65 protein-coding genes and 1 pseudogene are annotated in these 51,367 nt (G+C 64.4%); 28 read left to right on the top strand and 38 right to left on the bottom strand.

Annotated elements, in window-relative coordinates; genetic code table 11:
* Positions 1 to 2: 2 nt before the first annotated feature.
* From AC3IF1_RS29340 to AC3IF1_RS29330, 3 genes are all read left to right on the top strand, one after another.
* Positions 3 to 686, top strand: coding sequence for a Crp/Fnr family transcriptional regulator (locus tag AC3IF1_RS29340; protein WP_489220639.1), 684 nt, complete (start codon positions 3 to 5; stop codon positions 684 to 686).
* Between the two features lie 3 nt (positions 687 to 689).
* Positions 690 to 956, top strand: a complete 267-nt coding sequence (locus AC3IF1_RS29335; protein ID WP_489220638.1) for a hypothetical protein — start codon at positions 690 to 692, stop codon at positions 954 to 956.
* A 123-nt stretch (positions 957 to 1,079) separates the two neighbouring features.
* Complete coding sequence (locus AC3IF1_RS29330; RefSeq protein WP_489220637.1) at positions 1,080 to 1,466, top strand: response regulator; 387 nt, start codon at positions 1,080 to 1,082, stop codon at positions 1,464 to 1,466.
* A 337-nt stretch (positions 1,467 to 1,803) separates the two neighbouring features.
* On the opposite strand, the gene AC3IF1_RS29325 is transcribed toward AC3IF1_RS29330, so the two are convergent.
* The 4 genes from AC3IF1_RS29325 to AC3IF1_RS29310 all read right to left on the bottom strand — a co-directional run bounded on the left by AC3IF1_RS29325 (position 1,804) and on the right by AC3IF1_RS29310 (position 5,076).
* Entirely contained in the window at positions 1,804 to 2,208 is a 405-nt protein-coding gene (locus tag AC3IF1_RS29325) for a hypothetical protein (RefSeq protein WP_489220636.1), read from the bottom strand.
* Positions 2,209 to 2,292: 84 nt separating this feature from the next.
* Complete coding sequence (locus tag AC3IF1_RS29320; RefSeq protein WP_489220635.1) at positions 2,293 to 4,347, bottom strand: hypothetical protein; 2,055 nt, start codon at positions 4,345 to 4,347, stop codon at positions 2,293 to 2,295.
* 59 nt (positions 4,348 to 4,406) lie between these two features.
* Positions 4,407 to 4,697: a hypothetical protein gene (locus tag AC3IF1_RS29315; protein ID WP_489220634.1), complete on the bottom strand. Its 291-nt coding sequence runs from the start codon at positions 4,695 to 4,697 to the stop codon at positions 4,407 to 4,409.
* A gap of 88 nt (positions 4,698 to 4,785) precedes the next feature.
* Positions 4,786 to 5,076 carry a hypothetical protein gene (locus AC3IF1_RS29310; RefSeq protein ID WP_489220633.1) on the bottom strand — a complete coding sequence of 97 codons (291 nt, stop codon included), beginning with the start codon at positions 5,074 to 5,076 and terminating at the stop codon, positions 4,786 to 4,788.
* 430 nt (positions 5,077 to 5,506) lie between these two features.
* Here AC3IF1_RS29310 and AC3IF1_RS29305 point away from each other — a divergent pair, with 430 nt between their 5' ends.
* The 4 genes from AC3IF1_RS29305 (at position 5,507) to AC3IF1_RS29290 (ending at position 7,785) form a co-directional block, all read left to right on the top strand.
* Positions 5,507 to 5,659, top strand: a complete 153-nt coding sequence (locus AC3IF1_RS29305; protein WP_489220632.1) for a hypothetical protein — start codon at positions 5,507 to 5,509, stop codon at positions 5,657 to 5,659.
* 198 nt (positions 5,660 to 5,857) lie between these two features.
* Positions 5,858 to 6,313 (top strand): excisionase family DNA-binding protein, encoded by a 456-nt coding sequence (locus tag AC3IF1_RS29300; protein WP_489220631.1) that lies wholly within the window; start codon positions 5,858 to 5,860, stop codon positions 6,311 to 6,313.
* 3 nt (positions 6,314 to 6,316) lie between these two features.
* Complete coding sequence (locus AC3IF1_RS29295; protein WP_489220630.1) at positions 6,317 to 6,904, top strand: PIN domain-containing protein; 588 nt, start codon at positions 6,317 to 6,319, stop codon at positions 6,902 to 6,904.
* 587 nt (positions 6,905 to 7,491) lie between these two features.
* Positions 7,492 to 7,785, top strand: coding sequence for a hypothetical protein (locus AC3IF1_RS29290; RefSeq protein WP_489220629.1), 294 nt, complete (start codon positions 7,492 to 7,494; stop codon positions 7,783 to 7,785).
* Positions 7,786 to 8,311: 526 nt separating this feature from the next.
* Here AC3IF1_RS29290 and AC3IF1_RS29285 read toward each other — a convergent pair.
* The 7 genes from AC3IF1_RS29285 to AC3IF1_RS29255 form a co-directional block, all read right to left on the bottom strand.
* A complete protein-coding gene (locus AC3IF1_RS29285) occupies positions 8,312 to 9,025 on the bottom strand; it encodes a MipA/OmpV family protein (RefSeq protein ID WP_489220628.1) in 714 nt (237 codons plus the stop codon).
* 387 nt (positions 9,026 to 9,412) lie between these two features.
* Positions 9,413 to 9,616, bottom strand: coding sequence for a hypothetical protein (locus tag AC3IF1_RS29280; protein WP_489220627.1), 204 nt, complete (start codon positions 9,614 to 9,616; stop codon positions 9,413 to 9,415).
* A 66-nt stretch (positions 9,617 to 9,682) separates the two neighbouring features.
* A complete protein-coding gene (locus tag AC3IF1_RS29275) occupies positions 9,683 to 9,952 on the bottom strand; it encodes a hypothetical protein (RefSeq protein ID WP_489220626.1) in 270 nt (89 codons plus the stop codon).
* Between the two features lie 78 nt (positions 9,953 to 10,030).
* A complete protein-coding gene (dnaQ, locus tag AC3IF1_RS29270; protein ID WP_489220625.1) occupies positions 10,031 to 10,738 on the bottom strand; it encodes a DNA polymerase III subunit epsilon in 708 nt (235 codons plus the stop codon).
* Positions 10,739 to 10,944: 206 nt separating this feature from the next.
* Positions 10,945 to 13,941, bottom strand: coding sequence for a response regulator (locus AC3IF1_RS29265; protein WP_489220624.1), 2,997 nt, complete (start codon positions 13,939 to 13,941; stop codon positions 10,945 to 10,947).
* 246 nt (positions 13,942 to 14,187) lie between these two features.
* Positions 14,188 to 14,484 carry a ribbon-helix-helix domain-containing protein gene (locus AC3IF1_RS29260; protein ID WP_489220623.1) on the bottom strand — a complete coding sequence of 99 codons (297 nt, stop codon included), beginning with the start codon at positions 14,482 to 14,484 and terminating at the stop codon, positions 14,188 to 14,190.
* Between the two features lie 5 nt (positions 14,485 to 14,489).
* On the bottom strand, positions 14,490 to 15,125 hold the full coding sequence (locus tag AC3IF1_RS29255; protein ID WP_279598112.1) for an AAA family ATPase: 636 nt from the start codon (positions 15,123 to 15,125) through the stop codon (positions 14,490 to 14,492).
* 584 nt (positions 15,126 to 15,709) lie between these two features.
* Here AC3IF1_RS29255 and AC3IF1_RS29250 point away from each other — a divergent pair.
* The 5 genes from AC3IF1_RS29250 (at position 15,710) to AC3IF1_RS29230 (ending at position 20,899) form a co-directional block, all read left to right on the top strand.
* Positions 15,710 to 16,768: a hypothetical protein gene (locus AC3IF1_RS29250; protein WP_489220514.1), complete on the top strand. Its 1,059-nt coding sequence runs from the start codon at positions 15,710 to 15,712 to the stop codon at positions 16,766 to 16,768.
* Positions 16,761 to 17,753 carry a site-specific integrase gene (locus AC3IF1_RS29245; RefSeq protein WP_489220622.1) on the top strand — a complete coding sequence of 331 codons (993 nt, stop codon included), beginning with the start codon at positions 16,761 to 16,763 and terminating at the stop codon, positions 17,751 to 17,753. Before AC3IF1_RS29250 ends, AC3IF1_RS29245 begins: the two co-directional genes overlap by 8 nt.
* A gap of 194 nt (positions 17,754 to 17,947) precedes the next feature.
* Positions 17,948 to 18,556, top strand: a complete 609-nt coding sequence (locus AC3IF1_RS29240) for a TadE/TadG family type IV pilus assembly protein (RefSeq protein WP_489220621.1) — start codon at positions 17,948 to 17,950, stop codon at positions 18,554 to 18,556.
* Between the two features lie 26 nt (positions 18,557 to 18,582).
* Positions 18,583 to 19,197: a TadE/TadG family type IV pilus assembly protein gene (locus AC3IF1_RS29235; protein ID WP_489220620.1), complete on the top strand. Its 615-nt coding sequence runs from the start codon at positions 18,583 to 18,585 to the stop codon at positions 19,195 to 19,197.
* Entirely contained in the window at positions 19,181 to 20,899 is a 1,719-nt protein-coding gene (locus AC3IF1_RS29230; protein ID WP_489220619.1) for a TadE/TadG family type IV pilus assembly protein, read from the top strand. The genes AC3IF1_RS29235 and AC3IF1_RS29230 overlap by 17 nt, the downstream gene beginning before the upstream one ends.
* A gap of 7 nt (positions 20,900 to 20,906) precedes the next feature.
* Here the strand turns inward: AC3IF1_RS29230 and AC3IF1_RS29225 are convergent, their stop codons facing one another.
* The gene (locus AC3IF1_RS29225; RefSeq protein ID WP_489220618.1) at positions 20,907 to 21,425 is read right to left on the bottom strand and encodes a Ros/MucR family transcriptional regulator; all 519 of its coding nucleotides are present in this window, start codon (positions 21,423 to 21,425) and stop codon (positions 20,907 to 20,909) included.
* 1,249 nt (positions 21,426 to 22,674) lie between these two features.
* Between AC3IF1_RS29225 and AC3IF1_RS29220 the strand changes: the two genes are divergently transcribed.
* Entirely contained in the window at positions 22,675 to 23,724 is a 1,050-nt protein-coding gene (locus AC3IF1_RS29220; RefSeq protein ID WP_243972581.1) for a phytanoyl-CoA dioxygenase family protein, read from the top strand.
* Positions 23,725 to 23,785: 61 nt separating this feature from the next.
* Here AC3IF1_RS29220 and AC3IF1_RS29215 read toward each other — a convergent pair whose 3' ends face one another.
* The 16 genes from AC3IF1_RS29215 to AC3IF1_RS29140 all read right to left on the bottom strand — a co-directional run bounded on the left by AC3IF1_RS29215 (position 23,786) and on the right by AC3IF1_RS29140 (position 33,521).
* Positions 23,786 to 24,877: a glycosyltransferase gene (locus tag AC3IF1_RS29215; protein ID WP_489220550.1), complete on the bottom strand. Its 1,092-nt coding sequence runs from the start codon at positions 24,875 to 24,877 to the stop codon at positions 23,786 to 23,788.
* Between the two features lie 219 nt (positions 24,878 to 25,096).
* Entirely contained in the window at positions 25,097 to 25,390 is a 294-nt protein-coding gene (locus AC3IF1_RS29210) for a hypothetical protein (protein WP_489220617.1), read from the bottom strand.
* A complete protein-coding gene (locus AC3IF1_RS29205; RefSeq protein ID WP_489220616.1) occupies positions 25,387 to 25,695 on the bottom strand; it encodes a hypothetical protein in 309 nt (102 codons plus the stop codon). Before AC3IF1_RS29205 ends, AC3IF1_RS29210 begins: the two co-directional genes overlap by 4 nt.
* Before the next feature lie 17 nt (positions 25,696 to 25,712).
* Complete coding sequence (locus tag AC3IF1_RS29200) at positions 25,713 to 26,168, bottom strand: DUF5681 domain-containing protein (RefSeq protein ID WP_489220641.1); 456 nt, start codon at positions 26,166 to 26,168, stop codon at positions 25,713 to 25,715.
* 57 nt (positions 26,169 to 26,225) lie between these two features.
* Positions 26,226 to 26,483 carry a hypothetical protein gene (locus AC3IF1_RS29195; protein ID WP_489220615.1) on the bottom strand — a complete coding sequence of 86 codons (258 nt, stop codon included), beginning with the start codon at positions 26,481 to 26,483 and terminating at the stop codon, positions 26,226 to 26,228.
* Positions 26,484 to 26,564: 81 nt separating this feature from the next.
* Complete coding sequence (locus tag AC3IF1_RS29190; protein ID WP_489220614.1) at positions 26,565 to 26,828, bottom strand: hypothetical protein; 264 nt, start codon at positions 26,826 to 26,828, stop codon at positions 26,565 to 26,567.
* Positions 26,829 to 26,969: 141 nt separating this feature from the next.
* Complete coding sequence (locus AC3IF1_RS29185) at positions 26,970 to 27,416, bottom strand: hypothetical protein (RefSeq protein ID WP_489220613.1); 447 nt, start codon at positions 27,414 to 27,416, stop codon at positions 26,970 to 26,972.
* Positions 27,413 to 27,694: a hypothetical protein gene (locus AC3IF1_RS29180; protein WP_489220612.1), complete on the bottom strand. Its 282-nt coding sequence runs from the start codon at positions 27,692 to 27,694 to the stop codon at positions 27,413 to 27,415. The genes AC3IF1_RS29185 and AC3IF1_RS29180 overlap by 4 nt, the downstream gene beginning before the upstream one ends.
* The gene (locus tag AC3IF1_RS29175; RefSeq protein WP_489220611.1) at positions 27,691 to 28,104 is read right to left on the bottom strand and encodes a hypothetical protein; all 414 of its coding nucleotides are present in this window, start codon (positions 28,102 to 28,104) and stop codon (positions 27,691 to 27,693) included. Before AC3IF1_RS29175 ends, AC3IF1_RS29180 begins: the two co-directional genes overlap by 4 nt.
* The gene (locus AC3IF1_RS29170) at positions 28,101 to 28,349 is read right to left on the bottom strand and encodes a hypothetical protein (RefSeq protein WP_243971354.1); all 249 of its coding nucleotides are present in this window, start codon (positions 28,347 to 28,349) and stop codon (positions 28,101 to 28,103) included. The genes AC3IF1_RS29175 and AC3IF1_RS29170 overlap by 4 nt, the downstream gene beginning before the upstream one ends.
* 264 nt (positions 28,350 to 28,613) lie before the next feature.
* Positions 28,614 to 29,360 (bottom strand): hypothetical protein, encoded by a 747-nt coding sequence (locus tag AC3IF1_RS29165; RefSeq protein ID WP_489220610.1) that lies wholly within the window; start codon positions 29,358 to 29,360, stop codon positions 28,614 to 28,616.
* Positions 29,360 to 30,961 (bottom strand): YfjI family protein, encoded by a 1,602-nt coding sequence (locus AC3IF1_RS29160; RefSeq protein ID WP_489220609.1) that lies wholly within the window; start codon positions 30,959 to 30,961, stop codon positions 29,360 to 29,362. The genes AC3IF1_RS29165 and AC3IF1_RS29160 overlap by 1 nt, the downstream gene beginning before the upstream one ends.
* Positions 30,952 to 31,896, bottom strand: a complete 945-nt coding sequence (locus AC3IF1_RS29155; protein WP_489220608.1) for a DUF7146 domain-containing protein — start codon at positions 31,894 to 31,896, stop codon at positions 30,952 to 30,954. The genes AC3IF1_RS29160 and AC3IF1_RS29155 overlap by 10 nt, the downstream gene beginning before the upstream one ends.
* A complete protein-coding gene (locus AC3IF1_RS29150) occupies positions 31,893 to 32,333 on the bottom strand; it encodes a hypothetical protein (protein WP_489220607.1) in 441 nt (146 codons plus the stop codon). Before AC3IF1_RS29150 ends, AC3IF1_RS29155 begins: the two co-directional genes overlap by 4 nt.
* Complete coding sequence (locus tag AC3IF1_RS29145) at positions 32,330 to 33,028, bottom strand: hypothetical protein (RefSeq protein WP_489220606.1); 699 nt, start codon at positions 33,026 to 33,028, stop codon at positions 32,330 to 32,332. Before AC3IF1_RS29145 ends, AC3IF1_RS29150 begins: the two co-directional genes overlap by 4 nt.
* Before the next feature lie 289 nt (positions 33,029 to 33,317).
* On the bottom strand, positions 33,318 to 33,521 hold the full coding sequence (locus AC3IF1_RS29140; RefSeq protein WP_489220605.1) for a helix-turn-helix domain-containing protein: 204 nt from the start codon (positions 33,519 to 33,521) through the stop codon (positions 33,318 to 33,320).
* A gap of 146 nt (positions 33,522 to 33,667) precedes the next feature.
* On the opposite strand from AC3IF1_RS29140, the gene AC3IF1_RS29135 reads away from it, so the two are divergent.
* The 6 genes from AC3IF1_RS29135 (at position 33,668) to AC3IF1_RS29110 (ending at position 39,201) form a co-directional block, all read left to right on the top strand.
* Positions 33,668 to 34,144: a hypothetical protein gene (locus AC3IF1_RS29135; protein WP_489220604.1), complete on the top strand. Its 477-nt coding sequence runs from the start codon at positions 33,668 to 33,670 to the stop codon at positions 34,142 to 34,144.
* A 475-nt stretch (positions 34,145 to 34,619) separates the two neighbouring features.
* Entirely contained in the window at positions 34,620 to 35,048 is a 429-nt protein-coding gene (locus AC3IF1_RS29130) for a phage tail assembly chaperone (RefSeq protein ID WP_489220603.1), read from the top strand.
* A gap of 74 nt (positions 35,049 to 35,122) precedes the next feature.
* Positions 35,123 to 35,254 carry a hypothetical protein gene (locus tag AC3IF1_RS29125; protein ID WP_489220602.1) on the top strand — a complete coding sequence of 44 codons (132 nt, stop codon included), beginning with the start codon at positions 35,123 to 35,125 and terminating at the stop codon, positions 35,252 to 35,254.
* Between the two features lie 15 nt (positions 35,255 to 35,269).
* The gene (locus AC3IF1_RS29120) at positions 35,270 to 35,959 is read left to right on the top strand and encodes a hypothetical protein (protein ID WP_489220601.1); all 690 of its coding nucleotides are present in this window, start codon (positions 35,270 to 35,272) and stop codon (positions 35,957 to 35,959) included.
* A 3-nt stretch (positions 35,960 to 35,962) separates the two neighbouring features.
* Complete coding sequence (locus AC3IF1_RS29115) at positions 35,963 to 36,817, top strand: baseplate hub protein (protein ID WP_489220600.1); 855 nt, start codon at positions 35,963 to 35,965, stop codon at positions 36,815 to 36,817.
* Between the two features lie 29 nt (positions 36,818 to 36,846).
* Positions 36,847 to 39,201 (top strand): phage tail tip lysozyme, encoded by a 2,355-nt coding sequence (locus AC3IF1_RS29110; protein WP_489220599.1) that lies wholly within the window; start codon positions 36,847 to 36,849, stop codon positions 39,199 to 39,201.
* Positions 39,202 to 39,222: 21 nt separating this feature from the next.
* On the opposite strand, the gene AC3IF1_RS29105 is transcribed toward AC3IF1_RS29110, so the two are convergent.
* Together AC3IF1_RS29105 and AC3IF1_RS29100 are read right to left on the bottom strand one after the other, a co-directional pair.
* A complete protein-coding gene (locus AC3IF1_RS29105; RefSeq protein WP_489220598.1) occupies positions 39,223 to 39,687 on the bottom strand; it encodes a hypothetical protein in 465 nt (154 codons plus the stop codon).
* 32 nt (positions 39,688 to 39,719) lie between these two features.
* On the bottom strand, positions 39,720 to 40,082 hold the full coding sequence (locus AC3IF1_RS29100; RefSeq protein WP_489220597.1) for a hypothetical protein: 363 nt from the start codon (positions 40,080 to 40,082) through the stop codon (positions 39,720 to 39,722).
* A gap of 213 nt (positions 40,083 to 40,295) precedes the next feature.
* On the opposite strand from AC3IF1_RS29100, the gene AC3IF1_RS29095 reads away from it, so the two are divergent.
* A complete protein-coding gene (locus AC3IF1_RS29095; protein ID WP_489220596.1) occupies positions 40,296 to 40,643 on the top strand; it encodes a hypothetical protein in 348 nt (115 codons plus the stop codon).
* Here the strand turns inward: AC3IF1_RS29095 and AC3IF1_RS29090 are convergent.
* Both AC3IF1_RS29090 and AC3IF1_RS29085 read right to left on the bottom strand, forming a co-directional pair.
* The gene (locus AC3IF1_RS29090; RefSeq protein WP_489220595.1) at positions 40,640 to 40,852 is read right to left on the bottom strand and encodes a helix-turn-helix domain-containing protein; all 213 of its coding nucleotides are present in this window, start codon (positions 40,850 to 40,852) and stop codon (positions 40,640 to 40,642) included. The genes AC3IF1_RS29095 and AC3IF1_RS29090 overlap by 4 nt on opposite strands.
* Complete coding sequence (locus tag AC3IF1_RS29085; RefSeq protein WP_489220594.1) at positions 40,849 to 41,085, bottom strand: hypothetical protein; 237 nt, start codon at positions 41,083 to 41,085, stop codon at positions 40,849 to 40,851. The genes AC3IF1_RS29090 and AC3IF1_RS29085 overlap by 4 nt, the downstream gene beginning before the upstream one ends.
* Positions 41,086 to 41,307: 222 nt before the next feature.
* Between AC3IF1_RS29085 and AC3IF1_RS29080 the strand changes: the two genes are divergently transcribed.
* The gene (locus tag AC3IF1_RS29080) at positions 41,308 to 41,436 is read left to right on the top strand and encodes a hypothetical protein (protein ID WP_489220593.1); all 129 of its coding nucleotides are present in this window, start codon (positions 41,308 to 41,310) and stop codon (positions 41,434 to 41,436) included.
* A 298-nt stretch (positions 41,437 to 41,734) separates the two neighbouring features.
* Here AC3IF1_RS29080 and AC3IF1_RS29075 read toward each other — a convergent pair whose 3' ends face one another.
* Both AC3IF1_RS29075 and AC3IF1_RS29070 read right to left on the bottom strand, forming a co-directional pair.
* Entirely contained in the window at positions 41,735 to 42,160 is a 426-nt protein-coding gene (locus tag AC3IF1_RS29075) for a Ros/MucR family transcriptional regulator (RefSeq protein WP_489220592.1), read from the bottom strand.
* A gap of 372 nt (positions 42,161 to 42,532) precedes the next feature.
* On the bottom strand, positions 42,533 to 42,721 hold the full coding sequence (locus tag AC3IF1_RS29070; RefSeq protein WP_489220591.1) for a hypothetical protein: 189 nt from the start codon (positions 42,719 to 42,721) through the stop codon (positions 42,533 to 42,535).
* A gap of 170 nt (positions 42,722 to 42,891) precedes the next feature.
* Between AC3IF1_RS29070 and AC3IF1_RS29065 the strand changes: the two genes are divergently transcribed.
* Together AC3IF1_RS29065 and AC3IF1_RS29060 are read left to right on the top strand one after the other, a co-directional pair.
* A complete protein-coding gene (locus AC3IF1_RS29065; protein ID WP_489220590.1) occupies positions 42,892 to 43,380 on the top strand; it encodes a hypothetical protein in 489 nt (162 codons plus the stop codon).
* A 344-nt stretch (positions 43,381 to 43,724) separates the two neighbouring features.
* Positions 43,725 to 44,066, top strand: a pseudogene (locus AC3IF1_RS29060) (hypothetical protein); the annotation flags it as partial.
* A gap of 555 nt (positions 44,067 to 44,621) precedes the next feature.
* On the opposite strand, the gene AC3IF1_RS29055 reads toward AC3IF1_RS29060, so the two are convergent.
* Both AC3IF1_RS29055 and AC3IF1_RS29050 read right to left on the bottom strand, forming a co-directional pair.
* On the bottom strand, positions 44,622 to 45,161 hold the full coding sequence (locus tag AC3IF1_RS29055; RefSeq protein ID WP_243968315.1) for a hypothetical protein: 540 nt from the start codon (positions 45,159 to 45,161) through the stop codon (positions 44,622 to 44,624).
* 1,328 nt (positions 45,162 to 46,489) lie between these two features.
* Entirely contained in the window at positions 46,490 to 47,281 is a 792-nt protein-coding gene (locus AC3IF1_RS29050) for a helix-turn-helix domain-containing protein (RefSeq protein ID WP_489220589.1), read from the bottom strand.
* A gap of 408 nt (positions 47,282 to 47,689) precedes the next feature.
* Between AC3IF1_RS29050 and AC3IF1_RS29045 the strand changes: the two genes are divergently transcribed.
* From AC3IF1_RS29045 to AC3IF1_RS29030, 4 genes are all read left to right on the top strand, one after another.
* The gene (locus tag AC3IF1_RS29045) at positions 47,690 to 48,175 is read left to right on the top strand and encodes a hypothetical protein (RefSeq protein ID WP_489220588.1); all 486 of its coding nucleotides are present in this window, start codon (positions 47,690 to 47,692) and stop codon (positions 48,173 to 48,175) included.
* Between the two features lie 96 nt (positions 48,176 to 48,271).
* The gene (locus AC3IF1_RS29040) at positions 48,272 to 48,538 is read left to right on the top strand and encodes a hypothetical protein (protein ID WP_489220587.1); all 267 of its coding nucleotides are present in this window, start codon (positions 48,272 to 48,274) and stop codon (positions 48,536 to 48,538) included.
* 79 nt (positions 48,539 to 48,617) lie between these two features.
* Entirely contained in the window at positions 48,618 to 48,830 is a 213-nt protein-coding gene (locus AC3IF1_RS29035; protein ID WP_489220586.1) for a hypothetical protein, read from the top strand.
* A 179-nt stretch (positions 48,831 to 49,009) separates the two neighbouring features.
* A complete protein-coding gene (locus AC3IF1_RS29030; RefSeq protein WP_489220585.1) occupies positions 49,010 to 49,249 on the top strand; it encodes a DUF6894 family protein in 240 nt (79 codons plus the stop codon).
* A gap of 149 nt (positions 49,250 to 49,398) precedes the next feature.
* Here AC3IF1_RS29030 and AC3IF1_RS29025 read toward each other — a convergent pair whose 3' ends face one another.
* A complete protein-coding gene (locus AC3IF1_RS29025; protein WP_489220642.1) occupies positions 49,399 to 49,587 on the bottom strand; it encodes a hypothetical protein in 189 nt (62 codons plus the stop codon).
* Here AC3IF1_RS29025 and AC3IF1_RS29020 point away from each other — a divergent pair.
* The gene (locus AC3IF1_RS29020) at positions 49,507 to 49,677 is read left to right on the top strand and encodes a hypothetical protein (RefSeq protein WP_489220640.1); all 171 of its coding nucleotides are present in this window, start codon (positions 49,507 to 49,509) and stop codon (positions 49,675 to 49,677) included. The two genes, AC3IF1_RS29025 and AC3IF1_RS29020, sit on opposite strands and share 81 nt — an antisense overlap.
* Here the strand turns inward: AC3IF1_RS29020 and AC3IF1_RS29015 are convergent.
* Positions 49,651 to 50,703, bottom strand: coding sequence for a PAS domain-containing protein (locus AC3IF1_RS29015; RefSeq protein WP_489220584.1), 1,053 nt, complete (start codon positions 50,701 to 50,703; stop codon positions 49,651 to 49,653). The genes AC3IF1_RS29020 and AC3IF1_RS29015 overlap by 27 nt on opposite strands.
* Positions 50,704 to 51,367: the final 664 nt, after the last annotated feature.

Here is a 51,367-nt window from a genome sequence, read left to right as displayed (position 1 = left end):
CAATCAAGGTCCGGCAGGTCGGCGCGCGTCAGGATCTGATCCAGGAAGGCGACAAGCCCGACAACGTCCTGCTGATCCTCGACGGCTTCGCCTGCCGCTACAAGGTGCTCCCGGACGGCCAGCGCCAGATCATGGCCCTGTTGTTGCCCGGCGATTTCTGCGACCTGAACGTGTTCATCCTCGACGAGATGGATCACACCATCGGCACCATCTCGCAGTGCCAGGTCGTGGACATCCCCCGTCGGGCCATCGATGAGATCACGGCGCATCACACGAGCATCGCGCGCGCCTTCTGGTGGTGCTCCCTGGTCGACGGTGCCGTCCTGCGCGAGTGGTTGGTCAACATGGGCGCGCGGGCTCCGAACCAGCGCATCGCGCACCTTCTGTGCGAGCTACTCATGCGCCTGGAAGCGGTCGGGCGTGTCACCGACAACAGCTACGCGTTCCCACTGACGCAAACCCAGATCGCCGAGACGATGGGCCTGTCCGACGTGCACGTGAACCGGACGCTGCGCGAGCTGCGCGCGCTCGGCCTGATCCACCTCAAGCGCCGCGTCCTGACCATCCTCGACGTCGAGCGAATGAAGGCTTTCTGCCGCTTCACACCGAACTACCTGCACTTGCGTAGCACGCGCTGGGGTGATCGTCGCGACCTGAGTTGGCCCGGTATGGCCCAGGAGGGCTAGCCGATGTCCGAGCGGGGCAACGTCGAGACGCTGATCGTGCTTCAGCCGATCGCTGTCGATACCGGCAGCCCTGACCGCGACGGCATGCTGGCGATCGCCAACGGCCTGCTCGTGGCGGTGCTGGTGCGCCTCGCCGAGCCCGAGCACGAGCATATTGGAAGCTGGTTTCTGGAGGTCGGCTTCGGCCGCCTGCAGGGGAACAGGGCTCCGACCTTCCTGAACCTGGAGGAGGCGACGCGCTGGCTGCGACGACGCCTCGCGCCGACCTAACATCGTCGGCGCTGCCCCGTGGTTGGGCGACACGGGTCTCGGCGCAGTGCCGGAACATGGTGCCCCAAACTTTTTTCAAGCATCGGGTACCTTCACCAGATGAGCCAACCGCCTGTATCGCACGTGCCCTACGCCCTCGTCGTGGACGATGATGCGCTGATCCGTATGACCGCGATGGACATCCTAGAGGAGGCGGGGTTCCACACCTTCGAGGCCGGAGACGGCGACGCGGCCATGGCCCTGTTGGCTGAGAAGCACGCCCTGATCGTGCTGTTGTTCACCGATGTACAGATGCCTGGGTCCCGCAACGGCTTTGCCGTTGCCAGGGAAACGGCCGGCCAGTGGCCGCACATCGCGATCGTCGTCGCATCCGGGCAGGCTCGCCCTTGCTCCGGCGACTTACCGGAGGGGGCACGCTTCCTCGGCAAGCCATTCTCGGCCGAGATGGTCCGGGAGCATATCAAGGAGATCCTGCCGGACGGGCAAAAGCCCGAGCCGCTGCGCGATTAGTGGCTTAGTGAGCCATTCGCGTCGCATCCCCTCAGGGGAACAAAGAGCTAGCATTCAGGCTGGCACTTTTTATTGTCGTATCGCCACAACCGCATCTCGGCAAAGCCGACTGGATGAACCTACGAGCCAGGATGGCGTACCGAGGTAACGTCCTTTCTTGCAGTCCAAGTTCCAGCGAAGCGGTTCCATTACGCAAGCCCTAATGGAACACCGTTTCTTTTGTCAGCGCTCGGTAACAGTGCGTGTTGGCCTTAACGGCAAGACTGGGTTGGATGTGGCACGTCCGCTTTGGGACGAAAGGTCGAGGTCCGATTGCCACCCATAGCAGACCTCCGCATCATGCGCGCTCCAGTATGTCGAGGATGAGCGTGCCGGCCGCCGCGATGACGTTGCCTCGGCCGCGCCACGGCAGCACGATCGCCTCGGGCAACGGCTCGGCCGCCACCTCTGGCAGCACGGTCTCGGGCGCCTCGGTCTCGCGGTCGTCGTCCGCGCCGCGCATGTAGACCACCTGCGAGCCGGCGGGGTTCTCGGGAGCGGCCAGAGACGGCTCGGCGTCCCCGCCGTCCTCGTGATCGGCATCGCCGTCCATGCGGTCGAGCACAGCGATGATGCGGTCCGCCGCGTCGAGGGCGATCTGTGCCGCCTCCTCCAGGCTGGCGCGGAGTGCGGGCTCGGTGAGCGGCTCCAAATCTGGATCGGCCGGTTTCGGACGCGGGGTGAAGGTGAGCACGTCGCCCATGGTGATGGTCTCGGGTCGCGATGAAGGGGGGGCCGGCGGGATCCGGCCGGGGCGGTACGCACGGCAACAGGAAGGGGCAGGCGGTCAGCCGCCCCACGCCTTGGCGATCTCGGCCCGCAGCTCGGGGGCGTTGTGAAGGCCGCCCTCACAAAGCAGCTCGTACCGGATCAGCGCCTCAAGCCGGCGATTGCGTTCGGTGTCGGTGAGAGGCGTCTGCTCCTGCATTTCCTTGGCGATGCGGTCGCGGATCCACGCCGCTCGGTTCTGTTCGCGGTCGATCAAACGCCCGGCAGCGTTCGGGACGCGGAAGGAGCTTTTTGAGCTCTCCTCAAGCCATGGCTCCCCATCCAAATTGAGCCAGTCGTCAGCCGCCTTGACGAAGTTCTCGAAGAGGTTGGCAAGCTGCAGCATCGACAGCCCGGACAGGTCGACCGCGGCAGCCTGCGCCTTGGCCCACGCACAGTCAGCCTCGAACTCCGACTGTGGCGTGGGCGTAGACGCTTCGTCCTCTCCGATTGGCTGGCCCTTCCAATCGACGCCGGCCAGCGCACAGCACGCCTCGATCAGCGCGCGAGTGGCCTGCTCCGTCAGATCCTCGTCTTCCCCAAGGTGACTGTCGCGCTCGTACTGGCCCGACAAGAACACCATGACGAGGGTTGCGCGCGCCTTCACGGCGAGGCCGAGCGGCGTCCGCGCCGGCGTGCGCCAGATGGCTTTGCTGATGCGCTCCAGTTCGCCGCAGATGTTCTCGAACAGGTCGCCGGCTTCGCCGACCCCTGGCGCGCTCCAAGCGGCTTCGCTGGCTCGCGTGACCGATCCTCCGTGCGCCTTGGCCCTCTCGCCAGCCTGATCGACATGCTTCTGAGCAGCCCAATAAGCGGGTGCGGCGGCACGCCAGCGGGCATGCACGGCGTCGAGGTCCATACCGAGCACCAGGATCTCGGCATCGCCGTTCGGGGAAGCGGACTCGAACACAGCAAGGCGCAGCTCGCGGCGGACGCGGTTACGCTTCGCTTCCGTGGCGTCTGGCCCGACCTTCCGGGCGTACTCGGCCAGCGCGATCCGGTGCAGGCGCTCCAGCTCCAGGCGTAAGCCCTCCCGGACGATGACGAAGCACTGCGGGTCATCCGCTGGGTAGGCCATGAACCCCGGCGGTGGGCTGTGCCAGTCGGTCGGATCGGCCGGCGGCGTCAGAGCCGTGCTGCTGGACAGATTGGCGATCTCGCGCAGGACCACGCGCGTCAGCCGCCTATCGACGGTCAGCTTGGCTTCGTCTTCCGCCGCGTCCCCGATGGTATGCGCCATGATGTCGTGAAGCACGAGGCGCGCCTTCGCCTGCACGTCCGCCATGCTTCGGGAGGGCTCGTTGATCGCCCGCAGAAACACAGCGTTGTAGTCGTCCAGCGCAACGTCGAGCTGCTCGTCTTCCCAGTTCTCGGCCTCGCTCCTCGACGGAATGCCGTTCCAGTCGATTGCGGCCTGATCGCACGCCTGGGCGAGTGGCGCGGACTGGGCGGGGGCCGCTTCGGGGACGGCTGATGTACCCGTTTCGGCGCCGCTCACCGTGGTTTCGGCGCCGCGACCTTGGGGGAGGTCGAACCGCTCGGCGGCGAGGCGCCTAAGGTCGTCGGCGGCATCGTCAATCCAACCATCGTGCAGCGGGTCCAGCGCGGCCTTGAACAGGATCGCGGGGAGGGTCCGCATCGGAACACGGTCGTACCCGTCGACCAGGGCATCCAAGGCGGTCTCGATCGGTTCGCAGGCATCTCGGGCCGCAGCGTAGCCTCGGGCGTCGCGTTCCGCTTCGACCCTCTCCTGCCATGCGATGTGCTGTTCGGCGGTGCAGTCGTGGCCCGGGAACGGCCCGGCGATCTCCTCCGCTGCGTCGGCGATGGCTCGCCATGCGGCGTCCGCCACAATGTACTGGCGTAGGACCGGGAGAGCCTGAGGCATCAGGTCGAGGAAAGCTGCCTCCTCGGGGCTGACAGCCGGCCCGGATGCGAGCGGCAGCAGGGGCGCGGCGGCGGCGGTCCGGCGGGTCTGGCCGGCGAGGCTGCCGTGCAGCTCGGCCGAACGCTCGTGAAGGGCGGTGGCGGGGCTGCGGCGGATGAGGTTCTTAAGGGAGGCACGGAAGGACATCGCGGGATCCTCGAGGAGAGGGGCGCGGGCAGCCGGCCCGCTCGGGGTGCGGGCTGGGTTCAGAGCAGGGTGGCGAGGCCGGTGAGCACCATGCCGCCGCCCACGATGGCGAAGGCGGCCAGCAGCTCGGCACCGACATCGAGGAAGCGGAGGCTGCGGCTGTGCGCGGTGTCCGGGCGGACCGGATAGACCGCCTCCCACGGCTCGATCTCGCCCGGGATCGGCTCGTCGGGCAGGTTGCGGTAGCGGCGATCCACCGGGAGTCGACGGCGCTCGGCGGGCGCGGGCGCCGCGGTAGCGCGCCGGACCGGGACGGGGTGGCTGAAATCGGGGATGCGGACGTGCGTCATCGTTCGGGCTCCGTGATGGGCTCGTGGCGGTGGGTCGGTGGTGGTGAAGGAGATGCGAGCCGGGGCTCAGCCCGGCGCGGTCAGGGGATCAGTGAGCGGCGGCGCGACGGGCGGCCTTGGCGACCTGCCAGGCGGCCTTGAGGGCGGAGGACATCGCCTCGCGGCGGGAGACACCGCAGCGCTCCATGATGCCGGGGGCGGCCTTGCAGGCGGCCGCCATGATCGCGGCGCGGTCGTACTGGCCGGCGGTGGCGAGGGGACGGGTGCGGGCGCCGAACTGGATAAGGGCGCGGGCGCTGAGCAGGCCGGCGGGGATTACCGGCTTGCTGTCATGCAGGCTGCGGGAGAGGCGGGTCCAGGAGACGGTGCGGTGGGGCATCGGGTGAGCCTTGCTCGTATTCGATGCCTGGAGTATCATACGAGCCTCAGAGCATTGTCAATGCCCCAGGTATCGTTTTTAGCTCTGAGGTATCAAATTGAGGCCGGTTGATGCTCAGTAGCGAGATGGTACGTGCGGGGCGCGCACTGCTGCGATGGGAGCAAAAAGACTTGGCCGAGGCGTCCGGCGTCTCGTTGCCAACGATCAAGCGGTTAGAGGCAACGCCTGGCGCTCTGTCAGCTCACGGGCCGACAATCTCGGCCATGCGGCGAGCCTTCGAGTCCGCTGGCTTGGAGTTCATCCCCGAGAACGGCGGCGGGGCCGGGATCCGGTTCCGGGAGCGGAAGGGGTAGGAATTAGAGCGGTCAGGTCGTACCACCGAGCACCTGAAGGCGAAGGGCTACCTGAAGTGAGACTACAGCGGGTCGCGATGGGGCTTGGTACCTTCGTCGTGGCCTTCGTGTCGATAAGCGTGCTCAAGGCCAACGGCTTTGACGACGCGCCGGTCATGGTCCTGGCCGCTGGTCTCATCGCAGCCGTCACGCTCGGTTATGTGCAGTACCGTGCAGCTCGCAAGTGGTAAGGCATGGCATCATCCGCGGCGGCGTGGCCTTCACTGCACCGTCCCCATCCCCAGCCTCGTGGAAGAGGCACTGAACGCGGGACAGTCAGATCCGCCGTCCACACGATAACGCGGACGAAACAGGCGGTGTGCCGTTTCGCATGTTGCGATCGTTTCGTTTATTGCGAATATGCGCTGTGTGAGTGAGGAGAAGCTGACATGACGATGCCTGCTTCCGCGAAGGGATTAGGGGGGCGTCTGCCATCCGAACTGGAGCGTGAAACAGCCAACCAGCTACGCCGCCTGCTGGCCCTTCAGGCGTCTGGCGAAGCGAACCTGCGCGTATTGGATGACGATGGGAAAGTCATCGACGTCACGTTGGCGCCCGCGGTCTCCAAGCTTCTGATGGAGGTGCTTCACCCGATCGGGCGCGGCGATGCCGTGACACTGGTTCCCGTGTCCCAGATGCTGACGACTCAGCAAGCAGCCGACATCCTGAACGTCTCGCGCCCGTTCCTGGTGTCTCTCTTGGGAAAAGGGGAGATCCCCTTCGATCCGGTTGGGCGGCATCGGCGCATCCGTGCCGAGGATCTGTTCGCCTACAAGGCCGCTCGGGACAAGCGCCGCAACGAAGCCCTGTCGGAATTGGCCGCGCTGGACGGGGAGCTGCTGTAGCCCGTGTTCGCGAACCGGTTCACCGCAACAATCGACGCCTGCGTTCTCGCGGGCGTCCTTCGAAGAAACCTCATCCTGACCCTCGCGCAGTGGGAGTTCTTCCGCGTGCGTTGGTCGGATGAGATCCTCGGCGAAACCGAGCGTGCGATCGCAGGGATGTTCGCGAGAAAGGGTGACCCAAGCGCGGCCGAAAAGGGCTCCAAGGCGCGCGCCGGCATGGAAAAGGCGTTTGAGGACGCCATGGTAACGGGTTACGAGCGGTATCTGCCGATGTGCGACGGCATCGATCTTGGCGATGCACATGTGATCGCTGCTGCGCTCAAGACGCAGGCGCAGGTCATCGTGACCGACAATCTAAAGCACTTTCCGGCGACGGTTCTGGAGCCTCTCAACCTAGAAGCCAAAAGCGCCGATGCGTTCATCGCCGACACGATCGCCCTGGACATCGGCCGCGCAGTCGCTGCGATCCATCAGATGCGCCAACGCTTAGTGAGCCCCACGCTGACGGCCTCCGATCTTCTCGTAATGATGGACGCCAACGGTCTGACCGCCGTCGTCAACATCCTGCAGCCGCACGAAGCTTCACTCTAGTAGATCATCACGCCTGCCCGCTGTTGGCCACCATCGCGTAGGCCCGGTAGGCGTCAGGATCTCGACACCACCATTCCGCCGGCTATCCTTCCGAGATGCGCCGTGCCGTCGCTGCCTCTGCGTTGCTCGTTGCCATTGGCTCAGCAGCTCTCTCGGCTGAGGGCGGTACCATGCCGACCAGGGACTGCACCACGGCCTTTGTTGCCAAGTGGGCTGTCGACAGAGAGGCGGCTCTGAGCAAACCCCCGAAGCATCCCTGCTGGTTGCACACACCCACTGGTCCGGTTGTCTGCTACCGGGAGGGGTGCGTGCGGGCTCACGTGTACTTCAATAGCCAGTGAGTCAGTCCCTCACGCCTGCCCGTAGTTCACCGCCATCGCATAGGCGCGGCGCGGCGGAACGGATCTGCAGTCTGCGGGCTTACTCAGCCTATGCAGGGAGGACGATATGCTGACAGGTAGCCTGCTGTGGCTCTTAGGGGTGCCGATCCCCGTCCTGATCCTGATCTGGTTCTTTTTCCTCCGTGGGCGGTAGCGCCTCCCAGGCAACTACCTCGACACCGCCATCCCGGCGGCTATCCTCCCCCCATGCGCACAGCCCTCGCCGCCCTCGCTCTGATCGTTGCTGCCGGCGGAGCAAAGGCAACCGAGCCGACGGCGAAGCAGCTCATCAAGGCCTACACCGCAGCTGATGAGGCGTGCCGTGGCTCGCCCGGCGACGCCAGTGCGGCCGAGTGTGATCGGCGCACCCGGCTGAACTCTCGTCTCAACCAGATCGGTCGGTGCTACGGCAAGGAGAACCAGGACCGGTCCGAGTTTGCCTGGCACGCGTGCACGTCTCATTCGAACCGTAGCAACGACCTGGTGCCGGCTTCTCGCTGATGCGGCTGCGCCATCTGCCGCCCACGGTTCTGCACCACGATGCGGGAGGAGACGTCAATGGCAGAAGGGTCCAGTGGGGCGGAACCGCGGCTGGAACGCTCCTCACTCGTAAAAGGACGCTGCAACCGCCGGTGAGATCGACGACCTCCCCCGCCAGCCCGTGATCAGATCGGGCGGCGGGGCCGAGCTATAGGGCTAGAAACCCGAAACTTGTTCGCCGTCAAACTCGTAGGCGACGGATGGCTCGTGAGGCATTCCGTTGGATAATAAGCTTGGTCGCACGGTCAGCGCGCGTCGAGGTCGTGCCCTCCACGGTTCACGCAGGCTGCTTCCGTTGGGTCATCACCTCGGCGGACGGCAAGCGCTCGGAACGTTCGCCCTATGCCTACACATCTGCAGCCGGGGCGCGGGCAGCGGGTGAGATCCGACATCGTGAGATTGGCGGGAAGATCTAAATTTGATCGCCCACTCTCCCGGGTAACGGGAAGGGCTTAGTGCTCGCGTCATCTGCTCATTCGCAAGCAGATTAGAACAGTGCTGGCGTGGTGAACGAGTAATCGATCTTGACGCCGACCTGATACTGGTTCGGGCTTCCAAACGGGCGGCGCACCAGCGGGCTATCGCTAGAGGCGCCTAAGATCCGGGTGTAGCCAGCGAAGGCCGTGTAGGCCCAAGTCTCGTTCTGAGTGTAGGTTACTGCGCCGAGCAAGCCCGCCGAGTAGAAGCTTCGCGGGTCATAGGGCGTGACCCGGCCATTCAGGGCAGCTTCGGCCGGCGACACGCCGAAATATTTCCGGGCGAAGCTGGCATCACCGATATTGAAGCGTGGGCCGATGGAGAAAAGAAGCTTCTCCGTCGGGATCAGATAGTCTGCCGCCACCGAGCCGACCGTGCCATGGTGTCCGTAAACGCCCTGCCGAGCCTCGACGCGGGTGCGGATGAAGGAGACTGGGTAGAACTCAGCAAACACGCCCGGCTCGACCGCGAACCGTGCGTCGCGGAGCCCAAACAGGTGGCGTCGGTCGTCGCCATAGTAGCGGCCGGGCACGATGCGAGCAGTCGGCCCGATGCGAAACACCGGGTCATCATAGAGGGACAGACTGAAGCCGTCGTCAGGGGCCGAGAAGCGGCGCGGTTCTCCGAGACGACGAATGTCGATGGAGGGATAGCCGACAGGCGTGTATTCGCTGGCACCGGGATAACGGGGCACAACCTGTAGCGAGCCGCTGACCGTCACCACCCAAGTGCTTGGATCAACTTGAGTAAAAGTCGGTACTGGGCGTGGCAGGACAGCGCTCAGATCTGCGGCACGGGGCGCTGTCGTGCCGCATACGGTAAAGACCACACCTGCGCCGAGAAAAGCGCGAAACCGCAGGGTACGATGGGGTGATGATGACATGACCACACTTTATGGCGTCTTTTCATCCCACCCGCATACGCACGATAGCGCAACGACCGTCCGAACGCCTCGCAATAGGACTGGCCGTGACCATTCAGCAACGTTTCGCTTTGAACGGATCGCCGACAATGGGGCGGCTTAGGCCGGGCAAACCCGATGCTCAGATCGGCATCTAAACCCGCACAATCTGTTGACGTGGATTTTTATCCGCGCCGAACGAGCCACTTATCAAATCGGTGGCTCGATCCAGATAAACAGCGCCGTCGCAATTACTAGCAGCGCTCCGAATATATAGGCCGCATAGAAGTCCAGATGGCTCTGAGACGATTTTCCGAACCCAGACATAATCAGCTTTACTGCCGTGGCGATACTGGCTCCTCCGGAAAATAGGATGAGGTCGAACAGGATCCAGCCAGCAAGCGTCTGAGGCATGGATCGCTCTACTGCAGTAGGCTGAGGGCGTCCATCGGACTAAGGCGCAAACCGCTTACGAGACTGTTACCACCATCGTTCCGTCATGCAGGCCAGCACATAGACTGTCCGTATGCACCGCTCCGCCTCGGGCCGGGAGCTCGCGTTGCCCATGCAGGCGTCCATCCCGGAGAAGAGCAGCAAGCGATCGACGTCCTTCGCAGTCGCGCAGGTCAAGATCGGCCGAAATCCTTCGAACTGGCTCACCTGCCAGAAGATGGCGACGACTGACAGCAGGCAGAACGAGCAGACCATCAGCCTGCTGTCGTAAAACCAGTGCCTGCCGCCGGCGGTCATGGTCGTAGGCTCGCTCACCCCTTCACCGGATGCGCCAGCAGGGTCGCCGTGCAGAACTGAGCGTTGGCCCATCACCCATCAGCTATCCGTCTCGCTGATGTAGTCCGCCCAGACCGGCGTCTTGAGCGTGCCGATGAATGCCGCGTGGCGCTCCCGCTCGGCATCGGTGAGCCGGGACTTGAACACGCGCGGCGCCACCGGGCGGGCGGCATCTGCAGCGGATTGGGCTGGGGCGACAAGGACGGGCGCCAGGTCGAGGCCAGTCTGCTTGCCACCCAGCAGCTCGACATAGACCTCCGCCAGGATCTGGGCATCGAGGAGCGCGCCGTGCTTGGTGCGGCGGCTGCGATCGATCCCGTAGCGGCTGCAGAGCGCGTCGAGGTTGTTGGCCGCGCCAGCGTGCTTGCGTCGAGCGATCAGCAGCGTGTCGACCACATCGTCCAGCTTGATCGCCGCCGGCCGCGGTTCGGGCAGGCGGGCATATTCGGCGTTGAGGAAGCCGACGTCGAAGGGCGCGTTGTGGATCACGAGGCGCCCGTCGGCCAGGAAGGCCAGCAGCTCGCCCACGATCTCAGCGAAGAGCGGCTTGTCGGACAGGAACGCGTCCGACAGCCCGTGCACTGCGAAGGCGTCCGGGTGAACCGCCTTCTGCGGGTTGCAGTAGCGATGGAAGGTTCGGCCGGTCGGGGTGTGGTTGATCAGCTCGACGCAGCCGACCTCGATGATGCGCTCGACCTTGGCGTCCGTGCTGGTGGTCTCGGTGTCGAGGACAATCTCGCGCGTCATGCCGCCTGGCTCTTCCGGTTCTCTGCTGCCCCTCGAAAGCCGTTCGCACACGATCGTCAAGGATCTGGATCGGCACACCGGCCGGGCGGCCATACCATCACGGCTCGCCCGGCCTCGCCTATTGGGCCGCATGTTCTGCGCTGTCTGAGCCCAACGCGATGGCGACTCCCCTCTATTCGCGGGATCACGTGCTTTCGGTCCGGAATTTAAGACCCTTCAATCGGAGCGGCTCCGTAGAGCGCCCGCAGTGTCGCCGAGAGATCCGAGAAGGACAGCCCGGCCTTCTGCACCACCCGGTCGGCCTGCCCGGCCAATAGGCGGAAGTCGTCCGCGGTGACGTCCTTGGCCGTCAGCACCACCACGGGGATGTCGTACCACTCCGGACGGGTGCGCAGCAGCCGCAAGAAGCCGAACCCGTCCAACTCCGGCATCATCAAGTCGAGCAGGATCAGCCGAGGTTTATGCTCGGCGACCGCCGTCAGGCCGGCCCGACCATCCACCGCCGTCGCCACCCGCCAACCGCCCCGGGTCAGCTGCGACGTCATCAACTCGCGCAAGTCTGCGTCGTCGTCCACGATCAGCACCGGACCGTCGTGAGGTTTTGGCCGGAACCGCTCCATCACCTCCTTCAGCTGCGCCCAATCAACCGGCTTTTGCAGGTAGTCCGTGGCACCGAGCGAGAAGGCGAGGTTCTGCTCATCCAGCACCGTCACCATGATCACCGGCAGATCACCCAGCTCCGGGTCGGCGCGCAGCGCGCGCAGCACCGCCCATCCGTCCATGCGCGGCATGGTCACGTCGAGCAGGATCGCCCGTGGGCGTCGAGTACGGGCCTGCTCCAGCCCCACCTTCCCATCGGCCGCCGTCGCGACGTGAAAGCCCTCCTTGGTCAGGAAGCGCGCGAGCAGGTCACGGGTCGCCTGGTCGTCGTCGATGACCAGAACCTCGCTGCCCTGCACGGCTTGATCATCGGATCGCGGCACGCCGGACGATGATCCGGGCGGTGCGTGTATCTCCTCGCCTCCGGCCGCGCTCGCTAGAACGGTCAGGGTGAAGGTCGTACCCTGGCCCTCACGGCTCGCGACCGCGATGTCACCGCCGAGCATATGCGCAAACGCCCGGGTGATCGCCAATCCCAGCCCCGTGCCGCCGAAGCGCCGCGTCGTCGAGGCGTCGGCCTGACTGAAGCGCTGGAACAGGCGCGCGACCTGCTCCTCACTCATGCCGATGCCGGTGTCAGAGACGGCAAAGATCAGTCGGTCGCCCTCGTCATCCGTCTGCCGGCGTGTCGACAGGGTGATGCGCCCGCCTTCCGTGAACTTGGCCGCGTTGCTCAGTAGGTTGATCAGGCACTGGCGCAGCTTGGTCGCGTCGGTGTAGGCGCCGCCGAGCCCGTCCGCGAGATCGAGAACAAGGGCGTTGCCCTTCTTTTCGACCAGCGCCTCGACGGTGGCGGCGACATCGCGCACGGTGGCGGCGACGTCGAGGGTCTCGGGGTACACCTCCATGCGCTCGGCCTCGATCTTCGAGAGGTCGAGGACATCGTTGATCAGGCCGAGCAAGTGGCGCGCGTTCGCCTCAATCTTCTTCATGTCCGGGAGCAGGTCCGCTTGTCCGGCGTCCTCCATCTCCTCCTGCAGCATCTCGGAGTAGCCGATCACCGCCGAGAGCGGCGTGCGCAACTCGTGGCTCATGTTGGCCAGAAATTCGGACTTGGCGCGGTTTGCCTCCTCGGCAGCCTCCTTGGCTGCTGCGAGCACGTGCTCGGAGCGCTTGCGCGCGTCGATGTCGGAGACGACGACCACACCGCCGACGAGCGCGCCATCCGGATCACGCATCGGCGCACCTGCGAAGCCGATCCAGGCATGCGAGCCGTCGCCGCGCTGGTAATCGACTTCCAGCTCCGCCTGAGGCTCGCCTCCACGTACCACCTGGATTAGTGGCCACTCCCTCGGTTCGACCGGCCGGCCATCCTCGTGGAAGCCGACCCAGCGGGCTGGTCCCGCACCAGGTTGCGTGGGTAATACCCCGTGCCCGAGAATCACTTCGGCCCGGGCGTTGTGGCCGGTGATCCGGCCGGACGGCGCCTCGGCGATGAGCACGCCCACCGGCAGGGTATCGAGCACGGTCCGCAGTAGCGCCTCGCCCACGCGTACCTGGGCCTCGGACAAGGCCGTCGTGGTCACATCAGCGACCACGATCCCAACGCCGATCGCCGCCGGCCCCTCGTCTTGGCGCAGGGGATAGAAGCTCATGCGGAAGTGGCGCGTCCCGCCCGGCGCGCTCTCGCTCGGCACGGTCACAGGCACGTCGGCGCTGACCAGGCCATGATCGCGTGCCGCTTCCAGCAGCGGGGTGAGCTGCTCCTCCAACCTCGGCAGCAGCGTCCAGATCGGTGCACCGAGATCCGCCCCGAAGCCGCGTTCGCTCATCGTCGCCAGCGCACGGTTCATGTGGCGGATCTTCAGATCACCGTCGAGGAAGCCCAGCCCGACCGGGGCATTGGCGAGCACGCCTTCGAACAGTCCGCTGCTGCGTTGGCTCTCGCGGCGGCGAACCAGGGCAAGGCGCGCCAAGAGCGCCACGGCGAGAGTAGCGCAGAGCAGGCTGAACGCAGTCAGGATAGCGTAGCGCTGCCTGTCGCGGCGGCCACTCTCAGCAAGCGCTTCATCGGCGCGATGGTTCGCCGTCGCGGTCGCAACGCGGATCGCGTCCATCAAGCGCTTGCCCTCGCCGGTCGCGACCAGGGCGGTAGCGGCGTCAGAGCCTTGGTCGCGACGAGCCGTCACGACGTGATCGGAGAACGCTTTCTCCTCGTCGATCAGCTTGCGAACGGGGGCGAGTGCCGGAACGGCAGAGTCGGCGGGCGTGCGGTCTAGGACGGCGAGGTGACCAACCTCCCCCTCGATCCGGTTCAGCGCGTCAGTGTAGGGTTCAAGGTATTCGGGCATGCCGGTCAGGGCATAGCCGCGCATACCAGTCTCCAGATCCTTCATCGTCGAGAGCAGGCGATCGCTACGGCTGATCAGCTCCCTCTGTCGCGTTTGCTCACTGCGGGCAGCGTCGCCGGCCACGAAGTTCCAGCCGGCTGTCGCGATCGCCAAGGCGAGAAGCGCATAGGCTAGTGTCGAACTCGGCAGACCGGCGAAGGGTCGCGAGCCGCGCCAGCCGGGACGTCGAATGAGCGCATGGGGATCGTGCATGTGAATTACCTATGCCCTTGCTGGTAGGGCACAGGATGGCGGTCGCTGCCAAGGCAGGTAGCTTACGAACCTCAGGCCAGCAGCCACGAATAACGCAACCGGCCGGGACCAGCCATTTGGCTGCATCCCGGCCTCGCGCACGTCCCGACCGCGTCCGCGGCTGGTGGAAAGACGGCTTGATAGCAGGCCGTCTCGCCGTCAATACGTCTCGATGCCTCGCGTTCGGAACGGCAAGCCTTCGAAGCGTCAGGACGCCTTGAAGCCGTGACGTCGCAGCACGTCGCGGATGGCATCCTCAGCGAGCGCCTGAGCGGTCGTGTCCTGATCGAGCGCGATCTGGCGCAGCGCCTTCCGTTCGGCAGGGGTCATACGGACGATGATCTGCACTCGGGCATCGGCACCCTTCGCCTTCACTGGCGCCGGCTGGGTGGAGGCGGCCTCGGACACGGTCTCGGCCACAGGCGGCTTTTCGGCCTCGGGGGCCGGTGACTTCTTGGCGAGGCGATCCGCGAGGATGGTGAGCGGCTGACGTTCGGTGGACATGTCCCCTACTCCTTCATCAAGGACTGAACCTCGGACCAGAGCGCCAGCATCTCCTCGGCGGCTCGTCCGTGCGGCTCGAATTCGTTGACCGTCTGCCCGCCGATGATGGCGTGAGACATCGCGACCCGCTGCGAGACCACAGCCTGCGCCACGGTGGCGCCCATGCGGGTCAGGGTCTCGCGCGCCTCCGACACGATGGCAGGCTCGGCCGACCCGGTGCGGGGCGGCGCGTGGTTGATGACGGCGAGCGGCTTCTTGCCCACGCGCTGGGCGAGGTCGAGCGTCGTCGCCACGGCCGCGAGGTCGAACGGCCCCGGCCGGGTCGGCACGAGGACGAGATCGGCCACCCTCATGGCGTCGGCGATCGAGGCCTCGGCATGGGGCGGGGTGTCGATGATGCTGTAGGCCACGCCCTCCCCCTCGGCGGCTGGCAGGATCTTGGGCAGCTCGCGAGCCTCGCACTCGATGAGTGCCGGCGTCTCGCCCTGGCGGAGGTCCCACCACCATTTCAGTGACCGCTGCGGGTCGGTATCGAACAGCAGCACCGGCTTGCCCGGCCCAGCGGCGATGACACTAAGGTGCGTGGCCAAGGTTGTCTTCCCGACCCCACCCTTCCGCGCCGCTATCGTGATCGTCTGCATGCGAAGCGTCCTGCCGTCTCGCCGTCGAGCATGGGAAGCGTCCGGTTAACACGCCGTCAAGCTTGCGAGCCTGCTAGGCGTCGAGCGGTCGAACCGGCGCGCAAGCGAGACGCGAAGTCGTCAAGGTGGCGAGCCATCTGAACGCCAGGCCGTCGAGCCGGCGAGCAATCGAATCATCGAGCCGTCAGACTCGCACGACGTCCAGAACGCTCGCCATTCCTATATTAAGCCGTCGAGACATCTTGCTATCAAGCCGTCATTTCTATAACTTGCGATAAGTGTGTTTCTCGAAAGTTACGGCGATGGCAGATCGCAAGGGCCGTGAGGAATTAGAGCCAAGGCTATATCCACCCGCCGAGGCGTTCGCCCCACTTCGCGACGCCGCGTCGAGCGCTGTGCGCAATCTCGGCCTGACGTGCGCCCCGTGGCAGCTCTCGCCCGAGCATTGGCAACGGGTGCTCAACGCCGTCGAGGCGCGAGCCAGGATGCGCGGCCTCACTCTGCCAGATGGCTGGCGCGGGGAGTTGGCCGAACAGATGGGCCGGACCGAAACCAATACCTCCACCGAACCGGGGAGCTAGACGATGGATGCGCAGACCATGGATCTCCTGCCGCTCGACACCCCGCCTTCGGCCACCGCAGGGTTCGATTATTCCCAGCTGAACGATGCAGCAGCGAACCAAGCCAAAGCAGCGGTCGACCGCTACCGTGATCGACAAATGGCCTACGTCATTGAGACCGGCCGGGATCTCTTGGCGATCAAGGCTCAGCTTGAGCACGGACTGTTCCTCGAATGGGTGCAGGCCGAGATGGGTATGACGCCCCGATCCGCGCAGCGCGCCATGAGCGCCGCTGAGGTGCTGGGGGATAAAAGCGACACGGTGTCGTATTTGCCGCCGAGCGTCCTCTATGAGCTGTCGGCCCCCTCGACGCCTGAGCAGGTGCGCGCCGCGGTGCTGCGCCGGATTGAGGCCGGCGAAACGGTTCGCCCTGAGAAAATTCTGCATGACGTACGTCAAGGTCGGGACCAAGCTCGACAACACATCGCAGCCGAGAAGGAGAGGACGCGGCGAGCGGCGCTCTCCCAGGAGGAGCGAGATGAAGAGGACGCCCTGCGGGGGAAGGGTGAAAAGCGACAAGCGGCCGCCGCCCGGAAGCAGGAACGGGAGCGGGTGGCTCGCGAGGATGAGCAGCGCCGGAAAGACGCGATCATCGCGGAGGGCGCCGTAGCCCTGGTGGACATGATCGGGGCTGATCGCGTCGCGAAGTTCTTCGCACGGTTCGGCAACCTGTCTGACGCGGCATTCCAGGAGGCAGAGAGAGAGGCGCACCGGCAGCGGGCGCAGGCAGTTGAGCCAACCGAGATTTCGATCAACGACGTGTGGCGTATCGGATCGCTGTACGGCTGGCTTGCGCCAGTAGACCGGCCGCGGGTCGAGGCATTGGCTCGGGACATCGAACGGGATGGGTTGTGCGAATACCCTGTCGTTCTGCGGGACAGTCGCAATAGAGTTCACCCTTATCGGGTGCTCTCGGATCACGACACGGTGCGGGCTTTGACCGACGTGCTGGGACGGCAGAATTTCCCCGTCCGCATCGCACCTCCCGTCACCACCGCTCCCGCCGATGGAAGCGATGGCTGAACCCGAAACCCTGTTTGTCGAACTACCGGGTGATCCCCGGCAGTTGCCCGCTGAGGCCGCAGCGATCGTCCGCGCCTATCAGCAGGCCAGCAAGGCGCCCTCGACGGTGCGCGCCTATCGCGGCGATGTGCTGGTGTTCCAGGCGTGGTGCGACCGGTACGGGTTCCGGTCCCTCCCGGCGAGCCCGGAGGCCGTGGCGGGCTTCATCGTGTCGGAAGCGGAGGACGGCCGCGCCGCCTCGACGCTCGGCCGCAGGCTCGCCGCGATCCGGTACGCTCACAAGCTGGCCGGCGTCGCCGATCCGACAGATGATGAAGGCGTGCGCGCTGCTATGAAGGGCGCCCGGCGCAAGGTAGGCGTTGCCCCGACGCAGAAGGCGGCCGCAACCGCGGAGATCCTGGCTACTCTCCTGATGCGGACGCCCGACAGTCTGACGGGCAAGCGAGATCGCGCTCTTATCGCCCTCGGCTTCGCGGGCGCGTTCCGGCGCTCCGAACTGGTGGCGCTCGATGTCGAGGACCTGCGCGAAGATCCCGAGGGCCTTCGCGTCATGGTCCGCCGAAGCAAGGTCGACCAAGAGGGCAGGGGCTTCGAGAAGGCCATCCCGCACGGCCGGTTCATCCGACCGGTAGCCCTGGTGCGCGAGTGGCTGGACGCGACCGGCATCGTCTCGGGCCCGGTGTTCCGGCCGGTGTCGCGGTCGGGCAACGTGCGCAAAACGGAAACCGTTTCCGGTTTGCCGCCTCGCCTCACGACGCAGGCCGTAGCCGACATCATCAAGCGGTATTGCGCCGCCGCTGGCCTCGACGCCACGACGTTCGGGGCGCACAGCCTGCGGGCTGGCTACATCACCACCGCGGCCGAGCGCGGGGCGGACCTCGCCCGGATCATGGATCAGTCGGGCCACCGGGATCCGCGGACGGTGGTCGGGTACATTCGCCGGGCCAACGCCTTCAAGGGGCACTCGGGGAGCGGGTTCCTGTAAGATCCTCATATGAATGGAACACAGCGTGGGCCACAATTACCTACTCTCCTAGCAACCGTTCAGAAACTTGAATGTCAAATTTGATCAGAATGCGTTATTATATAGGTTTTTTAACCAAATATAAATTATTGCCGTCGTTATGATTTGCGTACCATTTCAGAATATTTCTTCGCTGGTATGCAGCTGGTTTCTCGATGCGACTCAAGCATCTCCGCCGTCTTGAGCGCCTGCGTTTTCTCCGTGACAAGCGCGGAGCAGCGGCGGTTGAGTTCGCTTTCGTGGCGATGCCGTTTCTGGCGCTGTGCGGTTCAGTTTTCCAGGTCGCGTTTCAAATCTGGGCGACACAGAATTTCGATCGCGCGCTGCAAAATGCGGTCCGCACGATCTTCACCGGACAATTCCAGATCGCCAATGCTGGCCAGACCGATGCCGCAACCCTGCTGGCGGCCCTGAAGACGACGATGTGCGGGCCGGCGACCGCCACCATCGTCAACGTTTTCAATTGCCAAGCTGTCAAGATCGACGTCGCGACGTCGAGCACCTTCGCGGGCGCCACCGCGTCGACGCCGATCAACGCCACGACCGGGACGTGGAACACGAGTTTCGGCACCAACTACGCCTGCGCCAAACCTGGCACGATCGTCATCGTCACCGCCGCCGTGCAGTTCCCGACCTTCTTCAACCTGATGGGGTTGAACACGCGGAAGTTCAGCAGCGGCACGGGTGCTGGATCGAGCCTTCTCACCTCGACGGCGGTGTTCCGCACCGAGCCGTACCAGATTGTCGGGACGAGCCCGTGCTGAGGTGCTTCGCTCGCTGGGCTGGGCGCATGTGGCGCGACCGCCGTGCCACCGCCGCCGTGGAATTTGCCGTGATACTGCCGGTCCTACTCGCCATCTGGGCGGGCATGACGGAACTAGCGCATGCCATCGACGAATGGCGCAAGCTGACCCTGCTCGCTCGCACGGTCGCCGATCTGACAGGGCAAGGCGACACGCAGAACCCGATCAGTGCAACGCTGATGAACGACATCGTCGCCTCCGCCACCACCGTGATGCGCCCGTTCAATACCTCGACGGTGAAAATCGTAGTCAGCGCCATGGGCGTCGGCCTAAACGGTGCGAACCTGATCCCGACCGTTTGTTCCAGCGTCGCCAACGCCAATGCCAGCCCCCGCAGTACAGGGACAGCCACTGGCCTGACTGTGCCACCGGGCTACCAGACCGCGGGCATGCGTTATGTCTTGGCTGAGGTCAGCATTGTTTACACCCCGATGATTGGGGGAGCGCTGATCCAACTCGCCAAGGGCGTCAGCAACACGATCACCTTCTCGACCAGCGTCCCGTGGCCGACGCGGGGCGGCAAGACCTATGGAACGAACACCTACACCGAGGTCGTAGTGCCGGCCTCCAACGCGATGGCGTGCAATGGCTCGACACCCTGATGAACTGCGCCAAGGGGCTTGGAACAGGATCGCCCGGGATCGCGGCGGCAATGTCGCTATCTTATTCGCGTTCCTCAGCGTGCCGATGTTGATGTTCGGTGGGGCGGCGATCGATTACGGCTTCGCAACTCGGGTCGAGACGAAGCTACAAGCCGCGACGGACGGCACTGCACTCCTCCTTTGCCAGACGCCGCTCACGACCTCGACGTCGGATCTAAACGCCTTAGCCCAGACGGCGATGATCGGAGCGATGGGGGCGCCGAACCTCGTGGTCGATCCTCTGGTGATCACCAGCAACCCGCGCCAGATCACTCTGACGGCGCACAAGCAATCGTCGGTCTTTTTCGGAAAACTCACAGGGACGACGGTCATCAATCCGGGCGCCAAATCACAATGCGCCACGCCGCTCCCTAAAACATTCGAGATTGCCCTCGTGCTCGACAATACCGGATCGATGGCCGAGTCGAGCGGTGGACAGACGAAGCTGCAGGCGGTTCAAACTGCCGCGACGAACTTCGTCAGCTATGTCTACACCAACAGCGCCTTCTCGAGCGCAACTAGGATCTCGATCGTGCCGTTCGCTGCTGCGGTGGCCGTTGATCCATCAACGTACAGATATGCTTCCTGGATCGATCAAAACGGACAATCCAGTTTGCACTGGACCAACATACTCTCCCCGAGCAGCTCGAGCTTCACGAGCCGGTTCGATATTTTCACAAAGTTGAAAGCAGCTTACTCCGGCTGGGGTTGGGCGGGGTGCCTGGAAACGCTGCCATATCCCCTGAACGTACAAGATGGAGCACCGACCAGCGGCAACAAAGACTCCTACTACATACCGTTGCTGGCTCCTGACGAACCTGGCGACTCTAGCAATACATATGCTGGTTTCAACGTCAATGGCAATACATACTATAGCTTTAACAGCTATATTGACGATGATAACAGCAGCAAGTCCGGCAGTTGCCCAATAATGGCTTCTGGAACATCCTTCAACACAGCTGAGGGCCGTGCGTGTAAGTATGTTAGCCCTGCCAACCCAGCTCCAACAAGCTCGAATGCGTCCACTGGCGTCCCGAATGGCCCTAATTTCGGATGCACCACCCAGCCGCTGCAGCGACTGACGAATAATACGATTACGTTGAAGACCTTGATCAGCAACATGGCACCGTTAGGCTCGACCAACATCCACGAAGGCTTCATGTGGGGTTGGCGGACGCTCTCACCGATCAGCGTCTTCGCTGATGGCAGCGCTTACTCTTCAAGTTCCAGCAGTTCAAACGCAACAACCATCAACAAAATCATCATCTTGATGACTGACGGAACGAACAGCTGGGCAACAAATCCATACTCTCCGAATGTATCTATGTATTTTGCTGCCGGCTACTTTCAGAACGCCAACGGTACAACACCAAACCCGCGACTACCTTCCACGAACCAAAACATTTACGACACAACGAGTTCAAGGAATGCACTCGATGCCCTGACTGCTCAAGCGTGCACCAACGCGAAGGCTAATAATATCTCAGTTTACACGATCGGTTTTAGTATTCCGTCCGATCCAATCGACACTGCGGGCCAAGCACTGCTAAAGAATTGCGCCTCATCAGCAAATCAGTTTTTCATCGCTAACACGTCGGATGATCTGATTTCAGCCTTCCAGCAAATTCAGGCTAGCATTGGAGCACTGCGACTCACACAGTAGCACTGCTTTAATTATTTGCTGGCTCTTTCATTTTCCGCGGCCGGCCAGCACGCTTCGGCTCGTCGGAGATGGTCGCCGATGGCTCAGCAACCTTCGGAGCTGCCTCCCTGCGCTTCTGGCCCAGCCCGAAACTGTGAGCGAGCGCCGAGCGCTGCGCCGAGTAGCTGGCGGCCGTTGAGGGGTAGTTCCGCGGCAATCCAAAGCGCTCGCGGTACTGCTCGATTGTCATGCCGTTGCCGGTGACGTGCCGTTTCAAGGTCTTGTACGGCTTGCCATCGAGGAAGCTGATCAGCGCGTCTGGCGTGATCGACTTCCGGATCTGGGTGGGTGTGAGCTTCTCAGTGGTAGGAGCAGCACGTGCGCCGGCATTGCCAAGCCCCGTGAGTGCAGCGTGCGTACTGGCGATCAGCTCCGCCATGTCGGCAGGCCGTACCGAGTTCTTGGACACGTAGGCCGATACGATGCCAGCCGTCAGCTCAATAAAATTGACGGCCTGGGCCTCAATGGTTTCAACGTTCTTGCTCACGATGCACCTGATTTTGAGTAAGACATAACGATCTATCGGTGCCCGGCAAAACGCAATACGATATGCTGAAGAAGTTCTCTTCTTGTAGGCACCTCCGAGATGATGCCGAGCCCCGACCTTGAGCGGTTCGCCACGCTGATCGCCGATAACGTCGTCTCTGCCGTCGAGCGCAGTCGGGATGGGTTGCCCTTTCACCCGACCATACGTGTGACCGTCGTGTCCGTCTTGGTGCGCAGCCTTATGCCCGTCCTACCTACTGTCTCCAGCGACGCCCTTGCAGCAGCGTGCAATCGCGGGCTCGATGATACGGTCGGCGCGATCGGTCTCGGCGGGCCCGTGCGTCGAGGCGGTCGACCCAGAGGACGGGTCGGTGACGATGCGTCCGTGATGAGAGAGCGGGCCGGATCCCGTGACGACGTGGTTCGGCCCTGTGCCGTTCGGCGTTCGCGCCGCAGCGACGGCTACTGTGTAGCGCGCGGTGGCGGCGACGTGCCCGCGGTGAGTGCTGAGGGTGTTCGGCAGACAAACGCGGACGCTGAGCAGTTCGTCGGCATCGAGTTGGCTGATGCGTTCGCAAGCAGATTGCTCGATCCCGCGCCCATCGCATTTTGAATACAATCCGCTGGACGAGCGTCGCCCGAGAAGCGTTTCTCGATGCCCCCGGGGTTTGTCATGCGCTTCGTGCCCGTTTGTTGTCCGCACTGCGGGTTATCGTTCAGCGTCGTCGTGTCTAACCAACACCGCTCCGCGCGCGTCGATCGGGAGGCCTGGCGTACGATCTGTCCGCGTGCCTGTGAGGCCATGGAGCCGCGGCTATGCAACGATTTCCGCGCGGTGGTCATGTCGGTGCTGAGCGAAGGTGAGACACCGGTGCTGGTCGGTGAAAAACAACGAGTAGAGCATCACCGAAAGCCTGGACCAGGTCGCGGCCATAAGGGAAAGATGATTGTCTGAGCCACTGGTACCCGCGGACCGTGATCGGCTACATCCAGCGGGCGAACGCCTTCAAGGGGCACTCGGGAAGCGAGTTTCTATAAACGGCAAGACACGAACTACGAGTTTTAAAATCTATTGCTATGCCGGTTGTGGTTATCAGGCAACGCGAGACTACTAACGCCATTTCGCTCGCGCAAATGTGAACATTTCTACCACTAAAAAGGTTGTTAGCCAAAATTTGGCCTCGACTCATCGATCGGATGCTGGTGCTGGCTACGGGGGAGCTGGCTCACTCCGCCTCGGGTCAGCAAATATGGCGATCACTCAGCTCCTACGAAACACCCTCAAGTCGCCGCTCTGGGTGGCCCAGCTCGCGACCGGAGCGAAATCCTTCGTCGACAATCCCATCCTCGGCTCGGAGCGGCTCAACCGGGCTGGCCTGCACACGATGCGCGTCCGGCTCGCCCACGCCATGGCGGCCTTGCGCCGCCGCCAGCTCGCCCACCTGGTGAGCGCACAAGACCGGACCGACTTCGCCCGCGACGGCTTCATCCGGCGCGCCGACTTCATGGCCGCCGATCTGCACCGGGCCGTCTACACCGAGGTGACCAACATCACCGCACAGGGCAGGGAGCAGATCCAGGGCGACACTGTCACCCGCCGCATCCCGCTCGACCCCGGGACGCTCACGCGCATGCCGGCGATGCGCAGGCTTTTGGCCCTGCCAGAGTGGCGGAACCTCCTGCGCTACGTGGCGAGTTTCAACTGCGAGCCGATCCTGACCGTGCAGACGATCCTGTCACATGTCACCGACGCGCCCCCGGACCCGCAGACCAACTTCCACATCGACACCTTCCACCCCACCATGAAGGCGTGGTTATTCCTCACCGACGTCGCCGCCGACGAGGGGCCGTTCACCTACGTCCCGGGCTCGCACCGCCTCACCAAGCGACGGCTCGCCTGGGAGCGCCGTACTGCCATCAACGCGGCGAGCGGCCGCGACCGCCTCAGCGGGCGAGGCTCGTTCCGGGCGACTCCGGCAGAGCTGAAGCGGATGGGTTATCCCGACCCGGTGGCCTTCGCGGTCCCCGGCAACACGCTGGTGGTGGGCGACACGGTGGGCTTCCATGCCCGCGGGCCGTCGCTGCGGCCGGCAGTGCGCATTGAGGTCTGGGCCTACGATCGGCACAACCCGTTCCTGCCCCTGGCCGGCGTCGACATCTGGTCGCTCACCGGTCTGGCCCGCTGGCGAACCCGGATCGGATGGTGGCTGCTCGACCGGCTGGAACAACTTGGGCTACGCAAGAACGTTTGGCGCCCGGTCGGCCGTCTCACCGCCGACGCCCCGCCCCGGATCGTGTGAGCCGCGGGGGGCTCCGACCGAAAGCTCGGCGCGGTTCCAGGACATGTAGGAGCAGAGGGCTTCAACGCGCGCGAACCAGTGCCTCGAACTCGGATATGGAGCCGAACCGAGCGAGTTTGTGTGCGTACTCAAACGACCACCGGGGGTCCGTGCGGTCGACCTGCCGCCCCCGCAGGCCGTCGATGAAGACATTGAAGTGCGCACGCTCCTCAGCGATCAGGCGCAGTGTCGTGGCGCGCACGTAGTCCGGGGGTAGCGCACGCGCCTTCATCGCCACGACGCCATCCTGTACGGCGCGCGGGTCGTCGTCCACGATCAGGGTCGTGTCCGGGTGGAAGAAGACGTCGCGCCCGCCTCGGCTACGCGTCGATACCACCGGCAACCCAGCCAGCAGGTACTCGATGCTCGCGTACATCGCGCCCTCAAGCCCGGACAGGCACAGGCCGACGTGAGCCGACGCCATCGCCCGGTTCACCTTCACGTGGTCCATGGGGACGACGTCATCCGCGGTCACGTCGTTCAGGATCACGTGGTTGTACGGAAGGCTGCAAACAAACTTGCCCAGATGCTGCCGCTTCAGCTGCGGCGACCACGTGGTGAACATCTTCGTGACGTAAGCGCAGCTCGGCAAATTGCGCGCGAGCTCATGCCGTTTGAAGGGGGCGAGCTGGGCGTTGTAGATCGCATCGAACCGCCGCTTACACCCCGGGATCGGGTGGTACATGCCCTCGTCGACGAACATGTTCTGCGGGGCATATCGCACGTCGACTCCGAGCCGTCGCAGCAGCCTCTCCTCGTCGCGAGTGTTGGCTAAGATGATGAGGCTCGCACGCGGATGCGTCTTCTGGAACCGGCGGTGCTGAGCGGCCAGTGCGAGCGCGTTCACCCTGCGCTCCAAGCTCATCGTAATCGGTACCAAGAAGACGAACGTTTCGTCCGGAAACCGAGTAGCCAAGTGATGTGCCACTCCGAACGGTCGCGGCTGTGGTTGGCAGCAGAAGATCAGCGGGTCGAGGCAGAGGAACATCCCGACGACCGGCCTGTCCGATGGCCAACCGCGCGGATCGCGCTTCAGCAGGCCAGCGAAGCCGGCCATGTGCTTCAAGACAGGAACTTCGAACAGGAAAGGGTACTGGATGTTCCGCAGGTTCATCGTCTACGGCCACCTCGTCACCGCTTCACCTTTGAGCTGCGACGCCATCGGGTGACGCACACGGCAGGCGTTGCGCATCGCGGCATGCAGTACGAGCCGGTGCGGGCGCTTGATCAGAAGCGGGTCACCGACACGAAATTAGTCTGATATCACAAACCTTTGCCGCTTGGTGTCTGGCGGTCGGCTGACACCGGATCGTGATCAGGCATGCAAGCGCTATCAACCGACTCCATCAGAAAGTCGGCGACGCCGAGCCTCGGCAACCGTAGAGCGCCGCAGCTCGGGGGCCGTCTCGGTGGCAGCATCGGCCTCGGCGAGGTCGCTGTAGCCCAAGAGGCGGGCGAGCCCGTCGTTCAGGGTGTCGGCCTCGCTGTTCGGGTAGTCGCTGAGGTGCTGGACCGCATCGCGCAGCAGGTGCTCGTAGAGCCCGGGCGGCATGGCGGGGCCGTCGCTCTGCGCCGTGGCCTGCCGCTGCTCAAGGCGGGCGACCCGCTCGGCGAGGCGCAGGCTCATCCGTGCAGCCCCGGGCTATCGAGCTTGAACGTGAACCACTCGCAGCCCTTCGGCCACCGTCCAGCCGGCGGGGCCGCCGCGCGCTCTTCCTCCGTCAGAAGGGCGGGCGATAGGTCCCGCGGCGCATCGCCCTCAGTCATCCCGTAGGCGCCGACGTTCATGACGAACACGTCGTCACCCTCGTGGATGGCGTGGCCACGCTTCCGCAAGAAGGCGATGATGTCGCTGGTTGGCGTCCCGTGCGGGGCCTCGACCTGGAAGGTGAGGTGCTTGCCGGTCGATGGCGGGACGGCTGCCGCCTCCAACCGCGCTATCCGATCAATCAGCCCCGCCATTGCCGCTTCCCTCCCGTCGATGTCTGCTCTGCGGCCTGCTCCAGTGCGGCGAGCCGGGTAGCTACGTCTCGGACCTCGACGGCCTTCACATGGGCGTCGACCAGCTTCGACAGCTCGGCCGCCTCGCTCGGGGTGATCTCACCGTCCGCCACGCCCTGCATCAGTGCCCGCGTCGCCTTGGTCAGATCGGCCGCGGTCTCGATCTCCGGCAGGGTGAAGGTGATCGGCCGATCCTTCCGGACGGGCATCAACCTATCGAGGCACATCCTCAGCGCGACCGTGTCGCCCTCCAGCGCCATCTCGATCGCCTTGCGGGTTAGGGCCTCGCTCTCGCCGTCGAGGATCGTCTCCAGGGCCTCGGTCGACCGGTTGCGGGCACCCTTCGGACGGCCGCCGGGGTTGCCGCTCTGGCCCTGCCCGAATGGCCGACCATCACCCGGCATACTCACCCCCTGCGGCTCGGCGTGGCTGTAAAGAACAGCCAAAAAACAGCCACGACCTCATCGCCCGCACCTGTCGGTGATGTCCTTCAGCGGCAGGTCGTACCCAGGCGCGACCATGACGCGGATGATGGCGCATTCGTCATCGCGGATGTCGTGGCCACACTCCCGGAGGAAGGCGACGGCGGCATCTCTAGGCAGATCCCGCGGCCCCTTGATCGCGAAGTGGCGCACCGTGCGATGCTGCGGCGGGCGGATGGCGCTCTCCAGCTTCGCCAGGCGCTTGCTCAGACTATTCGAGGTCCTGTCGACAGGCATTGAAACGTGTCCAAAATCCAAGTTCAGGCGATAGATAGCATCTCACCAAGCATTTGGCATGCGGCGATGAGAATGCTCACCTCATGCCGCACGGTCTTGATAGTGACCGAACCAGTCAGCCAAGGTCTCGTCATCGCCGTTGACGTACAGACTCGGGTTGGCCGACCACAGGGTGGCCGCCTGTGCGTCGCATCGGCGGATGATGACGAGACCGTAGGCAGGGCCGGACAGGGCGGCACGATCCGCACCCTTCTCGGCACCGGTCCGGTGACGACAGCGATAGCCACGATCAGGATGGGTTTCGAACCAAGCTGCATCGTCGGCGCTAGAATTGGGATAGGGCATCGTTGATCCTCGTGCTTGCCGTTCAGATTGCCAAATTTGGCTCAGGACGGCGTTCCTTTGATTGTCGGAACCTCCATGCGTCGAGGCAGAGAATGCGTCTCACGGGCCAATTTTGACGATCTAATTGACCTTCAGGCAGTGTCACTTCACCCGGTAGTTGATACCGGCAAGCTCGATGCCTTGGTCGACGAGCTGCTTGTCCGACCCCTTCCGCGCGACGGTGGATGGCTTCAGCGGCGGCCCGGAATATTCGGTAATGGCCTGCTGTAGGTCGCCCTTGATGATCTCACCCATGAGCGCGAGCGCCTTATCCGTGTCGTAGCGGTTGGCCGTGAGCAACACCGCGAACTTGGCCTGCCACTCCGTCGCCTTGACCGCGATGGTGTTGCGGATGGCGGGGCGCGGCGGTTGGCCCTGAGCCGCGTTGCCGAATTCGTTGATGAGGGCCACGAGGGCGACCGGCGTCCCATCGGGGTAGGTTGCCCCGTCGAGCCAGCCGACCTCGACGGTTGAGGCGCGGCGTAGGTTGGCTGCGATCTCGTTCAGGCGCGCTTCAAGCTTGTCGCCCCCTGTGACCGTGGCTGTCATGGCCAAGCCCTCCCACCAGGTCCGGGGAGCAGATCGGCCCAAGCCGCCCTCAGGATCGCGGTGCGGGCGTCCGCGCGGTCGGGATCTACCGCTGTGGCCGCATCCATCAGCCTGTCGAGGGCGGCGAGACCGCCGGCTGCGTCCGCCTCAAGGCCGGCACGGAACAGGGCGGACCGGAAGGCGATGGCTGCCGGCGCTGTCGGCCCGTGGCGCTCGATGCCGTGGATCAGGGTGAGGATGCTGGCAGGCGTCGGCGGATCGGGGAGAGCGGCAATCACGGCGTCGGCCCTCCGATCCCATGCCACGCCATTTCCAGGACCATCGCGCGCCAGCCCGCGTGCGTCGGGTCCATCTCGGCGATCTCGACGGACAGGGCGACGAAGTCCTCGTCCGGGTTGGCGGCGTGGAGCGCATGACCGATCCGGCGCAGCTCAGTGCGGCAGGCGACGCCGATCGGGTCCACGGCGAGACCGGCCACGTCAAGGGCATCGGTCGGCGGGGGGGCTAGGGTGTCGGTCCAGGGACGGCGAGGCGCCCAATCGGGGTTAGCGACGGCGCTGCGCTCCCGCTCGCCTGTTACGACAATGCGCAGCAGGGCGTCGGCGGCAGCTTCAAGGCTATCGCCACGCGCACCCTGCACACTCTGCTCGCTCACGGGCGCGCATGCGCGCGAGGGGGTCGCGTTCATGCCGCCTCCCGGAGGCTGTCGAAGAACAGCTCAAGCTCCAGGTCGTGATCGTCCCAGGTCTCGCCGGCCTTGATGGCGAACAGCTCCATCACGCCATCGATCCGGCGGATGATGCACCAGGCGTCGAAGTCGGGGCCGGGCTGGACAGGCCACCGCTGCACCTCGGCGGGCGTCTGGCGGCGCAGGCGATACTCACGGTTCGGGTGAGCCCGAAACCACATGCGGTCGATTTCCGTGGCGTGCATCGTCATCTCCTCAAGCTGCGCGTGCAAGGGCGGCGTAGGCGGCCCAAATTTGGCGGCGGTCGTTGGCTGGCAGGGCGTTGAGAGCCCGGCAGGCGGGTTCCAGCGCGCTCACGTCGGCCTCAGCGCGGGCGAGCAAGCGGCACAGGTCAGCGGCACGCGGACCCGCGAGCAAGCGGGCGGTCGCCCGCAGGCCACGAAGTCGGGCAAGCCGCTCGGCGGGATCGATCCTATCCGCGAACGGGCCCCAGCGGTCGGCAGCGGGGATCATCGGCCCCACTCCCACCACGGGACGCCCTGAGGCTGGCCGGGCTTCTCACGGTGCGTCAGGTGGCCGAACGAGACTTCCGTGGCCGTGATCGCGCGGACCGTGCCGGCGATCGGCAGCACGAGGGCGCCGCAGGCGTCTACGCGAACGATGCCTGCGGTCGCATGCACGCCGAACAGCCGGCTCGACGTCCAGCCCAAAGCTTCGGCCTGCGCGCCGAAGGTGTCGAGGAAATCGAGGGCACGAACCAGGGTGCGGGGCCACTCGTCACCACGGTAGCCGGGGCACGGAGCCCGGTCCGGCGAGAGCCCCGCGAGGGCTGAACGCCACTTCCGCAACCCATCCTGCGAAACTTCCGGAACCCCGTTTTTGGGGCTTATCGTTATATCTGAAGCACTTAGCGAAACTTCCGCAGCTTCCGCAACTTCCGCAACCCCATCAAGCGTGCGCGCTGTCGCGAGGCTCTGCGCGTGCTCGTCCCTCGCGTAAGTATATGTAATAATTGAATTATTTTTTCCTTCTTCTTCTTTTACGCGGGCGTGCGCGAGAGCGTGCGGGCTCGGACCCCCTGCGGAAGTTGCGGAAGTTGCGGAAGTAGGGTCAAGCCTTTGGTCCTGTTCGCGAATTGCTTCCGCAACCTGCTGCGGAAGTTTTTGCGGAAGTTCTGGAGGCGTACTCCGGCGCCCCTCGCGGCGGATCTCCTCCAGTGCCTTGAACGGGTCGAACAGGGGCAGGTCGCCAGCCATCAGGTCGCCTCCCCGAGTACGCGGAAGGTCTGGCGGTAGGTCTTGTCGTCGATCTTCTGCTTGCCGGAGGGTTCCAGCCGCCCGAACCCGATGAGGGCTTCGATCCGGCGCAGCAGGGTTGCGGCGTCGGTCCGCAGATGGTTGGGGGCCATCTTCTGGATGATGCTCGGCGCCGTCAGGTCGCCCGGCTTGTACTTCTCCGCCAACCACTCGGAGAGGTCGTTCTGTGCCCGCGTCTCCGGGTCGAGGATCGCGTGGCCGGTGAGCCTCAACGCCTCCTGGAGGTAGAACATCCCGACAGCCGCGGCGGCGGCCATCGTCTCGGCGGTGATGGTGGTCTCAAGGTCTCGCGCCGCACCCGTGATGCGGCTGGCCCGTGCGATTTCGGGGGCCTGGAACACCGTCAGGATCGCGGAGATCCGAGCGACGTTCTCGGCCATCTTCAGGGCTGCGGACCGGACCGGCACCCAAGGGCCGCCCGGCGCGCACCCGTCCTCAACCGACTGGGCGAACTGGCGCCACAGAACGGCTGCATCGGCTGCGAGGTGCAGGATCGGCGGCTCAAGTTGGTTGCGGGTGCCTTCGCGAAGCGGCAGGCCCGCGTTCAGGCAGCGGCGGCACAGGTTGTGGAATTCCGCGAGCCGATCATCCGCGTTCGGATCGGTCCCGCGGATCTGGCGCAGCCCGATGCGGCTGTCCGGCATGGTGATGAGGAACCTGCCGACGAAGCCCTGATCCTTCGCGAGTTCGTCACCCAGAAGGGCCGACGCGACGCGCGGCTGCGCGGCGAGGCTGATCCCGACCCGACAGCCCACGAGGAACAGGGTCTCGCGCGCCCGCACCCGCTGGGCCGAGCCGCTGTCCCATAGCTCTGACAGGCCGGTGACCGTGCGGGTTTTCGCCTCCTGACCCATGCCGTGGCCGCCGAGGAACTGGCCGCCCTCGCTGGTGAAGATACCGATGGAGCCGCGCCCGATCTGGAGGAGGTTAAGCAGGCCCTCCAGGTTCGGCTCCTTGGCGCGGATCACGGGGGCGAGCGGCAGGTCCGGTTCACGTAGGTTGCGGAGCTGCTGGCGGCGTTCGTCGTGGCTGATCTTGTCTCGTTCGATCTTCTTCTTCTCGGCCTCCCAGGCGGCGAACGACGCCTTGTACTCGCGCAGGTCTTCGATGTGTTCCGCCCGGAGCTGCGCCTCGGCCTTGGCCACCGCCACGAGCGCCAGATCATCACAGGCGGATTTGCGCTCGCCCGAAACAGCGACCGCGAGCATGAACAGCGACAAGGGGCGCGGCGTCGGCAAGCCCTCAACCTGAACGTCGGCGAGCCCTTGGCAGCAAAGCATCGCGGCTGACAGGACCGAATGCGCGCAGAGCGAGCGCGGCGCCTGGACGTGGTACTCCAGCGCCTCGATGGCCTCGCGCATCGCGGTGGGCAGATATTCGACGGGGAAGATCGGCGCGGCGCTCATGGCGGGCGCGATCTCGATACGGTCGCGCTCGACGAAGGGTTGTCCGCCCGCCCGGCCTGCACCTTGGTGAGCCCGTGCCCCGAAGGGCTCGCGGCGGATGCGGTTCAGGGCCTCGGCTGTTCCGTTCACCGGCATGCCGTCGAGTCCTCCCGCACCGTATCGTTGAGATCTTTCAGCCCTTCGGGGGGCCAAACGACCTCGACGTTCCGCCCAGCGTCGTGCCAGCGCTCGCCGACCCGCTCGATCGCCCGCTCACTCGCCCCGTTCTCGTCGCGCTCGGCCAACACGATCAGCGTGTGCACGTCGTCGAGGACGGGTAGCCCGCCGATGGCGCCCGATGAGCCGAGTGCCCAGGCGGGTTTCAGCCCGAGGTGCTGACGGGCGGTCTGCGTGGTCTCGACGCCCTCGCCGACGATCAGGAACCCGTTCGCCGGGTCGAGGCGGTCGAGCATGACGGCGCAGCCCATCGCCACGCCGAACATCTTCCGGCCGATCTTGCGCCCGGTCGCGTCGAGGGCTGTCCGGTGCAACCCGCGTATCTCGCCCGTGCTGATGTCGCGCAGCGCCGCCAGGATCGTCGGCGCGGCCCCATCGGCCCATCGAGCGCGCGGGTGGAAGCGCAGCACCGAACCGGCGATGTCGTCGCCGATGTCGAGGCCCCGGCTGCGGTAGTAGGTGACGGCAGCCGTGCCGCGCGGGTCCTGCCCGGCACGCCACATCTCTACCATCCGACGCTGACGCCACTCGGTTTCGGCACGCTCCTGCGCCTCGGCCCTGCGACGTTGCTCCCGACGCTGCATCACCTCGATCGGATCAGGCTCGCGGTCTCGGCCCGCGAACTCGCGGCGCTCGCCCAGAACCTCCAGCGCCCTGTCCTTCGCGGCGAGGGCGTCGGCTGCGGTGCCGTTGTGGACGTGGACAAGCAGGTCGCCCGGCGCGCCCAGACGCTCTGTGTAGGAGGTGCCACGATCCTTCGGGCCGTGGCCGGTGGTGGCGCAGAGCAGCGTCCGGCCGCCATTCGTCAGATCACCGCCGAACGCGGCCTTGAGGGTGCGGATGCGGACGCTCATGCCACCCCCAGCCGTTCGGCGATGGTCGTGAGGGTGCTGGCCTGCTTCGCGGTCAGGCTGAGCCCGCGCTCAAGGCGCTGGCCGATGCTGAGCAGAAAGCTCGCCTCCCACTCGGAGAGACGGCCCGCGCTGGCGTTCTGGCATCGGACCACGAGGTATCGGTGCGCGCTGCTCCCACTGGGTCGATGGGATGCGTGGCGCCACGCCCCGAACGGATAGGCAGGCGGCTCCTGCCGCTGCGGGGCTCGCTCGATGTACCTGATGGTCTCGCGCGGCCGGGTGATGTGCTCCGCGAGGTCGTTCAGATCGCACCCGTTCGATGACAGGGTGCTCCGGAGGACCGCCGCCGCCGTCGTGATGACGTGGGGGTTGTCGCTGCCGAATTGGCCGATGATCTTGCCAACCTTCACGGCCAGGGCGTCGGGGAGCGCTGTCATAGGCCGCCTCCCGTCTCGGCGAGCCACTGCGGGAGAGCGAAGACCTTCACCATCCGGCGGGCGAACGCGCCGTAGCGGGGGTGGCCATCCCGCCAGTCGCGGAACCACGTCTCGCGGAATGGCCGCAGCCACGCGATCCCAGCCTTGCGCCACTCCTCATGCTCGGTCAGGGCGTAGAGCGCGGCTGCCTCGATGCAGTCGATCTCGATTTCGCAGAGGTGTTCGAGAGCGGCCGTGAGCACGATCGAGAGGCCGAGCGGGTAGATCTCCTCCACGATCTCATCACGGCTCCAGGTCGCCTGCTCCTGATTTTCGCCGATAAGCTCGATGAGGAATTCGGCCCGGTCACACCACCGGAAGTGGTCGAGCATGCCGGTGGTCCACGCCTCGATCGGCACGTCGGCTTCCATGCCGCTGACCCGCGGATAGACGGGCTCGCGCGGCTTCGAGAGCAGCACCTTGGGGACGGGGCCGCCACCGTAGTCCTCGAAGTTGGGCATGCGCCCGAGGCGCCGCGCATCGGCAGCGAAGCGCTTGCGCTCCGCCACGTCGTGGATGCCTGCGAAGATCGCAGTCCCGTCCATGCTGAACAGGACCTGCTCTGGGGCGGTCGGATCGATTTGGGTGGGCAGATAGACCGGCACGGTGACGCCGTAGGGCGTGGGGAAGGTGCCGTAAGGGCTGGAAGCCATCATCGAGCGGTCCTCCACGTCTCGGTGACAGTGAAGGCGAGCGCTGCGGTAGCGGCGGCTACACCCGGCGCCAATCCGTAGCGGCGGGCGAGATATCGGGCTTGAAGGGATGCAGGGGCTGGGGCATATGTCTCAGTGCGTGCTGCCAAGAACGCATTTCCGAGACCCGCCGTCGCCCCGCGCGATGCGCGGGTTTCTTCGTTCATGGGGTGTTGTTCGTCCTGCTGAGGCACCGGCCGCATCGGCGCTGGTGTTGAGCGGCCAGCGGGGCGCACCCCGCCGATGGCGAGGATCAGGCGGCGACCGGCGGCTCGGGCATCCGGAGCAGCTTGCGAGCGACGTGGGCGGGGATCATCACCCGCGACCCGATCTTGATAGCTTCGATCTCGCCGCGCTCGATCGCTCGGTAGAGCGTGGGCGCCGACACCCCGGCTTCAGCCGCGAGGGGCCGGACATCGACCGTCTTCCCGGCAAGGATCTTCTGAACGACCGACATTCGTCACCTCCACGGGCGCGAGCGGTATCGCGCGTCACTTGTTGTGTAACGGGTGCATCGTTGTGTGTCCAGTGCATCGGTTGTTGCCAATGTGACGCGTCGTCGTTATGGGTGCATCACCCGAAACCAGTGAGACGGAAGCGGCTATGGCAAAGGACACGGCCCCCGAGACCGACCGCGTCGAGGTAAAGGAGGCTAAGCGCATCCCCATGAGCGTGCGGACAACACCCGCGCTTCGCGGGCGCATCGATCATGCGGCGATCATGTCGGGGCGCTCACTGGCGCAGGAGGTCGAGTTCCGGTTGGAACTGAGTTTCCACGACCAGGATCGCGGCTACCAGAAGATGATGGACTTCATCGAGCAGGTTACAGGCGCGATTTCAGACGGTGACACCGGCAATCTGCTGATGACGCTGTCTCGCGCCATCGCGGCGATTGAGAAAGCGCAAGGTGTGCCTTGGTGCTCCGATAAGGCGAACTTGGACGCCTACGATCTGAACCTGAAGGATGTCATGGAGGGCATCCGCCGCGTGTGGTTGCACCGCTCCGAGGCGACGATCGCCGACTATATGGCGCTGGAGCACCCCTTCCTCATGAAGGACCCGCCTAAGATGAAAGATTAGAAAAATCTTCGCGACCATTGAACCACATGAGACTAGCGAAGCAGTTGCAGCCAGAAAGACTTGCGTCTTCTTTGTAGAACTGCGCAGTTAATCTATCGTCGGTGGCGACATGGAGCCGCCGATGGTGTTCTCACAACAGATCCTCGTCCGAATGCATCCGCCGCTTCGCGATGCTGTTCGCGCTGCGGCTGAACGTGCTGGTCTGAGCGTCTCGGAACTGGTCCGTCGTACCATCCACCGAGAGATCGCCGATCCGGTTGCGAAGGACATGCCGTCTTCGACTGCGACGGCACCCGGTGCCGCTCTCGTCCAAGCCAACCGAGCTTGAGGGCGGCCATGCAGATCATCCCGCTCCAGGCCGTACCGAGCCAATCGGTTAAAGCGCAGCTCGGCACCCAGCCGAGCAACGCGCAGGTCCCGACCGCTCGAACGAAATCTTTATAGGGGTCGACACATGGCGAGGCGCCAAGCCCGGGTGACTATCAAGGCCGAACCAAAGACCGATGAGGACGGCAGGGTCATTGCCCCCGCTAGCCCCGGCCGGGACGAAGGCAAGGTCTATGTGCTCACGGAGATGTCGGCCCGGCGCGCCGAGAACTGGGGCGGCCGGGCACTAACGGCGCTCACGCATGCTGGGGCCGAACTGCCGGATGAGATCATGTCGGCCGGTATGGCTGGGTTCGCCATGATGGGCATGCAGGCGCTGTCCAGCATCAAGTGGGAGGAAATCGAGCCCCTGATGCAAGAGATGTTCGAGTGTGTGCAGATTTGCCCGAACCCAGAACATCCCGAAACCGTCCGCGATCTGGTGGAAGACGACATCGAGGAAGTGTTGACCCGGTTCAAGCTCCGGGTCGAGGTGCTGAACTTGCACGTCCGCCCTACCAATCCCGTCGCCCCCTAGACCTCGGCTCAGCCGGGGGCGACGCGCTACCTAGGAAGTGGCGAACCTATCAGAATATCTCACCATCATTAGCGATGGTCATCGGCGCCGGCATGGCGACGTTGGACGAACTCGATACCGTCTATGGATCGCAGGACTTGGCCGACATGGTCGAGATCATCAGCATTGATGCGCACAATCAACGCCTGCTGACGCCGCAGAAGTAGCCCCGAGGATTAGACATGAGCAGCGGCACGGGCGGTGTGGATGGGAAAGATCCTGTCGGACAGATGCGGGTGGCGGATGCCAACTCGGACACGAACCGGCACGAATTTCACCAGAAGCAGTTCCTCGGCGAGAAACGGTTCCACTTCACCGCCGAGATTGTCGCCGTTCACAACCGTAACTCTTTAACCCAGCCCTGCACCGTCGATATCAAGCCGCACGTCAGGCAGATGGATGGTGCCGGTCAGACTACATCGCACGGGATCATCTATGACATTCCCGTCCCCCGAAATCAGCCTGGCGGGAGCGTCTTCATCAATGATCCTCAGGTCGGCGATCCCGCGAATTTCTCAGTGCTCGACCAGGACCATTCGTCAGTCATGGCGAACGACTGGAAGGAAGCGAACCCGGGATCGCAGCGCCGCAACAACTACTCCGATGCCATTTTCCACGGCGTGTTGCCGCGCAAATCACAGGCCGTGACGCAGCACTTCATGTTCACGGACAGCGGCATTGATTGCGCCGACATGAACAAGAATACGCTCACCAGTTCCGCCTCCGGCTGGAACCTCAACGGCGCGGTGATCGATCAGAAGGGCAACATCACGGCGCCGGGCAACATCACGGCCGGCAAGGGAACTGCGGATCAGGTTGACCTTCAGGGCCACACGCACGGCACCGGCCCTGCGCCGACAGCGGGGACGTAGGCCATGACGTTCGCGCACAAGTTCATCGACGTTCAGATCCAGCTTGCCAAGGGCACCTTTGCAGGCGGCAAGAACAGCGCGACCCTGAAAGGGCACCGGGTCGAGGCAGGGATTGAACAGCCCGGCAGTCCTGACATGGGCAAGGCCACGATCAGCATCTATGGCCTGAGCTTGTCCATGCTGAACCAACTTACGGCGTTGCCAACCGACATGACGGCGGTCGGTCAGAACTTTGTGACGATCCTGGCTGGCGAAGAAGGCTCGTCGCCGTCCATCGCATTCAAGGGGACGATCATCCAGGCGTTCGCCGACATCAGGTCACAGCCCTATGCAGCACTTCGGATCGATGCCTTAGCCGGGCACTATCAGAACGTGCAGACCGCAGAGCCGACGACGCGGCGGGGCTCGACGGATGTTGCCGACCTCATGAAGCAACTGGCCGGCATGGCGCAGCTCACGCTCGAAAACAACGACGTGAACTGCAAAATTCAAAATCCTTATCTGCCGCGCTCACCACGTCAGCAGATCAAATCACTAGCCGAGGCGGCCGGCATCAATTGGGTGATTGAGAAGGACACCCTTGCGATCTGGCCTAAAGGCGGATCCCGACAGGGTGGCCCTGTTAAAGTCAGCCCTTCGACCGGCATGCGCGGTTATCCAGCATACACGACCGGCGGTATTGAAGTGACAACGCTGTATAATGGGCTTTTCGTGTACGGTGGCGCCCTTTTGGTTGAGAGCGATCTTAAGCCAGCCTCTGGCACTTGGTATATTAACAATCTTTATCACGAGCTTGAGTCTGAAAAACCTCAAGGTAAGTGGTTTTCAACGCTATCGTGCTCGAAACTTAAGGTTTGAGGCCCGCAATGCCTACAATTATCGACGCCTTGACCGTAACCCTGGGCCTGGACCCTAAGGATTTTATCCGAGGGTCAAAGACTGCGCACGGTCAAACCATCAAGTTCGCTGCCGCAACGCGCGAAGTCTACGGGCAGATGGAAAAGGAGGTCGAGAAAGAGCTTAAGGAAATTGGCAAAGAGCAGGCCAAGGCCGCGAAGGAAGCCGAGAAACGTGCCAAGGAGATCGCGCGGGCACAGGACCAAGCGGCCGACTCCCTTGGTCGGCTCGCGCGCAACGCAGTCAAGCTGTTCGCCGTCTTCACCGGCGGGCGGGCGGTAGGGCAGTTCATCGGCGACATCGGCAAGGCCGACGCGGCTATGGGCCGGATGGCCGACCGGTTGGGCGTGGCTCCCGAGCGGATCGCGGCCTTCGACAACGCGGTGAAGCGGGCGGGTGGCACGGCGGGCGAGGGGTCTGCCTCGTTCCAGCACCTGTCGGACACGATCAACGAACTGCGCACGAGCGGCAATTCCTCGGCGCTGATCCCGTTCGCCCGGCTCCAGGGCATCAGCGGCCAGCAGATCCGGCTGAACGGCCGGCTGGAAGAGTCCTTCGGCGACCTCGCCGAGGCGGCTAGGGGCACGGCCGAGAAGTCCGGCGCGTCGGAGGCTAGCTTCCTGCTACGGCAGGCCGGCTACAGTGAAGCCACCATCAACCTGCTGCTGAAGGGCCGGAAGGCGGTCGAGCAGGCGCTCGCCCGCTCGCAGAAGGCGGGCCTCGTGTCCAAGGCCGACTCCGACGCGGCGCGTGCGCTGGGCGAGCAGTATGAGGATCTGTCCGACCGGGTGACGGACTTCGGCCGGAAGATCAGCACGGCGCTTACGCCGGTCCTGACGGACCTGATGAGGCGGTTCGCCGATTGGCTGGACCAGAACAAGGAGTGGCTGAAACAGGACATCGTGACTGAGGTCACGAAGTTCGCGACCGAGCTGCGCAACATCCCTTGGGATGACGTCGGGAAGGGCATCAAGGCTTTCATCCAAGGTGCCAATGCAGCCGCCCAGGCTGTCGGCGGCTGGACCCGTGTCGCGGAAATTCTTTTCGGCCTTTGGGCGATGAAGAACGTCGCGAAGGTGTTGGCGAACATCGCCCTGATCAAGAACGCCTTGGTGATCGGGGACACCTCGCTGCTGGCGGCCATGGCGCGCGTCGGCATCCCGGTCGCCATCGGCATCGCTGCGACGGGCCACGGCTATCAGACGCCAGAGGAGGCCGCCAAAGACCCCGACCAAGCCGTGCTGCAAAAGGAAGGCATCGACCGGCGCGCGCGGATCCGCGGGGCTATCGGCGGGGCCTACGACTCCGTCAAGCGGTTCGGCCGGCGCATCCTCGGCGGGGGCGAGGCGGAAGCGGATGAGGGGCGTGGCGGTGCAGGGATCCGCACACGAGCTGCGCGCGGCATGGGCAAGCTGGCACACGGCCAGAACGCTCAAGCCATCATCGGCGAGCTGCGCACGGCCGGCTACAACGACAACGCCATCGCGGCCGTTGTAGGCTCAATGCAGACTGAGAGCGGACTAAACCCGGCCGTTCCGGAAAACAGCTATAACCATGGTCATCACGGCTTGTGGCAGTGGGACAGCCGGCGCTGGCCGAAGATTAAAGCGTGGATCGAGGGCCAAGGCGGAAACGCCAATGATGCGGCGTGGCAGACAAAGGCCTGGGTTGCGGAGCATTCCGCAAAGCCCGGGGATCGCATCTACGACAATGCGAATACGGAACGTGGCGGAGCCATCCTAAAAGGTAATCCGTCGATAGAGTCCGCAATCCATGGTGTGCGACTGAGCGAGCGATTTGGCCCCGGGGAGGAAGGCGGTCGAGCCGCCCGCGCCCGTCAATGGCTTCCGCAATTGCAGGCCCCGGCTGAGGCAACGCAGCGGGAAAAAGACCTCGCAACCATTCGATCTGCGACGACCAAGCCCGATAGCAAAATCCTCCCGAACGGAGCCCCGGCAGTGTTGAAGCCGAACAGCATGCCAGATGCTCCCGGTCAGACGATGAGCGAGGCAGATCGGGCGCGTAGCGGGCCGCGTCGCGACATTCTTTCTGATCCGAAGGACGAGCGCCGCAAGCCCATGGCCGCACTCATGTACGGCGATACCCCGCCGGCGGCGAGAGCCGGCGCCGCATCGGTGGTTGCGTCTGCTCAGACGGCGCAGGCTGACCGGCTGGCATCGGTCATGAACGACAACCGCACTAGCAGCACGTCCAGCACTGAGACGCACTTCCACGGTGATATGAACTTTAACGGCGCGGGGGACAGTCGAGAGATTGCCAGCAACCTGCGCGACCGGCTCAAGGAGCGGCAGTTCGCGCAGGCGGTGAACTACGGGCAGGGCTGAAAAAACCGAAATGGCTAATTATTATGGATCGGTGCCAGCAACGCCTGGGCACAGAGCATTGAATTGTGAGAGCGCGGTGAAATAGCCTGAAGCGTTCGAGGCATCTAATGGTCCGTTTGCGCCGATGATAAGAAACTTCGGCCCATCACCCTTGCGCCGGTTCGGACCAGCATAGCGCAGGACATCTCCCCAAAGAGTAGTGAACCGCCCAGATTGGCAATTCCCCCGAAGTTCATCATTTATACGCACGTCTCGCATCGTCTGTTGAACACACTCGTTCGAATTGTCTTGCGAGTACTCTACACAAAATTCTTTAGCATTTTCACGAGAATGCCGCACGTGGATCACGGCGTTTGCGGTGCCAATGCCCTGTAGCCCCGTGACTGTAACCTCCATGCCGACGCGCGAGCCGTAGGGGATTCGCCCAGCGGCGTCGCTGGGCGAGGCCCACAAGGCAACGATCACAGCGGCCAGGGTGTAGCGCATTTTAATATCCGCTCATTGAGATGCAATATAGGCTACTCTTGGATGCCACCCGGAAAGGTCCAAAGGCATCGAGCTTCGTCTCCATCAACGCGGCGAGCGCATAGAATTACTTCATCACTTTCATCTGTCGGATTTCTAACCGACGATCTTTTTTCTACAATAATTAATGTTCCAGCAAACCATTGACGACATTCGTTCTGCCGCAATTTGGCAACCACCAGCGGGATACCCGCATCTCCCCTTCCAGTCATCGATATCAGATCCTTGACATCCTGCAAGCTATTGCAGACTAGCTTATTAGTTACCAGTTTCGCTTTAACTTCATTCTGATGATCTTGTGCAATAACGCAGCTTGTTGAAGCTAGAAAGACGAGGGTGGCGAGGGCGTAGCGCATGGCATCAGGATGGGCGCAGACGGGCCCGCTGTCGAGACGCCCGCGGTGCTCGAAATCTGCCCGCCGGCAGCCGTTCGCCGCTTCCCGGCAGTTAGCGGTTGCTTCACGAGAACGCCCGTCAGCGGCCAATTCTGAAGTCGGGATCAACTGCGCCGATGCGTGGTATCTGACCGCGCCACCCCTGGACCGGGCAGCCAGTACGGAGCGCGACCGATGAGGCTTGAGAATTTCGAGATCGGCGCCGAGTTCTGGATCTGGACGGGCCTCGAAGGCGACGCCGAGTGGCAGCGCTGCATCTGCACGGACAAAGGCACGCGGACCATCGCCTACCAGCGCATTGAGCCCGTCACGATCCGTTGGGCCGACACCGAGACCGGGCAGCGAGGCGAGACCACCTACAGCGTTGAGGAAGCCCTGGCCCGCGGCGAGTTCTCACCCGCGATGTGGGATACCCACGTGGACCACCTGCTCAACGATTACGAGTTCTCGACGTGCGCGCTGCGACCGGATGATGACGCGCTGGACGACGTGCCTGACGGGCCCGCTCTGAGCGCCGACTAGGCCGACCGCCGTCGCCAGCCATCGGGGGCCGGGTTCTGGCCGTGGGCCTCGGCGAGGGTTTCGAGCCACGACACCACGTCCGGCGGCACGCTCGCGTCGCCGGAAGCCCAGCGACGCACGAGACGGTCGTCGCAGGTCAGGGCCTCGGCGAGACCCCGCTGCGACCAGCGCAGCAGGGCCAGGACCTCGCGGAGTCGATCCGGGCTCACGCGCCGTAGAGCTTCAACAGGGCGACCACCGCGCCAACGACCGCGGCGCCCGCCGTGAAGGCAGTGAAGATCGCCGTGAACGGAATAATTGTGGCCTCGCGGGTGAGCTTCCGAGCTTCTGCCGAAAGCTTCAGGCCCTCTTCGACGAATTTCCGGGTCTCGGCGTTCATGCGCTCGATGCGAGCGATCTGCTCCTGAGCGTCGATCGGTGCGGGGGCGGCAGTGGCGGTCATTGGGGTCGTCCCTCAATCCGGCCGGGGATCATCCCTCAGCCATGTCCGCAATATGAGGGATTGTGACCGCGGCGTCAAGGGTGATGACTTGGCGATTGCCCGCATGACTCAGGAATAGACTTGCAGATTTGCGAAAAAACTTGCGTCATCCGCACGAATACTTGTTGACGTCTAAAGTGTTTCGCAGTAATACATAGTCATCGGCAGCGAGGAACCAAGCAAATGTTCAAGATCATCGACACTAAGACCAGCAACGTCGTCAAGGGCCGGGTCTCGAAGCACGAAGCCCACAAGATGGTGGATCTCCTGAACTCCTGCGGGATCGTCCGCTACCGGGCGGTGGCCCTCTGAGGGGCGGGGGCGAAAGCCCCTCCCTTCACCGGGAGGGGAGCCGGCATCGGCCAAACTCAGACGACCATCATCTATTTTTGGATCGGCTGTAGCAGTCAGCGCGACTGCCCCGGTGCGGCCTCATCGGGGCCCGCCGTCTCAAGACGACCCCGGTGCTGCTCTTCCGGCGCGCGGCCGGAGCCGATCGCTGGAGGGATGATGGCGTGGAGTAGTTAACGAGTCCTGTACGACAACGGCTCTAACCCGCTGGCGCTCAGAGAGCAGATCATGCCGCTCTCCCGCGTCTCTTCAGTGCGTCCTAGGCCATCGCACCCGGCCTACCCAGCCCAATTGCCTTAGCTAACGCGGAGCGCTGCTTGGCGTAGCTTGAGGCGACCATTGGGTAATCGGCCGCCAGGCCATAGCGGTCCCGGTAGGCCCGCGGGTCCAGCCCATGGCTGGTCAAGTGGCGCTTGAGTGTCTTGTAGGACTTACCGTCGATGAAGCTGACGATGCCGTTGGGACGGATCGACTGGCGGATCTGGGCTGCAGTCGGCTTCTCGATATCGGTCTTGAACGATGACACAGGACCGCCCGCCCGTAGAGTATTCAAGGCCGCGTACACCCCCTCAATCAACTTGGGAAGCTCGGCAGTGGGGACCGAGTTATTGATGACGTAAGCGGAGACAATCCCTCCGGTAAGCTCGGCCATATTCGAGCCAATGCTGTGAATATGTTCAGTCATTAGGTTAATCTTTCTGAAGTTTGAAATCGCACTTCATACCAAATGAGTTTTAATAGAAAATTGTACATCCAAATGCGGCTTTCTACCACATATGCGGGCGAAAATGCCGCACCTGGCGTTGTAAATACTTTCTTGCAGATCGGACCATGATCGAATGTTGCATCGCGCGTCGTCCCGATTGAATTGCATAGGGCAAGGCACAAGCCCCTATCGTTAAGAGCAGGATCGCAAGCGCTACAGGTGCCCGTGTCAGCCGCTGATCGAGAAGGGCGTTACTTCTCAGCTTGTCACCGCCCCTGCAGAGGCCGTTCGAGAGGCGGCAGGAGGGCCGCTTAGGGTCGGAAGCAGACCGTAGGAGACTGTAGGAGTCACTCAGCTGCCCTTCCGCGCCAGCCGCCGCAGCGCCCGTTCGATCGCGTCCCGCTCGACGTGGAAGCACTCCGGATCCCGGTGCGACGGTAGAAGCCGCCGGACCCGATCGGCGAGGGCGTCGAGCTCCGGCGACAGGATCGCACCGCGGTCGGTCCGGCCGGTCTCGCGGGGCAGGCGGGCGCGGTACATCAGGGTTGCCCGTGGCCGTGCGACAGCTCCGGGATAGTGGTACTGGCCGGCACAGAACAACGGAGGTGTTGCAGGTCATCATCCGGCCTGGTGATGCCGTTGGTAACTCCACGGCTGCTATGGCTCATCCTGGACGGTACGCAGAGCTCTGGCCGTCGCAGCAGGCCTCGATGAGCGAGCGGTATCTGTTCCGATCCGATTGGCGCCCATCGCGCCGCCGCATCCTGCTGGCTGGTCTGCTCGGGCACTATGCCGCCGCCTACTGCTTCTGCGCTTCGACGATGTTCGCCGGCTTCGTCGACGACTTTCAGATGCAAGGCATGGCGATGTTTGCGAGGACAACCTGGAGCCGGGCATTCGAGGTCCTCTGGACGGCCCCTCTAGTGACCAGCCTCCTCGGGCTGTGGGGCGCCGTTCTGATCAGCCCGACGCTTCTGCTCACGTTGCCCGCGACGAGCTGGGCCGCCCGCAAGCTCGATACGGCGGCACTGCCAACGGCGGCGATCGGCGTCCTGCCGGGGATCCTGGCGGGCCTCATCGTCTTCGGGATCGCGCCGCAGACTGAGGTGAGCCTCATCCTCTGTTCCGCCGCGGGCGGTGCAGCCTTCGCGCTGGTCGTCTGGCTGCTCTGCATCCGTCCGCGACGACCTTATACGTGAGACCTGCGCGCGGTCGGTCATACGCTGGCTTTCCTCACGGCGGCGACGGTAGAGGGCGAGACATCGACCCGCCGGGCGATCTCGCGATCGGTCAGGCCCTCGCCAAGGAGGGCGCGGACGGCGGCGCGAGCCTCCTCGCGGGTGCGGGGTTGCTGTCGAGATTGGACGGGTTCGGCGTCGCTCGCCGGATCCTGGTCGGTACCGGACTCCGGTAGGTCCGCCAGCTCGACGTCTGCCTCGTCTGTCGAGGCCGGCTCGGGCGGGACTGTCGATGACGCTGGCGCAACTGGGGGCGGTGGCGACGGCGCGGATGCCGACAGACGCCGGGTGAGCCCGTCGAGGAAGGCTGCTGCGAGGGCTGCGGACGGCCGCATGGGCGAATGGTCTACCACCTCGGCGATGGGCGCTGGTGGGACGCGGACGCTAGCCGCTGGCGCGACGGCTGGGGCAGGCGGATCCGGATAGCTGCGGAGGCTGACATCCTTGGACGCGCTCGCCGGACTTGGGTGGTGTTGGCTGCAGCCCATCGGGACCACGACACCGCGAACAACGCCGACGCCAACCTCGCGGCCTTCTGCCAGCGCTGCCACATGATCCACGACCGTCCGGAACATCAGAGGCGACGCTGGCGCACGCTGTTCCGGCGGAAGGCGATGGGCGACCTGTTCGGGGGCCCCTATGCTTGAGACGACAGCGATGTGACCGTGTGCATCATCGGCACCAAGAGGCGGCACCACACCACCGGATAGGCCCCTTATCGATGGCGCCTGTTGTCGTGGGATCAGCGGACGGCAGGTGCGCGATCGCTCGTTCAGTAGGCCTGTTGGCCTTCATCAACATTACGGCCGAGAAGCAGCAGAGCGCCAGGGCGGCGATCCAGAGAACGTCTCTCAAGGTTCGGGTCGTTCGCTTGGGCATATCGACGACGGTGACAGCCGTCGGTTAGCGAACCCTTGCACGCCCAAGATGCGTCCGGCGGGCGCTCGGGACCGGACCTGCGCGCCGGCGATTGTCGAGGGCCGTGGGCCGGCGCTCGCGGTCTCCAGTCCCGCCGCACCGCGCCGACCCTCACGCAACTGCCCGGCCAAGGCTTCACGGGCGCCCTGCGGGGAACTGGCCCGGAGAACGCCTGTCGTCGCGTGCTTGCCCGCCGCACGCTTTGCGGTGTCGCGAACGCCTCGGGCACGCGAACGGGAAGAAGCGATGCTGTAGCAGGTGCAGGAGGTGCTGTCGCCGTCAGCTCACCGGCGGCTGAGCGCCGGCCACTGCGTGATCACCGCGTCGTCGGCCGGCATGTAGGCGTCGACGATGGCGCCCTTACGGCTGACAACACAGATCATCGCCGCCTGGCGCACCTCGTACATCATCGGCCGCTCGTAGGTGATGCGGAACAGCACCGGTGCGAAGTAGTCACCCTTCTTATCCGTCTTGTCGGCGCCGGCCGAGACCGCCTCGACCTGCTTCATGCCGGCCTTGGTCGCCTCGCTCATCACGGTGGCGCGGCAGGTATCGACCGTGCGGTTGCGACCCGGCACCTCCGGCAGGGGCTGTCCGATCGTCTGCAGAGCTGCGGAGGTGCCCTTCACCAGTCCTGTACCGGGCACCATCGATAGGACGGTCTGCTCACCGGCCGAAGATGAAGCGACCCCGATCGGCGCGATCTGCCAGGGCATCTGCCAGGTAGCGGCAGACGTGTCGGGCTGGGCGGAAGCGTCCTGGGCCAGGGCAGGTCCGGCGAGAGCAAAGACGAGGGTAGCGCAGCAGATCGAACGTCGAATCATCAAGGCTCTCCTATTTCGCGAGGGTGAACGAGGGGCCGCGGCATGGACCTAATCCGTCGGCGAGAGGGCGGACGGCATCGTCCAGGGTGAGGGCGGCACAGAAGCGGTCGGCGGGGTGGCTGAGCGATCGACCCGTACCCGGTGCATGGAGGCGTAGGCGATTGCACCGGCATCGATCCGCGGCCGCGTCGCCGTCGGCGAACTGATGAGACCCGCCGTCTGCTCGGCGTCATGAGTAGGTACGCGTATTTTCGAGACCGTTGCCCGCGCTCGTGGCTGTCTGAGCGATCGAGCGTGCCGCGCCGGTCCGGGGTTCAGGACCGGCCCGACCACGCCCTGTGCGTCGCGCGGCGGCATCATCGCAATCGTCCGGTCTAGCACCGGCTGCTTTGGATCTGGGCCGAGCGTCGCTACGCGTTCGGGCGGAGCTGCAGCAGTGATCGTCGGCGCAAGACCAACGACGACCTCGGTCGGCGGCCGCATTGGAGCCGGTCTGGGTAGCAGGGTCGGCGTGGCCGTCGGGTCCGCTGGCTCGGTTCGCGTCGTTCCCAACTCGGGTCGACCCAGCAACGGTCGCGGCGCGTCCGGTTCGAGGGTCGCAACCACGGATGGCGGGATCATCGTCGCGATATCCTGACGCTCGGTGTGGTCAGTCCACGCGGGTGCCTGTTCGTGCGTGAGACGCGCTGCATCGAGGGGTGCGCGGCTGATTAGCGAAAGGCGTGGGTTGGCGCTGGGTGGCAGGAACTCCTGCTGCTCAACCGTATCCGCGGGGTTCGGATCCAGAAAGCTGCGCGGTCCGTCAGCAAGGGAGAAAGTGTCTGGGTCACCCGCGTGTGAGAGAGGCCCTGTCAGGTGTGGGACTTCTACCCATGGTGGGAATGTCGCTGGAGGTGAAGCTTCGGCAGACACCACTGATGCCACACGTTGGGCGGACGTTGAGAAGATCCAGTTGCTGGGCGGGACAAGCCACGCCGCGCCAGCGGCGAACACAGCGAGGGTTGAAAGGCATGAAATCGAGATCGTGGCCCAAGATGACAGGCGGCTGCTGGGCCTAATGACCTGGAGTGGCCGGGCCGCACCGACCGGCTTCAAGTCACCTACAAAGACGGGATCACGCTGCAACATCCTCTCAGAACTGATCTGGGTGAGAAACGGTTCAAGGCCGGGATGATGTAGAATCGTCGCTAGCCGAACACGGCCGGAATCCTGACGGTGCATACGGATGATGCACAACGCCCAAATAGTTTGATGTTGAGCGCTGAACGACAGCCGACAAACTCCGCCTTATCCGAGCGCCGTCCGCCTTGCCGAACGCCTGTAGACCGTCACCGCATGGCTCGGCCGCCTCCACCACCCGCGCGGATTCTCGCACGGTCTAATCGTCCGAGGTCGCCCGCCGCTCGTCGGCAGCCCTTCTTCGGTTCCGTTTTCCCCGATTCTCTCAGATCTAGAACCTGAGTATGCGTGGTGGTCGCGGATTTGACCCCTCCCCCTGATGGCAGGATGCGCCGTGCCAGCCGTAGCCAGGCGGTCCATTCCCGGCTGACGATGCGGATCACGTTGGTGTCGTTGCGCCAGCCCGTGACCTGCCGCTCCTCGACGGTCAGCAGTCCGAGCCGCACCGCTTCTCGGATCGCGTTTTTCACGGTCGTGCGAGACACGCCGGTCACGGCCGCCAGGTTGTCGATCGCCAATCGGCAGTCGCCACGCCGGGCGGTCTCGGCCGCCACCAAAGCCAGCACAGCGGCCTCGGCCAGAGTGAACCGGGCTGCGAGACCGGGCGGCAGGCGGCCAGAGGCGGCCCAGCGGCGGCGACGCTCCATCGAGGCGTCCGTGCGTGGCCGGGAGCCGACGCCGGGCCTCCTGGGGCTTCCCACGCATTTTTGCGCGGGCAGGCCGATCGAATGCCTGGCTGTTCCCCCTGAGTTCGGGCTCTGTCCGGATCGCGGTCCATTTTTGGACAGCGTTCGCGTTTCGATCAGTCCGGACAGAGCTTCGGCCTCGGCCTCCGTGACCTTTCCCTCCCCATAGGCGCGCCACAGCAGCGCCGTGATGGCTGGCAGCGCCGCGCACGGAGCCGCCTCCGCCTGTCGGCGGATCTCATCGGCATAGTTCATCGAACCCGGTCCCTCACGGGCCGCGGCTAGGGTCCAGGCAAAGCCTTCCCGTTGACGGAAGCGGGTTCCGTCTTGACACCCCGGGGGGTCTCATGGCTTGTGAGGGGAGATGAGTCCGGCCTCACAGGCCCTCGGTTTTCAGCAGCCTCTTCCTTGCCGGGAAGGGGCTGTTGGCTTTTCAGGGTCTATCTCGCGGCGATGGTCTCCTGAATGGCGGCCGCGACTCGCTGAGGCGAGCCTGGCCGTGACCGCCCATGTCGGCCGGGGCACACCGTTAAGTCAACGCCGTGGCCCGATGGCCGCAGGATTGCCTCGCCTAGCGTGTCTGCGTAGTTTGGCACCGAAGCTGGGCGGTTCTCGCCCGCCGCTTCGTGTTGCGTACCCGCACTCTGTCACCGTGAGGCAGGCATGGTCGTGATGCGCATCGCAATGCTGTGTGGGTTGAGTGCCGCGTTGGGCGGCTGCCTGTCTCCTGCAGAGACCGCGCCGTCCTACAGCGCATTGTCCTACGCGGGTCCATCGACAAAGGCCGTATGGGATAAGGCTTCGCTAGATGCCGTCGAGCCGGGGCAGCCGCTGAGATCCGATTTCGGCAGAACGGGTTTCGGCCAAGATCCAATCGCTGATTTGTCGGCGTCTGAACGCGCCAGGAGTGCTTGGGAGGCCCAGCGCCCTTCCGAGTTTGCTCGGCCGTTATGGCCCTCAGCTCGTTCTGTCGGCGTTGCGAAACCGAGCAAGGCATCCGATCCCGTCAGCACGGCCAGCCTCTCGAGGCCGGCTAAGAGCGGCGGCCATCGTGGTATTGGTCCGCAGGCCTATGACCGCGAAGCGACGATGGACCGTTTGGAGGAGGAAGCTAAAAAGGACGCCAAGCCGATCTGCAGCGGTTGCTGAGCTTGGTGGGCGTTGCACAGAGCGCCCGCCAACCGGACATGGCATGTCGACCGGGCGGCACGGTTAAGTCAACGTCAGGGAATGATCAGCGCGACCATGCCGGCAGGACCTTCGACCCTCGCGGACCTACGCAAGGCAGGTATCATCACGAGCCAGGAGATCGTCGCGGCGATCGACGTCTACCTCCGGGATCCGGCGGCAGGGCCCTATCGCTTCGCCAGCGGGCACAGCATCGACATCGCAGCGCTCGTCGCTCTCAAGCTCAGTTGCGAGGAGATCAGAGACCGGGCTGGCCCGCAGGAGAAGACATTCCGGACGGCCGTGGCGGCGGTCGTCATGGGGGCGCATCCGACCCCACCGTGATCTTGGACCATTCGATCATTTTGCTGTCGATCCAGATCAGCGGCGAGACGCTCTCGCCGAATGCGGTTAGGCTCAGACCATGATCGACGCTACTTTCCCTGCCGGCGACACCCATCGCGAGGTCCGCGGGCTCGTGCACGCGGCGCGGGCCGTCATCGAAGTGACGCGGCTAAAGGCGGCCGGCACGGATCATAAGGTGGCTGAAGCAGCCGCACTACAGGCCCGCGGCCTCGCCGCGTTAGCCGCGTCACACGCGTTGCTGGATCGTGTGAACATCCGATCCTGCCTGTGATGAGTCGAGCAGCGCGCCCCTGTCCCGCTCTGATCGCGAATTGAACTCCGCTGGAGTTACGACGTATGTTGGTGAGGCCCCTAAAATCCACCTTATGATGGCTTTGCCGCGGTCCTAATCTCTGGGCATTCCGCGTTTGTGAGACCTGTGTGCTCCCGCCTGTTTCGCGCAGAGAGCCCATGCCTCGGTACTTCTTCGACATAAACGATGGCCGCGCCGATCGCGATGAGGAAGGCCACGAGTGTGCCGATCTTCAGGCCGCCGTGCTGCAAGCCAAGCAGGCGCTCCCAGAGATCGCGGTCGCTGAATTGCCGAAAGACGGCGAGCGCCAAGCCATCACGGTCCTGGTGACGGATGAGAATGGACAGGCCGTCTATCTAGCGGCTCTGACCTACACGGGGACGTGGTTGAGCCGATAGCGCCGCGCCGCAGGATCGCCCGCACCTGCGCGACGTGCTCGGGCTCGGGCAGGCCCGGCAGCAGGTCGGCGATGGCCTCATCGCGGGCGAGCCACCATCGCATCAGGCGCACCAAGCCCTGCCGGCTGCATCCGACCCTTATCGGAAGTTCAGAAGGTCTGTTTGCGGGCAGCCTGATCCAGTTCTGTGTCCGATCCTGACCGGACGCGGCGAGAGCTGGTTTGTATCAACGAAGCGACGCGGTTCCGCAGCTCGACCTGACCGCGTGCGACCGCCAGCCCATACACATCGTCGGCAGCATCCAGCCGCACGAGTTCGTGCTTGCTTTCGATGGTCACAACCTAGTGCTTGTCCAAGCGGATTGGATCAGCGCTGAGCATCACGAGGTCTGCCCGCGTGCGTCAGTTCGCCCCCGTCTGCATCAATAGATCGGTCGGTATAGATATCACCACGCGCAGGCCTTCGGGCTCCCAGTGATAAGCGATCTTGCCGCCGAGCTGGCCGCCGACGCTGCGCTGGACCAAGGTTGCGCCGAACCCAGCATGTTCCGGCGGTTGCGCGATCGGCGGTCCACCACGCTCGCACCAGATCAGGCTGATGCTCTTGTCGTAGCGGCGACAGCTCAGACTGACGGTGCCTGTATTACCAGATAGGGCGCCATACTTGACCGCGTTCGTCGCGAGTTCGTGGATGATCAGCGCGAGGCTCGTCAACGCCGTGTCGCGGATTGGAACATCCGCTCCGCCGAAGAACCGGATACGGCGATGCGCGCTGCCCACGCCGTCGTAAGGCATCAGCAAGGCGCGCAGTAACGCCTGCAGGGTCTGCGCCGGACGCGGCGCAGCCTCATCCTGGGGCGACGCGTGCAGGTACTCCAGCGCCCGACCGAGGCTGGTGAACCGATCCCGCAGCGTCCGTGCATACGGCTGCACTACCGGGATGTCGCGTGCCGAGAGGGTGACGAGGCCGTTGACCAGGGCGAAGACGTTCTTCAGGCGGTGGCTCAGTTCACGGCTACGCAGGTCGTTATCGGCCTCAGCCTTCGCCAATGCGGTGATGTCCCGCGAGACCGCAAGCAGGCCGATAGGACCCCCGTCATCGTCCAGCATGCGCGAGAGGGTTACGTCCCAGTAGCGTGCCTCTCCGGATATCCCCGGGCGCCAATGGCTGAAGTGGGCGATGCCGGTCTCGCGTACAGCTTCGAGCCCCACTAAAACGGCCGCCCGCGCCTCCTCGGGCCAGGATAGGGACCATGGTTCTCCCTCGTTCTCGGCGGTGTCGCAGCTGCGCAGCTGCTGCAGCGCGGTCAGGTTGGCGAATTGGAGATTGCCCTGCGGGTCGAGTACTTCGATGCAGTCCGGGCTCGCCTCGACGATGCACCGGCTGAGGGTCTCAACGGACCACAGGCCACGCCGCACCGCCTCGATCGTTCCGGTGTCGAACAGGCGGTGCATTGGAGGTGACCGGCGTCGAGGCGAACCGTAGCCATTCGGGCCGGGGGACAGCGCCAGGGAGAGACGATCCCACAGAGCTCCTGTTGCCATTGCCGGCTCCCGCGCGTTGGTCTCGCATGACGAAGTGTCAAGCTATCGTCAGGCTACGGAAACTGCGCTCCGTCCCCTTATCAAAAGACAATTGCGCGAACCTTTTACGAAAAATTAATCACCGCTTTGGGGTACCTGGCCTCTATTGAGAGTAAATTTCGGTGAAAACTGCTTTTTGATCGGATGGGCATCTCCGGTCACTGCCATGGGTAGCAAGCTGTAGCTGTGATGTTGCGAGCGCAGCGAGCTGCGCGAGCGTTCCTTGCCCCTTCATCGCCTGCACGGCTCCTTCCGACCCAAGCGTACTCAAGCCCCGTCGCCCGGTTCGGGTGGCGGGATCTTTTACCGGGCGGATCATCGATCACTGGACAGGGCGCAGGCATCCAATGTCGTGCTCGCGGTGTCGTCGCTAGATCGGCTGGGCTCGGTCTGGCGTTCCTTCGAGAGGCACCTTTCGAACGATCACCTCGTTCTCCCTTTTGGGAGGGCGGTTTAATGCAGGCGGCGCTGACGCGGAAGCTCGAGAGCTTCGAGCCGCTGTCCGACCAAGCTCGCTCGGCCCTGAACGGGCTGA

The organism is Methylobacterium sp. E-012, from assembly GCF_057836545.1.
Note: the sequence above shows the minus strand (reverse complement) of the source record. Positions and strands in the feature narration are given on the sequence as shown.

What these genes read in the sequence shown, in the direction of transcription:
- AC3IF1_RS29335 (WP_489220638.1), top strand. Translation starts at nt 690, where the DNA reads ATGTCCGAGCGGGGCAACGTCGAGACGCTGATCGTGCTTCAGCCGATC.
- AC3IF1_RS29325 (WP_489220636.1), bottom strand. Translation starts at nt 2,208, where the DNA reads ATGGGCGACGTGCTCACCTTCACCCCGCGTCCGAAACCGGCCGATCCA.
- AC3IF1_RS29320 (WP_489220635.1), bottom strand. Translation starts at nt 4,347, where the DNA reads ATGTCCTTCCGTGCCTCCCTTAAGAACCTCATCCGCCGCAGCCCCGCC.
- AC3IF1_RS29315 (WP_489220634.1), bottom strand. Translation starts at nt 4,697, where the DNA reads ATGACGCACGTCCGCATCCCCGATTTCAGCCACCCCGTCCCGGTCCGG.
- AC3IF1_RS29310 (WP_489220633.1), bottom strand. Translation starts at nt 5,076, where the DNA reads ATGCCCCACCGCACCGTCTCCTGGACCCGCCTCTCCCGCAGCCTGCAT.
- AC3IF1_RS29305 (WP_489220632.1), top strand. Translation starts at nt 5,507, where the DNA reads ATGGGGCTTGGTACCTTCGTCGTGGCCTTCGTGTCGATAAGCGTGCTC.
- AC3IF1_RS29300 (WP_489220631.1), top strand. Translation starts at nt 5,858, where the DNA reads ATGACGATGCCTGCTTCCGCGAAGGGATTAGGGGGGCGTCTGCCATCC.
- AC3IF1_RS29290 (WP_489220629.1), top strand. Translation starts at nt 7,492, where the DNA reads ATGCGCACAGCCCTCGCCGCCCTCGCTCTGATCGTTGCTGCCGGCGGA.
- AC3IF1_RS29280 (WP_489220627.1), bottom strand. Translation starts at nt 9,616, where the DNA reads ATGCCTCAGACGCTTGCTGGCTGGATCCTGTTCGACCTCATCCTATTT.
- AC3IF1_RS29275 (WP_489220626.1), bottom strand. Translation starts at nt 9,952, where the DNA reads ATGACCGCCGGCGGCAGGCACTGGTTTTACGACAGCAGGCTGATGGTC.
- dnaQ (WP_489220625.1), bottom strand. Translation starts at nt 10,738, where the DNA reads ATGACGCGCGAGATTGTCCTCGACACCGAGACCACCAGCACGGACGCC.
- AC3IF1_RS29265 (WP_489220624.1), bottom strand. Translation starts at nt 13,941, where the DNA reads ATGCACGATCCCCATGCGCTCATTCGACGTCCCGGCTGGCGCGGCTCG.
- AC3IF1_RS29260 (WP_489220623.1), bottom strand. Translation starts at nt 14,484, where the DNA reads ATGTCCACCGAACGTCAGCCGCTCACCATCCTCGCGGATCGCCTCGCC.
- AC3IF1_RS29255 (WP_279598112.1), bottom strand. Translation starts at nt 15,125, where the DNA reads ATGCAGACGATCACGATAGCGGCGCGGAAGGGTGGGGTCGGGAAGACA.
- AC3IF1_RS29250 (WP_489220514.1), top strand. Translation starts at nt 15,710, where the DNA reads ATGGATGCGCAGACCATGGATCTCCTGCCGCTCGACACCCCGCCTTCG.
- AC3IF1_RS29245 (WP_489220622.1), top strand. Translation starts at nt 16,761, where the DNA reads ATGGCTGAACCCGAAACCCTGTTTGTCGAACTACCGGGTGATCCCCGG.
- AC3IF1_RS29240 (WP_489220621.1), top strand. Translation starts at nt 17,948, where the DNA reads ATGCGACTCAAGCATCTCCGCCGTCTTGAGCGCCTGCGTTTTCTCCGT.
- AC3IF1_RS29235 (WP_489220620.1), top strand. Translation starts at nt 18,583, where the DNA reads ATGTGGCGCGACCGCCGTGCCACCGCCGCCGTGGAATTTGCCGTGATA.
- AC3IF1_RS29230 (WP_489220619.1), top strand. Translation starts at nt 19,181, where the DNA reads ATGGCTCGACACCCTGATGAACTGCGCCAAGGGGCTTGGAACAGGATC.
- AC3IF1_RS29220 (WP_243972581.1), top strand. Translation starts at nt 22,675, where the DNA reads ATGGCGATCACTCAGCTCCTACGAAACACCCTCAAGTCGCCGCTCTGG.
- AC3IF1_RS29215 (WP_489220550.1), bottom strand. Translation starts at nt 24,877, where the DNA reads ATGAACCTGCGGAACATCCAGTACCCTTTCCTGTTCGAAGTTCCTGTC.
- AC3IF1_RS29210 (WP_489220617.1), bottom strand. Translation starts at nt 25,390, where the DNA reads ATGAGCCTGCGCCTCGCCGAGCGGGTCGCCCGCCTTGAGCAGCGGCAG.
- AC3IF1_RS29200 (WP_489220641.1), bottom strand. Translation starts at nt 26,168, where the DNA reads ATGCCGGGTGATGGTCGGCCATTCGGGCAGGGCCAGAGCGGCAACCCC.
- AC3IF1_RS29195 (WP_489220615.1), bottom strand. Translation starts at nt 26,483, where the DNA reads ATGCCTGTCGACAGGACCTCGAATAGTCTGAGCAAGCGCCTGGCGAAG.
- AC3IF1_RS29190 (WP_489220614.1), bottom strand. Translation starts at nt 26,828, where the DNA reads ATGCCCTATCCCAATTCTAGCGCCGACGATGCAGCTTGGTTCGAAACC.
- AC3IF1_RS29185 (WP_489220613.1), bottom strand. Translation starts at nt 27,416, where the DNA reads ATGACAGCCACGGTCACAGGGGGCGACAAGCTTGAAGCGCGCCTGAAC.
- AC3IF1_RS29175 (WP_489220611.1), bottom strand. Translation starts at nt 28,104, where the DNA reads ATGAACGCGACCCCCTCGCGCGCATGCGCGCCCGTGAGCGAGCAGAGT.
- AC3IF1_RS29170 (WP_243971354.1), bottom strand. Translation starts at nt 28,349, where the DNA reads ATGCACGCCACGGAAATCGACCGCATGTGGTTTCGGGCTCACCCGAAC.
- AC3IF1_RS29165 (WP_489220610.1), bottom strand. Translation starts at nt 29,360, where the DNA reads ATGGCTGGCGACCTGCCCCTGTTCGACCCGTTCAAGGCACTGGAGGAG.
- AC3IF1_RS29160 (WP_489220609.1), bottom strand. Translation starts at nt 30,961, where the DNA reads ATGCCGGTGAACGGAACAGCCGAGGCCCTGAACCGCATCCGCCGCGAG.
- AC3IF1_RS29155 (WP_489220608.1), bottom strand. Translation starts at nt 31,896, where the DNA reads ATGAGCGTCCGCATCCGCACCCTCAAGGCCGCGTTCGGCGGTGATCTG.
- AC3IF1_RS29150 (WP_489220607.1), bottom strand. Translation starts at nt 32,333, where the DNA reads ATGACAGCGCTCCCCGACGCCCTGGCCGTGAAGGTTGGCAAGATCATC.
- AC3IF1_RS29145 (WP_489220606.1), bottom strand. Translation starts at nt 33,028, where the DNA reads ATGATGGCTTCCAGCCCTTACGGCACCTTCCCCACGCCCTACGGCGTC.
- AC3IF1_RS29140 (WP_489220605.1), bottom strand. Translation starts at nt 33,521, where the DNA reads ATGTCGGTCGTTCAGAAGATCCTTGCCGGGAAGACGGTCGATGTCCGG.
- AC3IF1_RS29135 (WP_489220604.1), top strand. Translation starts at nt 33,668, where the DNA reads ATGGCAAAGGACACGGCCCCCGAGACCGACCGCGTCGAGGTAAAGGAG.
- AC3IF1_RS29125 (WP_489220602.1), top strand. Translation starts at nt 35,123, where the DNA reads ATGGTCATCGGCGCCGGCATGGCGACGTTGGACGAACTCGATACCGTC.
- AC3IF1_RS29120 (WP_489220601.1), top strand. Translation starts at nt 35,270, where the DNA reads ATGAGCAGCGGCACGGGCGGTGTGGATGGGAAAGATCCTGTCGGACAG.
- AC3IF1_RS29115 (WP_489220600.1), top strand. Translation starts at nt 35,963, where the DNA reads ATGACGTTCGCGCACAAGTTCATCGACGTTCAGATCCAGCTTGCCAAG.
- AC3IF1_RS29105 (WP_489220598.1), bottom strand. Translation starts at nt 39,687, where the DNA reads ATGCGCTACACCCTGGCCGCTGTGATCGTTGCCTTGTGGGCCTCGCCC.
- AC3IF1_RS29100 (WP_489220597.1), bottom strand. Translation starts at nt 40,082, where the DNA reads ATGCGCTACGCCCTCGCCACCCTCGTCTTTCTAGCTTCAACAAGCTGC.
- AC3IF1_RS29095 (WP_489220596.1), top strand. Translation starts at nt 40,296, where the DNA reads ATGAGGCTTGAGAATTTCGAGATCGGCGCCGAGTTCTGGATCTGGACG.
- AC3IF1_RS29085 (WP_489220594.1), bottom strand. Translation starts at nt 41,085, where the DNA reads ATGACCGCCACTGCCGCCCCCGCACCGATCGACGCTCAGGAGCAGATC.
- AC3IF1_RS29080 (WP_489220593.1), top strand. Translation starts at nt 41,308, where the DNA reads ATGTTCAAGATCATCGACACTAAGACCAGCAACGTCGTCAAGGGCCGG.
- AC3IF1_RS29075 (WP_489220592.1), bottom strand. Translation starts at nt 42,160, where the DNA reads ATGACTGAACATATTCACAGCATTGGCTCGAATATGGCCGAGCTTACC.
- AC3IF1_RS29070 (WP_489220591.1), bottom strand. Translation starts at nt 42,721, where the DNA reads ATGTACCGCGCCCGCCTGCCCCGCGAGACCGGCCGGACCGACCGCGGT.
- AC3IF1_RS29065 (WP_489220590.1), top strand. Translation starts at nt 42,892, where the DNA reads ATGAGCGAGCGGTATCTGTTCCGATCCGATTGGCGCCCATCGCGCCGC.
- AC3IF1_RS29055 (WP_243968315.1), bottom strand. Translation starts at nt 45,161, where the DNA reads ATGATTCGACGTTCGATCTGCTGCGCTACCCTCGTCTTTGCTCTCGCC.
- AC3IF1_RS29050 (WP_489220589.1), bottom strand. Translation starts at nt 47,281, where the DNA reads ATGAACTATGCCGATGAGATCCGCCGACAGGCGGAGGCGGCTCCGTGC.
- AC3IF1_RS29045 (WP_489220588.1), top strand. Translation starts at nt 47,690, where the DNA reads ATGGTCGTGATGCGCATCGCAATGCTGTGTGGGTTGAGTGCCGCGTTG.
- AC3IF1_RS29040 (WP_489220587.1), top strand. Translation starts at nt 48,272, where the DNA reads ATGCCGGCAGGACCTTCGACCCTCGCGGACCTACGCAAGGCAGGTATC.
- AC3IF1_RS29035 (WP_489220586.1), top strand. Translation starts at nt 48,618, where the DNA reads ATGATCGACGCTACTTTCCCTGCCGGCGACACCCATCGCGAGGTCCGC.
- AC3IF1_RS29030 (WP_489220585.1), top strand. Translation starts at nt 49,010, where the DNA reads ATGCCTCGGTACTTCTTCGACATAAACGATGGCCGCGCCGATCGCGAT.
- AC3IF1_RS29015 (WP_489220584.1), bottom strand. Translation starts at nt 50,703, where the DNA reads ATGCACCGCCTGTTCGACACCGGAACGATCGAGGCGGTGCGGCGTGGC.